Genomic DNA, 56,883 nt, shown 5'->3' with positions numbered 1-56,883 from the left:
CGCAGGGCGACGATGCGCGTAAAGCAGGCGCGGGCGATTTCCACCTGGTGCAGGCTGCAGATCAACGTGGCGTTGCGCGCCTGCGCTTCGGTCTGCAGCACATGGATTGTCTGCAAAGCGAGTGTGGGGTCGAGCGCGGACAAGGGTTCGTCGACGAGGAAGACTTCCGCATCCGACACCAGCGCACGGGCCATGCCGCAGCGCTGGCGTTCGCCGCCGGACAGGCGGTCGACACGCGCATACAGTTTGTCCTGCAGGTTGAACTTGCCCAGGGCTACCCACGCGGCGCGCGGGTCGACGGGCGCCAGCAGTGACCGGATGGCCGTCCATAAGCTCCATTGCGGCAAGCGTCCCGCCAGCACGGCGTTGACGACGCGCTGGCGCGGCGGCAAAGGCGGCGTTTGCGGCGCCAGGAACAGGCGCGCGCGCAAGGCGTGGCGCTCGGCGCTGCCGATTTGCCAGGGAGAAGTACCGAGGATGTCCAAGGTGCCCGATTCCGGGCGCAGCGCGCACGCCAGCGTGTGCAGCAGGCTGGTCTTGCCGGCGCCGGACGGGCCGATCAGGGCGATCTGTTCACCCTGGGCCACGTCCAGGTCCAGGTCGCGCAGGGCCAGCGCATTGCCGACGGCGCCCGCGTGGTGGACGCTGACCTTGTGAAGTTGGAATGTCATGCTTGAGAAATCGGTAGGTCGGATTAGGCCGCAGGCCGTAATCCGACAACATTGTTGGCATTATTGCCTGTGTCGGATTACGCGGCTTCGCCGCTAATCCGACCTACGGTAAAACGCGTCGATGCAAGTTACTTCAGCAGCTTGGCATCGCGCGCAGCCGCTTCGATATCCTTGTAGTTCTCGGCCTTGGTCGGGATGAACTTGGTGGCGCGCTGCAGTTCGAGGATTTCCTTGCCTTCGGCCGTCGCTGGGTCCAGCGCCAGGAAGGCATCCGTCAGCTTTTTGCGCACGACGGGGTTCATGTCGGCGCGCACGCTCCAGTTGTAGTCGTAGTAGCCCGGTGTCGTGTAGAACACGCGCACCTTGCTTGGATCGACTTTTTTCGCTTCCACGAGCTTTTCCCATACGGAAATGTTCAAGGTGCCTGCATCGACCTTGCCGCCGGCCACTGCCGCCACGGTGGCGTCATGCGCGCCGGAAAACGCGATGCGCTTCATGTCCGTGTCCGGATTGATCTTGGCGGCCAGCAGGTAGTAGCGCGGCATCAAGTGGCCGGACGTCGACGATTCCGAGCCGAAGGTGAAATTCTTGCCTTTCAGGTCGGACAACTGGTTGATGTCCTTGCTGGTGGTCACAAACACGGAGCGGAACTTCGTGTCTTCTTCGCGCTGCACCAGCGGGACGATCTTGCCGCCGCTGCGCACGTTCGCTTGCACGAAGGTAAAACCGCCGAACCAGACCATGTCGAGCTTGTTATTGATCAAGCCTTCCACGGACGCCGCGTAATCGGTGACAGGCGTGAATTCCACCTTCATGCCCAGCTTTTTCTCCAGATAGCTGCCCAGCGGCTTGAACTTGCGCTGCAATTCCGTCGGCGCTTCATCGGGAATGGCGGACACGCGCAACACTTGCTGCGCCTGCGCCAGGCCGCTGTGGATGGCCAGGGTGGCGGCGACGGTGGCCAGGATGGCGGGGAATTTGTTGGAGAATGTGGTCATGGGACTGCCTTTGCAAAAAATATTCATTAGATTACGGAAACCCCGGTACTGCCTTCCTGCATCTCGCCGATGACGACGGCGTCGCCAAAGCCTTCGGCGCGGAAAATCGCCAGCACTTGCTCGACGGCTTCCGGCGCACATGCCACCAGCAGGGGGCCGGCCGTTTGCGGGTCCGTCAGGATCGCCTTGTCGATGGCGCTCAGGCTGTCGGACAGCGCCACTTGCGCGCCGTAGCCCTGCCAGTTGCGGCCGGAGGCGCCCGTGATGTTGCCATTTTGCGCGAGTTGCTGCACTTGCGGCAGCAGCGGCACGGAAGCCATGGCGATGCGCGCCTGCAACTTGGCGCCGCGCGCCAGTTCCAGCGTATGGCCCAGCAAGCCGAAGCCCGTCACGTCCGTCAGCGCATGCACGCCGTCCAGCAGGGCCAGCTTCTTGCCCGGGGTATTCAATTTGGTGGTGTTGGCTATCAGCGAGGCGTAACCGCCCGCATCGAGTGCATTCTTCTTCAGCGCGGCCGACAAGATGCCCACGCCGATCGGCTTGCCCAGCACCAGTTTATCGCCGGCGCGCGCGCCCGCGTTGCGTTTCACCTGCGACGGGTGCACGAGGCCCAGCACGACCAGGCCATAGATCGGCTCGACGGAATCGATGGTGTGGCCGCCCGCGATGGGGATGCCGGCCTGGGCGCAGATGGTTTCGCCGCCTTTCAAGATGAGGCCGATGGTTTCCACGGGCAGCTTGTTGATCGGCATGCCGACCAGGGCCAGCGCCATGATGGGCGTGCCGCCCATGGCGTACACGTCGGAAATGGCATTGGTGGCGGCGATGCGGCCGAAGTCGAACGGGTCGTCGACGATGGGCATGAAGAAATCCGTCGTGGCGATCAGCGCCTGCTCGTCGTTGAGCTGGTAGACGGCCGCGTCATCCGAAGTTTCTATACCGACCAGCAATTCCTTCGGCAAGGGAAAGCCGCCGCTGCCCTTTAAAATGTCGGCCAGCACGCCCGGCGCAATTTTGCAGCCGCAGCCGCCGCCATGGGCAAATTCGGTCAATCTGATTGGGGTATTGGATGGTGCTGCGGTATCGGACATGGTCGTCATCCTGCTGGAAAAGGTCATTAAAAGCTGCGCCGGCGCTTACGCGGCGCTGGCGGTACGGTGTTCGCCGACGATAGCACATAATGCGCGCGCGGCTTGCTCAAAGGCATGTTCTGAAATGTCGGGCAAGACCAGCGGCGTTGCCTGGGCGTAGCGGCTGAAGTTGCGGGCGATCGATTGCCGGTAGACGGGGTCGTAATGCTGCACCAGCAACTCTTCCACCAGCTCGGCCATGCGGCCAGCCGTGGCCAGCTGCTGCCAGTGGGCAATTTTTTCCTTGCCATGCAGCTGCGTCAACAGGGCCAGCTGCACGTTCAGGCGCGCCGGGTCGCCGACGAAATGCGCATAGTCCTGCATCAGCAATTGCACGCGCTCCCCGATGTCCAGGCGCACGTCCGTGCAGTCGGCCGCGCGCATCTTGTCCATCAGCGCATCGGGCACGCGCAAACGGCCTACCTTCTTGCTTTCGGACTCGATGAAGACGGGCAGCGTCGGGTCGAAATGGCGCAACTGCTGCCACAGCGCGCTTTCAAACGCTTTTTGCGATGGCTGGTCTTCCTCTGGCAAGCCGCCCAGCACGGAGCCGCGGTGGGCCGCCATATCCTCCAGATCGATCACTTGCGCGCCTTGCCTGTCCAGCACTTGCAGCAAACGGCTCTTGCCGCTGCCCGTGGGGCCGCACAGCACGTTGATGAAGTCGAAACGTTCGGGCAGGGTGCCCAGCTCGGCGTTCACGTGGCGCCGGTAATCCTTGTAGCCGCCCTCTAACTGGGTGACGGGCCAGCCGATGCGCGCCAGGATGTGCGCCATGGCGCCGCTACGGTTGCCGCCGCGCCAGCAGTAAACCAGTGGCTTCCAATGCTGCGGGTGGCCGAGAAAACCGTCTTCGATATGCCGCGCGATATTTTTCGCGATCAGCGCCGCGCCCAGCTTCTTCGCTTCGAAGGCACTGGTCTGCTTATATAAGGTGCCCACGCGCACGCGCTGCTCGTCGTCCAGCACGGGCAGGTTGATGGCGCCCGGCAAGTGGTCTTCCGCGAATTCGGACGGGCTGCGCACGTCGATGATGGCATCGAACTCGCTCAAGCGGGGCAGGATGTCGCTGAAAGGCTGAACTGCAGGGTATTTCATCGTGGCGCGGCTGCTTGGAATGGGGAAAGACGTATTATCCCCGATAAACGGGGCTGGCGTCGGGGTTTGCGCCTCGGGCCTGGTCGATGGCCCTAGACGGGTTCTTGCTGCTGCGCAAAGAAGTCGAGCAGGCTGTGCGGGGCGTCGGCGCCAAAGCACAGGCGAAAGACGCGCTCCGACTCGGCGGCGGCCGCGCTGCTGCGGGCGAACAGCGCCGTTTCGTAGGCCAGCAGGGCCGCTTCCATGTCGTCCGGATGCGCGGCCAGCGCTTGCGCCAGTTCCGCGCCATCGAGCATGGCCAGATTCGCCCCCTCGCCGGCGGGCGGCATCAGGTGGGCCGCGTCGCCCAGCAGGGTCACGCCCGCCACGCGGGGCCAGCAGTGATCGACCGGCAAGGTATGCACGGGACGGGGCATGGGCGGCGTATCTGCATCCGTGATGAGGGCCGTGAGCGCCGGCGCCCAGCCGGCGAACTCCGCGGCGATGCGGGCGCGGGCCGTGGCGGGATCGGTGAAATCGATGGCGGCGAGCCAATCTTCCGGCTTGCTCAGGGCCACATAGGCATGCAGCACCCCGCCGGCTTCGCGGTGGGCCTGGATGCCCTTGCCCGGCGCCAGCGCGAACAGGGCGCCCGCGCCCACGGCTTGCGCGCTGGCCCGATGGCGGCGGTCGCTGTCGTGCAGATAGCTTTCGATGAAGGATACGCCCGAGTACGCGGGCTGCGCGCTCGATAGCAAGTGCCGCACCCGCGACCAGGCGCCGTCCGCGCCCACCAGCAGCGTGCTCGCAGCCGTCGCGCCATGGGCAAACTGCAGCAGGTGGCGGCCGCCGTCCTGCACGGTGACGCCGGCCAGCTTGTGTCCCCAGAGCACGGCGCCAGCCGGCAGAGTGTCAAGCAAGAGATGGCGCAGGGCGCCCCGGGGCACTTCCGGCCGGCCGCCCGTGCCGTCGTCGCCTTCATCGAGCAGGACCGTTCCGTGCTGGTCGAGCACGCGGCTGGCCTGGCCGCCCGCATGGATGAGGGCGCGAAACGCGTCGTGCAGGCCGGCGGCGCGCAGCGCTTGCTGGCCCGTTTCCGCGTGGATATCGAGCATACCGCCCTGACGGCGCGCCTGCGGTGACGCATCCGCTTCATAGACGGTGGCGGCGATGCCGTGGACGTGCAGCACGCGGGCGAGCATCAGCCCGCCCAGCCCCGCGCCGATGATGGCGATATGCATGGTGATCCTTGAAGGTGGTTTTAAAATGGAACTGGAACGTCGTTCCACAGGAATTTTGCGGCAGGCCGCCATCTGTGTCAACATAAGCAATGCCCCATACCGTAGCGAACCCACCACGACGCGCCGACTCGCTGACGCGCGACACCATCATCGACGCTGCCATTGCCCTGCTCGACACAGCGGGCGAGGGCGGCCTGACCTTCCGCGCCCTGGCCACGCGCCTGGCGACGGGGGCGGGCGCCATCTACTGGCACGTGGCCGACAAGGACGATTTGTTCACGGCCGCCAGCGACGCCATCGTCGCCCGCGCCATGGCTGCCGCCCTGCAGTGCGATACGCCGCAGGCGGGCATCCGCGCCGTGGCGCTGGCCATGTTCGAGGCGATGGATGCGCATCCCTGGCTGGGTTCGGCCTTGTCGCGCGCGCCGGGCCAGCTGCCCACCGTGCGCATCCTGGAACGCCTGGGGCGGCAAGTGGATGCGCTGGGCGTGCCGCAGGATCAGCAATGGCTGGCGGCATGCACGCTGCTCAATTATCTGCTGGGCGTGAGCGGGCAGAATGCGGCCAATGCCGCCATCGCCCGGGAAAAAGGCCTGGAGCGCGCGCATTTCCTCGACACCATGGCGGGAGCCTGGTCACGCCTCGACGCGCAGGCGTTTCCATTTGCCCGCAAGGTGGCGGGGCAGCTGCGCGCGCACGATGACCGCGAGGATTTCCTGGCAGGAATCGACCTGATCGTGCATGGCATGCAGGCGCTGCAAGCGGGCCGCTAGCCCAGCAGATGCCCCAGCAGGGGCGCCAGCAGCACCGTCACGACGCCCGAGAAAATCATCGTCAGGCTGGCCACTGCGCCTTCTTCCGTGCCGACCCGGCGCGCCACCGACAAGCCAAAGCCGTGCGCGGCCGCGCCATACGGGGCGCCACGGGCGATGCGCATGCGCAAGGGCAGCAGTTTTAAGAGCGGTTTGCCCAGCATCAGGCCGAACAAACCCGTCATCACCACGAAGATACCCGTCAGCTGAGCCGAGCCGCCCATGTGGCGCGACGCTTCCAGCGCGAACGGCGTCGACACGGAGCGCGCCAGCAGGCTGCGCGCCATGTCGCCATGCACGCCCAGAACACTGTCCAGCAGCAGGGTGGCGGCAACCGATGCCACGATGCCGGCGCAGCTGCCCAGGCTCAAGGCCAGCCAGTGCTTGCGGATCAGCTTGCGCTCCTGGAAGATGGGCAGCGCAAACGCGATGGTGGCCGGGCCCAGCAGCCACGGCAGCCAGCGCGTTTCGCCAAAATACGTGGCAAACGGCGTCGAGGTCGCCTGCACGATGACGATCAGTATCGCCGAGGTGCAGATGGCGGGCGTCAGCAGGAAGTGCGGATGGCGGCGGTGCACGGCCTGGTTGGCGTAGAACAGGACCAGGGTCAGCAGCAAAAACAGCAGGGACAGGAGCAGGGTGCTCATGCCTGCTCCCTGGCTGAGCGCTGGCGCCGCAGTGTTTGCAGGCGCAGCTTGCGTTCATAACGGCACACCCATTCCACGGTGAAGGCCGTGGCCAGCATCACGCTGGCAAAGCCCAGGCCGATATTTACGAACAGCATCAGGCCCTGCGACTTCAACAGTTGCGTAAATTGCACCACGGATACAACCAGTGGAATGAAGAACAGCAGCATGTTGGCCAGCAGCCAGTTCGCGCCCAGTTCGATGGCGGCAGGCCGTACCCAGCCCGCCAGCAGCAGGGCCACCAGCACGAACAGGCCCACCACGCCGCCGGAAAACGGCAGGTGCAGGGCGGCAGCGGCTTCATCTGCCAGCCACCAGGCGGCGATCAGCACGCCCACTTGCCACACGGTCTGCGCGGGCCGGCGCCAGACAGGGATGGAGGGCAGGGCGGCGGTGGAACAGTGCAAGGCTTTCACGGCGGGCTTTCAAACGGCTGGGGGAGGTTTTCATTGTAGTGACCGTACATCAAAAGATAAAATGACTTAAACTCATGATTATCATTCGATATTGGAATGCATCATGGATATCCGCTCCCTGCGCTACTTCGTCGAAGTGGTCGAGCAGAACAGTTTTACGCGCGCGGCCGCCAGGCTGCATGTGACGCAGCCCACCGTCAGCAAGATGATCCAGCAACTGGAACAGTCGCTGGACCTGGCCTTGCTGGACCGCGCGGGCAAGCGCTTTACCCTGACGGACGCGGGCAAGGTGGTGCTGTCGCGCGCGCATGAACTGCTGGCCCTGCACGCGGAACTGAAGGTGGAATTGCGCGATTTGCAACATCTGGAACGGGGGGAATTGAGGGTCGGCGTGTCGCCGCAAACCCACTCCACCCTGGCGCCGTGGCTGGCCGAGTACCACCAGCGCTATCCGGGCATCGAGCTGAAGATGTACGAGAGCGGCACGCAAGCGATCGAGCGCGACTTGCGCACGGGCACGGTGGAACTGGGCACCATGCTCGATTATCCGGGCAACGCGGCCACCTGGCAGGATTTCGAGGCGCTGCCGCTCGTGCGCTCGCCGCTGTGCCTGCTGGCCGCGCCCGGTTCGCCGTGGCAGGGACGCTCTTCCGTGGCCCTGGCCGAGCTGGCCGACAGTCCCTTCATCTTTTACGGTGCCGCCTTCGCCCTGAATGACATCGTGCTCGATGCCTGCCAGCGGGCCGGTTTCGCCCCGCGCATCACGGGCCGCAGCGGCCAGTGGGATTTCATCGCCTCGCTGGTCCGCCTGGGCGTGGGCATCTGCCTGTTGCCGAAGATGTATTGCGACACGCTCGAGCCAGCGCAGTTTGCCGTGATTCCCCTGGCCGGTCCGCCCGTGGAATGGAATCTGATGCTGGCCTGGCGCCGCGGCGGACGGCTGTCTTTCGCTGCCCGCGCCTGGCTGGAGCTCGTCAGGGCGCGCATGGCGCAGCCCGGGCGATTACAATAGGCGCTCGCCAACCACCGCCAAGAATATGAAAAATATCGGTAAAACAAGTCTGAAACGCACGGCAGGCTCGCTGCTGCTGGGATTGTTGTGCACCGTGGGCCTGATGAGCGAGATGGGTTATGCCCAGGCCGCCATTCCCGTGTATGGCTATTTCGTCAAGAATACCTATCCGCACGACCCCCGGGCGTTTACCCAGGGCTTGCTGTTCAAGGATGGCCATCTGTATGAAAGCACGGGCCAGAATGGCCAGTCCTCCTTGCGCAAGGTGGAATTGACGACTGGCAAGGTGCTGCAGAAAAGCATGCTCGATAAAAAAGTATTCGGCGAAGGCATCACGGACGTGGGCGATGACATCCTTGGCCTGACGTGGATGTCGCAGACCGGTTATGTGTTTGACCAGAAAACGTTCAAGCTGAAACGCACATTCAGCTACCAGGGCGAAGGCTGGGGCCTGGCCAGCGACAGTCAATTTGTCTACATGAGCGACGGCAGTTCCGCCATCCGCGTGCTGAACCCGAAAACCCTGGCCGAAGTTCGCCGCTTCGAGGTGAAGGCGGAAGGCCGCCCCATCGAGCGCCTGAACGAACTGGAAATGGTCGACGGCGAGCTGTACGCGAATGTGTGGGGCGCGGACGTGATCGCCCGCATCGACCCGGCCAGCGGCAAGGTGGTCGGCTGGATCGACCTGACGGGCTTGCTGCCGCCCGCGCAGCGGGGTACGGCCAATCCCGACGCCGTGCTCAACGGCATCGCCTGGGATGCGCGCGGCAAGCGCTTGTTTGTCACGGGCAAGCTGTGGCCCAAGCTGTTCGAGATCGAACTGATTGAAATCCAGCGCCGTTGATGTTTCCTATCGGACAGTGTTGCTGACGAGGAATCGTTTATCATCCTGATTCTTCGCCCCGCGCGACCCTTGCAGGATGCCATGCCGTTCCTACCTCTGTTGCTACCTTTATGCCGCCTGGCGGCCGCCGTCAGCTTGCTTGCCGCCGTCCTGCCTGCCGCGCAGGCGCAAACACCATACGTGCCGGTGATGAAGCAATACGGCGACTTTGTCGTCACGCGCGACCGCCACGACCCGCTCGTCACCTTGTCTTTCCGCAAGCACGGCTATTGGCCAGGCGGCGCGCGCGAAGTGGTGGAAGTGCGCCCCATCAAGGCCAGGCGCGAAGGCCAGCCCATGCTGCTGGCGTTTACCAAGGGCTATACGGGCCAGGGCACCATCCTCATCGGCGTGCAGAATGGCGAACCGCTGATGCGCCCCGTCAGTCCCATGCAGCGCGACGACATGGTGCGCACGGAACGCGACCCCGAATGGGGCGTGCCGCAGCCGGGTCGTCCCGAGATGCTGCTGTTCGCCCGCGATGGCCGCGCGCTCGATATGGACACGGGCGAGCTGCTGTGGTTTGACATGCCGGGCATCGTCACGGGCGATTACGCGCCCGCCATGCTGGTCTCCGTCTCGCCCGACGGGCGGCGCGCCGCCTATCTGACGAATGCGCTGACGAAGGTAGGGATTATCGTTGCCACGCGCGACGACGGCGTGGCCGGCGTGCTGGCCTTGCCGCCAGATACCCATCAACGGTGGCTGAAGCCCTTGTCGGAAGCCGCTTCCGCGCAGGCGGGCGCCGCCATCAAGGCGCGCCAGGGCCGCACGGATTCGAACCGCATCCGGCGCGAGCTGGAACTGGCCTGGTTCGGCCAGCAATTTCAATGGAAACAAGGCAAGAATGGCTGGCAAGTGACGGGCCTGGGCCTCAGTTCTGCGCCGCCGGAAGGAAAACAGCCATGACAATACCCAAACTCCTCGCCGGCTGCCTCGCCGCCTCCCTGCTGGCCGGCTGCGTGCATGGCGAAATGTTCCCCAAGGATTATCTGGCGCAAGATATCGACAAGCAACAAGCCTTGCTGGAACTGGACGTGGTCTTCGGCAAAGAGCCCGATGACAAGCTGACGTCGAGCGTGACGGCCCGCAATACCGTGGAGTACGCAGGCGCGCCGCACATCGTCGTGCCGTTTTACCAGAAGGGACTCGGCTTCGACCAGGGTTTTGCCGGCACGTATATTTTTGCCGTCGTGTATCCCGTTGCCAAGGTCGAGACGGCCACGGCCAGAAGCCGCGTCTTCGGCCAGAAACTTGACGGCCAGCAGCAGGGCAGCCCCCGCTACCGCTTCCGCGTGCCGGGCAAGGCGCAGTGGAACAGCAATGAAACCTTCATGCTGAGTTTTGAGCGCAAGGGCCGTCGCGAAGAAATCACTTTCCGCTTCAGCAACGAGCAAAGCTGCCCGTCCGCCTTCCTGGCCACCACGCCAAAATATGGCTTCCCCATCAAGGTCGTCGCCACCTTCAAGGAAGATAAAGGCTGCCTGAAAGTATGCGACAGCCGCGACCAGTGGCCCGGCTTTTGCGCCTTCCAGCCGCCGCCCGGCGCCTGACTATCAGCATGCAAGCCACGCGCCGGCGCTTGCCGGTGCGGCGCTTATACACGCGCGCGTTTTGCCGATTCTATTCAATTGTCATCGAATGGCCGCTGAAAACGCCTATTTTCATGGTCCAGGGCTGACTGCCTTACCCCAAGGCCAGCGCATAAATCTTGCCGCAAAAGTATCTTTCTCAGGCGTATGATTTCCTTGCCGTGAACAGCGCACGCAGATGGCGCGGACCGGCCCGATATCCGAAACGCATCCTTCCTGTGGAGATACAGAATGAAAATGCCCGTTTTAGGAAGCACCCAGGCCCCCATCATTAGGCGCCCGCTCGACATGCTGGACACCGACACGGCCGCCGTGCGCGCCATCGCCCAGGCGGCCGTCAGCGTCGAGCTGTTCACCATTCCCCTGTACATGGCCACCATGTACTCGATCCACGGCACGCACCAGATCAACTCGAAAGGCATCACCTACTATGAGGGCCGCCAGTGGCCGGGCATGGGCACCACGGCCCGGCCCGAGCTGAAGGAGCAAAAGGCCTTCAACATCATCTTCAGCGTCTTCATCCAGGAAATGCTGCACCTGCAGATGGCGGCCAACCTGGCCACGGCCATCGGCACGGCGCCATGCTTCACGGGCTCGGAGCTGCAATCGCAGGATCATGGCTGGACCTGCTATGGCAAGGATTGCACGGTGATCCCGCACATCGTCGACTTGCAGGACACGTCCGGCTACCGCCACGTGCGCGTCAACCTGGAAGAGCTGAACAGCAACCAGTGCGACCTGTTCCTCGCCATCGAGCAACCAGAGGAGCAGGCACGCGCCCAGCTGGCCGAGTTCGACAAGCACAACCACACCAAATACTTCCCGGAAGTGCCGCTGCCGGGCTGGACGCCGGGCAAGCACGTGCATGATCTGCCTCTGTTCGGCACCATTGGCTACATGTACGAATGCTATGCGCGCTACATCAGCATCGAATACGCGGATGGCCAGACCCTGTGGCAAAAGCTGTTCGTCAACGGTTCGGTGCAGCAGGACATGTTCAACAGCCAGGTCCAGGGCCATGCGCGGGCGGAATTTCCCAAATTCGATACCTGCTTCGGCCCGCAGGACCAGGATGGCGGCCAGACGGGCTCGTTCAACAAGGCCATCGACATGATGGCGGCCATCACGGACCAGGGCGAGGGCAGCGAAGCGGCCATCCAGCGTTACCGCCGCGATGCGGCACTGCGCCTGAGGGCCGTGCAGCCCGACTACCGCGAAGACCTGGATGCCTTGAAATGCGATTATCCGTCCTACGCGAACAATGGCAAGGATGCCGAATCGCGCGACGCGCAGGCGCGCCACGACAGCGCCCCGTTCGACCACTACGAGCGTTTCGGCCAGGTCAAGGCGATGCTGCCCGTGACTACCTGGGCCAGCTGGCATACGCAGGGCCAGCAGTGGAGCGCGGCCATGCTGACCAACGAACGCTACAACCCGGTCAGCGCGCCGCAGAATATCCCGGCGCCGGCGGCCGTGGCGGGTGCCCTGAACCGCCTGAAGGACGCCAGCGGTACCCTGGAGATGCTGAGCACGGTCGCCACGGGCGCCATCTACGGCATCACTTCCGTGCTGGACAAGTACTGGCAGAACCAGCAACTGGCCTTTCCGTATCCGTCGATGGTGGGCGCGGGCGACCGCATGGCCATCTGCTGGGCCGTGCTGGGCCAGGCGCCGAACCTGGCGACGGGCGTGCCGCTGGCCGAGAAAAGCGTGCTGTACCACGCCTGCCAGGGCATGCACCTGGAAGGCGAGGCCTCGTCCACCTGCGCCGCGCTGGCCGTCTACCATACCTGCCGCGGCTCCAACGGCTGCCATGCCCAGGGCGGCTGCGGCTTTGCCCAGGCCGACACGGGCGGTTCGTCCTGCGGCCACTCGGTCAAGCTGGCTGCGTCGCCGGGCACACCGTGCTATGTGCCGCCACCGCCGCCGCAGCCCGATAAAGTCTACAGCGCGCCCAGCGACAACAAATGCGGGGGATTCGGCGGCTGCGCCGTGCCGATCTCGGCCTCGCAACTGTATCCGAACACGACGGGCAAGGAACCGCCCGAGCCCGCCACCATGACTTTGTACGACTTCGGACCCGCGCCCGAGCACCGCAGCATTCCGCTGGGCCAGAGCATGAGCTTTGCGCTGGGCGACAATGTCTACGACAAGGCCTGGGAAGCCTACGGCAAGGTGATGGCGGCGCGCGGCACGCCGGTGGGGGCGCCGCCGGCGCCCACCGACCTGCGCCTGGCCTTGCCGCCGTCGACCTGATGCGGCACGCCATGCACACGGTAGCGCCACGCCTGGGCTTGCCGCACCTGGGCCTGGGCGTGGGGCTGCGCCCGCCGCACTATGCGCACATCCTGCGCCACGGGCCGCAGGTGGACTGGTTCGAGATCATCAGCGAGAACTTCATCGACAACCACGGCTATGCGCGCCATGTGCTGGAGCAGGTGGCGGCGCAAGTGCCCATCGTCATGCATAGCGTCTCGCTGTCGATCGGCAGCAGCGATCCGCTCAATCTCGCCTACCTGCGCAAGCTGCGCCAGCTGGCCGGCGAGATCCGGCCCGCGTGGATTTCCGACCACCTGTGCTGGACGGGCGCCGCCTCGCTCAACAGCCACGACTTGCTGCCGCTGCCGCTGGACGAGGCCAGCCTGCGCCACGTGGCGGGACGCGTGCGGCAGGTGCAGGAATTCCTGGGCCGTCCGCTGATCCTGGAAAACCCCAGCAGCTACGTGGAATTTGCCCAGTCCAGCATGCCGGAATGGGAATTCCTGGGCCGCCTGGCCCAAGACACGGGCTGCGGACTCTTGCTCGACGTCAACAATGTCCACGTCAGCGCGCATAACCACGGCTATGACGCGGCCCACTACATCCGCCAGTTGCCGCACGCGCACATCGTGCAGATCCACCTGGCCGGCCCCACCGTGTGCGGCGCCGTACTGATCGATACCCATGACGCCCCCGTGCCGGCCGCCGTGTGGCGCCTGTACGCGCTGGCGCAGCGGCTGACGGGCGGCGTGTCGGCCCTGCTGGAATGGGATGCGGAGATTCCCCCGTACCCGCAGCTGCTGGCCGAGCTCGACAAGGCGCGCGCGGCCGAGCGGGGAGAATTCGCCGATGCAGCGCCAGCCATGGCCGGCGCTGCTGCCGCCGTCTCGGCGCCGCTGGGCTTTCACTTGGAGGCGGCCCATGCCCCGTAGCACCGCCGCAGGCGAATCTGGCGAGGCCCGCGTACCGCTGGCGCAATTGCAGGCCTGGTTCCTGACGGCGATGACGGCGCCGGGCGGCGCGGCGCGCGGCGCGCAACTGGCCAGCGAGCGCCATGGCTTGACGCAGGAGCAGGTGCTGAAACAGGCGCGGGGTGGACCGGCTCCGCTGCACATCCATGCGGATGGCTATGTGCAGCGCCTGCTCGAATGCCTGCAAGCCGACTATCCCGTGTTGCGCAAGGTCATGGGTGACGAGCTGTTCGCCTTCTTTGCCCGCGCCTATGTCTGGCGCCACCCGTCCGCATCCGCGACCCTGTACGACCTGGGCGCCGGCTTTGCCGATTTTCTCGCCGCCAGCCAGCATGCCGCCGGCGCGCAGGGCGCCGCCTTGCGCTTTCCCGTCGAACTGGCGCAGCTGGAACGGGCGCGCAGCGAAGCGGGCAGGGCGCCCGGCCTGGAAAAGCTGGCGCGGCCCATGTGGCCGTGCGGATTGGACTTGCTATTGGGAAATGCACCGGCCTGGCGCCTGGCGCCGTGCACACGGCTGCTGGCCCTGTCGTTCCCCCTGTGCGACTACTGGCAACAGGCGCAGGCCGCGCCGGACGACGCCGTGCCGGCTCAGCCAGAGGCAAGTCCCGCCTTTGTCGCCATTTCGCGCATGCATTACCGGCTTGCCATGCAGGATTTGCAGCCATGGCAGTTTTATTGTCTGCAAGCGTTGGCAGGCGGCGCGCCGCTGGCACAGTGCGCGGGGCAGGCGGCGCGGGCTAGCGGCAGGGCGCCGGACGAAGTATTGGCCGACGCCATGCTGTGGCTACCGCTGGCGGCCGCGGCAGGGCTGGTCACCATCGATGTATGCGCAGAAAGCGGCTGACGCAAAAAAGGCCGATGGAAATCGGCCTCGATGACAGCTGAATGCGTTGCTTAGCGGTAAAACGCTTCGACTTTGCCCTTCAGCTTGATCTGCAGCGGACGGCCGCGGCGGTCGAGGGACTTGGTGGAAGCGACCTTGATCCAGCGTTCGCTGATGCAATATTCTTCCACGTCAAGACGCTCCTTGTCGTTGAAGCGGATGCCGACGTCGTTCTCGAACACGGCTGCAACGTGGTAAGGGCTGCTAGGGTCGATCGACAGGCGATCGGGCAATGGGGGTAAGGTGGTGGTATCGTTCATGGGCGTAATTATCGCCCAGAATGCCGATCCAGACAACGGGGTGCGCATGCTTATCTGGCGACCCGCGGCACTTGGCTGGCCCGGCAATGTATTTTCAGGCAAGTCGGACAGTGGCAGCGCATGCTGCCGCCTTACAGCGTTGCCGCACTCGCATGCAACTGCTGGAATTGCGACAGCTGCTGCTGCATCAGCCGCGCATACTGGCCGCCCGCGCGCAGCAACTCGGCGTGCGTGCCTTGCTGGCAAATCCTGCCCTTGTCCATGACGATGATGCGGTCCGCTTTCACGATGGTGGAAAAGCGGTGGGCGATGATGATGGTGGTGCGTCCTTGCATCAGGGTGTCGAGGGCGAGTTGCACCTGCTGTTCGCTGGCGGCGTCGAGCGCGCTGGTGGCTTCGTCCAGGATGAGGATCTTCGGCGCGCGCAGGATGGCGCGGGCGATTGCGATGCGCTGCTTCTGTCCGCCGGACAATTGCACGCCCCGTTCGCCCACCAGGGTCTCGTAGCCGTCAGGAAAAGCTTGAATAAAATCGTGAGCATGCGCCAGACGCGCCGCCGCCAGCATCTCGTCGCGCGTCACCTGGCGGTCTGGCACGGCAAAGGCGATATTGTCGGCGATGCTGCCTGAAAACAGCGCCGGTTCCTGTTCCACCACGGCCATCTGGCGCCGCAGCTGCGTCACGCCCAGCATGCCTGCATCGATGCCGTCGAATTGCAGGCTGCCCGCGTCAAGCTGGTAGTGGCCCAGCACCAGGCTGGCGATGGTGGACTTGCCCGCGCCCGAGGCGCCCACCAAGGCGATCTTTTCGCCCGCCCGTATCGACAGGCTGACGCCGTCGAGGGCCGTGACCTGCGTGCGCTCGGGATACGAAAAGAGCGCGTCGCGTAGCGCGATGTGGCCGGCCAGCGGCGGTTGCGGCGCCGCTTCGGGCACGGCGCGGTGGCTGCGCAGGATCTCGAAGATGCGGTCGGTCGAGCCCATGGTGCGCATCCATGTGTTCCAGAATTCGCTGATGGAGCCGGCCGTGTCCGTCACCATGCTGGCATAGATGACAAAAGCCGTCAGCTCTCCCACGCTCAAGCGGCCCTGGCCGATCAGGTGGGCGCCGAAGCACAGGGTGGTCAGCAGAGCGACAAAAGCCAGCAGCCCCTGCGCGCCCTGGAACACGGCCAGCAGCCGCGTGCCGGCCAGGGACACCTCCAGCAGTTGCCGCATGGCTTGCGCATAGCGGGCCATGGCGCCGCCCTGCTGGTTGAATGCCTGCACCAGCCGGGCATGGGCAAAGTATTCCTGCGCCACCTTGCCGCTGGCGGCCAGGGTGGCGGAAATGACCCGCGAACGCTGCCGGTAATTGCTGCCTGATAACTTGCCGAGATACAGGCTGATGGGGATGAACAGGGCCAGCGGCAGGCTCAGCATGGGTGATAAATGCAGCAGCATGGCGATGCCGCCCAGAAAGACGCATAGCGAGCGCAGGGCATTGGCCGCGCCGATGGTCAGGCTTTCATGCAGGGCCGAGACGTCGGACGTGAGCCGGCTGTTCAGTTCGCCGCCATGGTGCTTGTCGAAGAAGGCGATGGGCTGATTGATCACCACGTCAAACAGGCGCCGGCGCACGCCCATGACGATCATGTGGCCGCTCGACTGCAGCAAATAGAAGCGCGCGGTCGTAATCAGCGCATACAGCAGGCTGAAGGCCAGCATGGTGGCGACCATGCCCGGCGTGACGCCGCGCCGGGTCAGTTCCGCCACGTTGTCGATGAAATACGCGATGGCTTGCGGAAAGGCCAGCTGTGCGCCCACGGTGAGGACCATGCACAGCAGGCCGGCGGCGACGCGCCAGCGCACGGGATACAGCAGGCGCAGGCGTTCAAGATGCGGGCCGACATTCAGATGGCTCATGCGGCGCGCTTCTGTGCCGTCTCGTCAGCCAGTTGCTCGACGAGGGCCAGCCAGTCTTCATCGCCGATCAGGCCGGCAGCTTCCACGCTGCCCTGGTGATTGACGAATACATAGGAAGGCGAGCTCATTAGCGGATTCACGCGCCGGTAGTCGCGCAGCGTCAGCCGTGCCGTGGCTGCCCGCAAGGTGTTGCCGGGCAAAAAGGCGCGCAGGCGGCGGGCCGGCTCTTCGCTGAGCAGCCACAGGGCCAGGCCTGCCTCCCGCGCCAGCGGCAGCAACTGTTCGATGCCGGCCAGCTTTTCCCCGCATTTCGGACAGCGGCTGGCCAGGAACAGCAGCACGGCCGCCTGGCCGCCGGCGCCCGGCTGGAAATGCGCGCCGCCAGCCAGCGGACGGGCTTGCACGGCAGGCAGGGGCTGGCCCGGCTCCAGCGCCGTGGGCGTGATGCGTTCGCGGCGGCTGGCGCGCAGCACGGCCAGGCTGAGCCAGATATTGCCGGCGAGGGCAAACGCCAGCGCCGCCAGCACCAGTTGTAAGGTCGTGGAATCCATCAGTCTGCCTTTGCCAAAGTGGCGATCTCGTGCAGGGAAATCGTGGCCACGCACACGATGGCTGCCAGGCCGGCGGCCAATATGGAAGTGGCGACGGGCAAGGCCGGTGCCTGCGCCAGCGCAAAGTAGGCGCCGTTGATGCCGACCGCCAGCATGTTGCGCAGCAGGTCGTACTGCGACACGGGCCGCGCCGCTTCGCCAAAGCAGCTGCAGCGCACCACGCTGTGCGTGAAGTAGCGGTAGGTCAATATGGCTGTGAGCGTGCTGAGCAGCAATAGCGACAGCAGCATCGGTGTGTGGGTACCGCCGGCCAGCAGCCAGCCGGCCAGTAGCAGTTCTGTCATCACCAGGGCTGGCGCAGCGAATTGGGCTGCGGCGGGCGGTACGCCGAACGAGGCGGCCAGGTTGTCGCGAAAGTCTCCGTAGCTGCGCAGCTTGCCCACGCTGGCCGCCAGCAGCAGCAAGGCGATACAGTAGCGCGCGATGTCGGCCAGTAACGCGGCCAGCACGGACGTCAGCATTGTGCGCTCCACAAGGGCGCGAAGCCGCCCGGACGCTGGCGCCGCAGCTGCACGCCGTCGCGCGACGCCAGCAGGGCATCGTTCCACGGCTCGTCTGGCGCGCTGCGCAAGGCGCCGCCTATGCTCGCCTGCAATTGCGTCGAGATGGCCCAGCCCAGCCGTTCGGCGTGGATATCGCGCGCCATGTTCAGGCCCAGCTGGGCAAGCTCTTCGCGCGTCAAGGCATAGTTATGCGAGTGATAACCCGTCACCAGTTGTGCGACGATGGCGCGCCGCGCCTCTTGTGTGGCATCGGGCAATTGCCAAGCCAGCAATTCCTCGCCGATCTGCGCCAGTTCCAGGGTGGTGCGGTAGAAGGCCGTCAGGGAAGGGGGGAAGATGCTGCCGCACAGCAGGGACAGCGATTGCTGGCGCGCCTCGCTGGCATCGACGCCAAACCACTGCTGCGCCATGTCGCCGAACACCTTGATGTCCAGGCTGGACATCGAGCCGCCGTCGGCGCCATCGAGCTGCGGATCGATGGGCGAGAACAGGGCCAGGTCGCCGGCGATGATCTCGTCCGCGCCCAGGGCCAGCAGGGTGGCGGCCGACTGGCAGTGGAAGGGCACGATAAAGCTCAGGTGGCGCGCATGCTGGCGCAGCAGGATGGCGATGCGGCGCGCCGCGTTGACGATGCCGCCGCGGCCGTGCAGCACCACGTCGAGGCGCGCCACGGGGCCGATGCCCTGGCACAGCTCGTACAGGGCGGGCAGCAGTTCCATGTCCAGGTGCGAGGCGGCCAGGACGATGGCCCGGCTGTCGCGCGCCTGTTCCAGTTCGCGCAGCCGGACGGGGATCTGGTTCAAGTCTGGCTGCGGCATACGGCTCCTTCGATCAGGGCTGCGGCCACGCTTTCCAACATGGGCAAGGCAGGCACCAGTTGTTGTACATACAAGAATTGACCAACAGGATTGTTTTCCAGGAAAACATACTCGCCCCCGGGCGTGACGATGAGATCGAGCGCGCCATATTCGAGGCCGTAGCTGTGCACGAAAGCGAGGCAGCGCTGCTGTATTTCCGCTGGCAAGGTGCATGCTTCATAGCGGATGGGGGCCGACATGTCGCGCGAGTCGATGGCCGTGCGCGCATCGTCCTGGGAATACAGGCGCGCGGCAAACAGTTGCTTGCCGATCACGGTGATCCGCAGTTCGTATTGCTTGGCGATATATTCCTGGAACTGGCAGCTCAGTTCGCTGACGGCGTCCAGGCTATCGAGCATGGCATCGTCGACGATGGTGGTGCCGATGCCGGCGCTGACCCTGTCAACGTCCTCGACCGCTTCGGCGGCCAGGCTGGGCGTCGACATGCTCTTGAAAATGATGGGGCCTTTGATGGCAGCCCGGAAAGCGCGCACGTCGTCGGGCACGTTGGTGATCACGGTGGCGGGCACGCGAAAGCCAATGCGCGCGGCGCGCGCAAGCTGTTCGCCTTTCCATTGGGCGCCGCGCAGGGCCAGCGGATGGCTGAGCCAGTAGCAATCGAGCCCGTACAGTACGCTGAAGATGGCTTGTTCCGTTTCCAGCTGCGCGTAGGCGCGCTCCTGCGGCGTCAGGTCGGCGCTGGCGTAGGCGTAGTCGGCCGCCTTGCGCAGCCAGACGGCGCCCACCTGCTGCAGGTCAAGCCAGTCGCCATCGGGCAAGTGGCGCAGGCGCGCGCTGGCGCGGCCGTCGTGCAGGCGCTGGCACAGCTGATAATCGCGGGGAAAGGCGTCGAGGTCGATACGGAAGGGGGCGTGGCCGCGGGCGGCGAGGATGGCTTCGACCAGGTCGGCGTGCAGATCGCCGCTATGGCTGATAATCAAAACCTTTTTGTGCATGTCGTGGGCTTGCGGTAAAGGAAGGTGAAAAAGCCTTGCCGTGGCAAGGCTTTCAGCTGGCGAACGTATCAGCAGAACTCGCCGCCGTCACTCGAACCGATACGCGAATAGCGGTATTGCTCCTCGCTGTCGACAGCCGTGCAGCCGGCCACGGCGACGCCATCGCGTACTTTCCAGAGCGCAGGATGTGCTGGCTTTTCTTCTTCCTTTTTTTCCGCCAGTTTGAATGCGAACAGTTTGGTTTCTTTTTGCATGAGATCCTCTATTAATGGTGGTGTTCCGATTTTTACCGATAAATACTTATTTTAAAAAATGGAAACTTTAATTGAAAGGTGTTTGTATATGCATTGCGCGCGGGATAGCCGCACCGCACGGCGCCAATTTGAATACGGGGGAATATATGAAACCCCCACGCCGGGCGGGGGGGTATGGCGTGCCGGGTATCAGCAATACTGGCCGCTGTCGTTGGGCTTGAGGCGCGAAGAGTCGCGATATTGATCATGGGTGCCAACGGCGGTGCAGCCGGCCACGGCGACGCCGTCGCGCACCTTCCAGGCGGTGGCGGGCGCTTCCTGTTTTTGTACCTGTTTTTCAGCCAGTTTGAATGCGAACAATTTGGTTTGGTTTTGCATTGTACTATCCTCTTGTGATGGTTAAGTACTGCTTGCGCTGTATGCCATGGTATATGGCCATTCGATATTAGCGCCTGAATAAATAAGCGTCAACTTGAAAATCAATCGTATCCGCGGTTATATTTTTCAAATACTCACCAAATATCACGCGAGCCATTTATGTTATTGCAGTGCGATAAATAATAAGCGCGGCACTTTAATTAATCGGCACGGTGCTCAATTATTGATGGCAAACGGATCGAGCATTCCCGCGGCGACGCACTATAATGGCGCCTGTTGAATGGATAAGGCACGACGTACTCTATGGAAATGGCCATCACAGACAGCCTGCGGCAGCTGGCATACGCGCAGGCCGCCGCCTTCGTGCAGACGCTGGACGGGCGCGATCCTGTTGCACTGCAGCGCGACTGGGGCTTGTCGCCGGGCGTGGCCGACGAGATCATCGAGATGCTCGACAGTTATTTTGCGGCTAGCCAGACATTGTCCCTGGCGCCGCTGGCGCAAGCCTTCGTGCCGGGCAAGGGTGGCCGTCCCGCCGTCGACGTGTATGCCACCGACGCCGGACCGCTGGGCCTGGAATGCCTGCTGCTGGCCGACGGCAAGCCGGGCGAAGCGACCTTGCACCTGGAAATGTCCGGCCACGACGGCGCGCTGCGCCTGCATTACCACTACATCGGATCCTGAAACACCATGACTGAACTGATCAGCGAAACACAACGGCGCATCTGCGACAAATTCGGCTTGCCGGCCCAGGCGCCCGAGCCCATGGTGGCCCTGGCCATCGCCAGCCTGGCGCAGTCGCCCATCTACGGCACGCGCATCGCGCTGCCGGAAAACGGCACCATCAGCTGGTTCATCCATTGCGGTGAGCACGACGATGCCAGCGGCTTTTACCAGCCCCTGCATGCGGACCACCTGCACGAACTGCTGCCGCAGGTGGTCGATTACCTGGCCTTGCCCAGCGGCGCCAAGTTCATTCTCGACCGGGAAGGGTATGAAGACGTGTGGCTGGAAGAGTAACTTTCTGAACGGCAAGATTATCGTTGACGTTGATAAATAGGTATGGGATGCTGCGCTTCCGTTTTCTCCTGTCGAAAGCCACATCTTGAACCCACGCTTCCCGTCTGTCCTGCTCCTCATGGCGCTTGCCGCCGTCCCCGTTGGCGCCGTAGCTGCCACTGCCACTGCCGCCAGCCAGCCGAAGGTGTCCAATGCGGAACAGGAGATTGCCGCCTTCGTACGCAGCGAAATGCAGGAGCGCCAGATTCCAGGGCTGCAACTGGCCGTGATACAGCGTGGCAAGGTCGTACTGGCGCGCAATTTCGGACTGTCCAGCCTGCAATACCAGGTGCCGGTGACGGACGCCAGCCTGTTTTCCATCAATTCGGCAACGAAAGCGTTTGCCGGCGTGGCCGTCATGCAGCTGGTGCAGCAGGGCAAGATCGACCTGGCCGCGCCTATCGGCCAGTATCTGACGGGCTTGCCTTCAGCCTGGCAAGCCGTGACGGTGACGCAATTGCTCAACCATACCTCGGGTTTGCCCGATGTGCTGGACCAGCGCAGCGGCAAACTGGTGGGGCCGCAGCCGGACGACGCCGATGCGGCGTGGACAGCCGTGCAGGCGCTGCCCGTGGAAGCCAAGCCTGGCGAGCGCTACCGCTACAACCAGACCAATTACGTGTTGCTGGCGCAATTGATCGAGCGGCAAGGGGGCCAGCCTTTTACCGCCTTCGTCCAGCGCGGGCAGTTTGACGTGGCGGGCATGCCGCACAGCGGCTTTGGCGACGCGAAGGACGTGGTCGTCAACAAGGCCAGTTCCTACGTGCTGGACAGGGGTGGCAAGGGCTACCGCAATGTGATCGAAGATTTTCCCGTGTTCATGCGCGCCGGCGCCGGCATCAACAGCAATGCGGGCGAACTGGCGAACTGGCTCATCGCGCTGCAGTCGGGGCGCCTGCTGGCGTCCGCCAGCGTGGAACGGCTGTGGCAGCCGACCAGCTTGAATGATGGCAAGCCGGCGCCGTGGGCGCTGGGCTGGCCCACCATCGGCCGCGATGGACACCGTGCCGTGGCCGGCATCGGCGGCGCCCGCTCAGCCTTTTATGTGTATCCGAACGATGGCCTGGCCGTCGTTATCCTGAGCAACCTGGCCGGCGCCCAGCCGGAACAGCTGATCGATACCGTCGCCGGCTTTTATCTTCCCGCCCTGCGCCAGCAGCGCGGCGGCGCGTATGCCGCGCACCTGCTGCGCAACAAAGCGGCCAGCGCTGGTTTCGATGGACTGGACAAGAAACTGGCGGCCATCCGGCGCCAGCATGGGCTGTCTGCGCCCACCGACGATGACTTGAATGCCTGGGGCTACCGTCTGCTGCGGCGGCAGCAGCCGAAACAGGCGGTAGCCGTCTTCCAGCTCGGCGTGCAACTGTACCCGCAAGGGGCAAATGGCCACGACAGCCTGGCCGAAGCATACGAGGCGGACGGCGCCAAGGCGCTGGCCATCACGCATTACCGCCGTTCGCTGGAACTGAATCCGGGCAACACGCACGCCGTGGCGCGCCTGCGCGTTCTGGATGCCAACTAGCGCACTGCCTGGGCTGCCTTGCCGTGCTCGGCGCCGTGCATGGCCAGGTAAGCCGTCAGGTTGTCATCAGCTATGCCCAGGGCGCGCAAGACCTCGGCCGTAAAGCTGACGGGCGCCGTGCCTGGCGCCGTGATGACGCGCTGGTCGGCCACGGCCCACGGCACATCCTGGTACAGGGCGGCGCCCGCATAGCCGGTATCCTTCAGGTTGCCGGCGGAATTGGAGGTGTGGCGCACAGTGTCGAGCACGCCCGCCTGCGCCAGCACGCGCGTGCCGTCGCAAATGCCGGCCAGCACGATATTCCTGTCGCGGGCCGCGCGCAGCAAGGGGGAGAGGTCGGGCGCCTTGCCGCTTTGCCAGTGGCTGCCGCCACATACCATCAGCAAATCGAGTTCATCGAGCACAATCTCTTCCAGCGCCAGTTGCGGTGTGACCAGCATGCCGCCGGATGAGGTGACGGGCAAGCCGCCGGGCGTGGCGAACTGCGTGTAAAAGCCGTAGTACAGGCGCGCCGTGGAATTGATCAGGGCGGTTTCCCAATCGGCAAAGTTCTCGGTCAGAATGGTGATGGCACGTGTCATGAAAAGTCCTGTCGCAGGTGGAGATATCGATAGTACAGGCTGGCTAGCCTGCTGGTGCCGAAAGCATAATGAAAAGCACTGACAATTTCTGTCAGGAGCGAGCGTGACTGATGCGCCGCCATCAGGGGCCGTGTTTATTTTGGCATGCGGCCGAATCCCAATGCGGTTTTACAGGCCACGTTTGCGACAGATCAAGCAAGGTCAAGACCGACCGTGCGGCCCCGCTGCTGTTCGTTTCCGGCCATGGACAGGAAGCCTTTACGTCCTTGCAGCGCTTCATGAATGGATTGCGGTAGCCGCCGCCAATGAAAAGGCCCGGCGCCGCCGCAGGAAGCGGCGGGGCCGGGCCCCTGGGGTATTGCGGATGACTTTTGCGGATTACTTCTCGGCGAACGCGCGCTCGACAACGAAGTCGCCTGGCGTCGAGGTATTGCCTTCCTTGAAGCCACGCGCTTCCAGCATTTCCTTCAGGTCGCGCAGCATGTCCGAGCTGCCGCAGATCATCACGCGGTCTTCGGCAGGGTTCAGCGCCGGCACGCCCAGATCTTCGGCCAGCTTGCCGTTTTCGATCAGTTCGGTGATGCGGCCCATGTTGCGGAAGTCTTCGCGCGTCACGGTAGGGTAGTAGCGTAGCTTGTCGCTGACCATTTCGCCCAGGAACTCATGCTGCGGCAGATGCTCTTCCAGCAAGTCGTGGTAAGCCAATTCATCGACCTGGCGCACGCCGTGCACGAGGATCAGCTGGTCGAAGCGCTCGTAGATGTCCGGATCGCGCACGATGCTGAGGAAAGGCGCCAGGCCCGTGCCCGTCGACAGCATGTACAGGCGCTTGCCTGGCAGCAGGTAGTCGGACACCAGGGTGCCCGTCGGCTTGCGGCCGACGATGACCGTGTCGCCCACTTGCAAGTGCTGCAAGCGCGACGTCAATGGACCGCCCGGGACCTTGATGCTGAAAAATTCCAGGTGGTCTTCATAATTGGCGCTGGCGATACTATAGGCACGCAGCAAGGGCTTGCCATCGACGCGCAGGCCTATCATGGTGAAATGGCCATTCGAGAAACGCAGCGACGGGTCGCGCGTGGTGGTAAAGGAGAACAGGGTATCCGTCCAGTGGTGCACGCTTAAAACGCGCTCTTCATTCATCGAACTCATAGTATTTGTTGGCTGGTCAAAAAAATGGTTAGTTGCTGGCAACTGCTGGCAAAAGTGAAACCCTGTGTAGGCCCAGACGCTATTGTACCGGCCTCCACACGAAATTGTTACCGTCTATCGCCGCCATTGCTGCCGCAAGCGGTGCCAACATTATAGTGCGGTTGGCAAGATTGGGCTGAAATACCCCTTGAAACAGGTGGGTGACAGCCAGAGTCTTGACCTGGCTCAGTTTTCTGGCGCCCAGGCGGAACTCCGCCGCCCATGCCAATCTTGCAAATTTATTGACTTCAGGAAAGATGGTTGCATTATAATATCTAAACGTCAATACACTGCCTAATATTATGACACTGGATGAAGAGAAGCAAATAGCCGAAATTAAAAAGCTCAGGATTGAACGCCTGAAAACCATGAGTGGTTTATGTGCCGGTCTGAGCTCTACTTTTGGCCTGGTTGCCGTCTTTATTTATTGTTTCTTCGTGATTGGTTTTTTTCCATCCGGGTTAAGTGTTGGCGATACATTATTCTTTATTTTTGTCATGCTGGCTTTTTCCTGTATCGGTGCCTTATCGGTCATCATGGGGTTCTTGCCTTTTGTTCCGTGGGCTACACAAAAAATACTCCCATCCGGGAAGTTAAAGAGTGCCGCATACCTGCTTGGTCTTTGGCTGCTTTCCCTGCTGCTGGTTATTGTTTTCTTTGAGGCTTTGAACAACGGCGCCGGCTCCGCCAGTGGATGCCAATTTGTCGTGTTAAGTATCGTAGCAGTGGTTCTCATTGGCGTGTACTGGTACCTGGCTCGCAAATTGACGGAAGATGGCTGGTTCGCCGTCGCCTACGTTATGCCATTGATTGCTTCCACGTCCATGCTGGGATATATTGCCGCCCTAAGCAAGCCTGATGCTGGCAGTGGAGTTTTCAACTTCCTGGCAATACCCTTGGTGTTGCTATTTTCAGGAATGTTTTTAAGTCTTGGCGTGGCGATGTTTTCCACATTCGTGCCGCTTCCGCCCCCCATTCCGCCCGTTCCACCCGTTCCGCCCGGCCCCGCCACGGCCAGTCTCAGCGCCAGCTCCCGGAGCGCTTTTGCCAGTATTGCAGTGGGAGTCCTGTTTGCCTATATTCCATTGCTGGCAGGCCAGCATAGTTTTAATTATGTGATGAGTGGCCTCGGGTTGCGATCCGATGCCGTATTGGTCGTCAATAAAACGAATTTCGCCACGATGCAAGCTGCAGCCGATGCCAAGGGTGTGTTGCTGCATAGTTGCAAAATGGATGGCGACAGCTTTTCGATCAGTAATGTCCGGGTTCTGTGGCATGGGGTTGGCCTGCGCAGCTATATCGAACTGAAAGGGACGGCTGCCGCCGATACAACAGATACGCGGATTGAGTTGGATAGCGCCGGCGTCAAGGTTTCAAGAGGGGGAAAAGAGACAGTTTGCCAGGAGCTGAAAAACGGGATCTATTTCAGCTCTGGAAAAGAGACGTTCGAAGAAGGGCAGTGGGCTATTTCAAAATCGTACGTTGATAAATTCATGCCGCAGGCAAAAAAAGGCGAAGAGAAAAAAGTAGTTATCGTGGGCTTTGCCGACCCGATGCCTCGCGAAAAAGAGGGTAATTTCGTTTTGGCGCACAAAAGAGCATGCACCGTGTTCCATCAACTGGTACGCGACACATCGATCAGCGAGGCGGATGCATTGATTGACATACGCCTGGATCGCGATGGCATCAGCGGCTGCGGCGAGATGAAGGACTCGCTCAAGCAACGCGCATGTTTTGAGCAAGGCCGCCGTGTCGAACTTCAGGTTCTGACAGGCGCGGGGAAAGTTTCGCGTGCCGGTACTGCCGATGCGAAAACGGCTTGCGGCGCGCCGGCACATTGACGCTTGGCGAGAGGCGCTTTTGTTGCGTATGCCGCTCCCAGATCAACGATTTGAAAGTTAGTTGAAGCAGGCGGCGTGGCGGGGCGGGGCCGCGTCAGCCTTGCGTGTATGATATTGCCGAACAGAATTGTTGGGCATCTGTCATCTTGCGGGCGCGCTTCTTGTGCCTACCGGCCCATGAATCTGCGTGCACGATTCCGACCGCGAGGATGCCTGACCCACAGCGAAAGGTAATAAAGATGTATAAAACAGTGCGCGACCTGTTCCTGCATTTCAAGGAAGCCGTCCCATTCCGCCTCGTCCCCGCCCTGATCTGCACAGCCTTGCTGTTGAGCATGCTATTGCTGCCGGCACCCGATGGCTTGACGCCCAAAGCCTGGGGCCTGGTGGCGATTTTCCTCACCACCATCTTGGCGATCATTCTGAAGGTCATGCCGATCGGCGTGATGGCGATGATGGCCATCGTCATCGTTTCATTGTCGCAAGTGACGTCGACCTCGTCCAAGGGCGCCATCACGGATGCGCTCAGCAGTTTCTCGAATCCATTGATCTGGCTGATCGTCGTGGCGATCCTGATTTCGCGCGGCCTGAAAAAGACGGGGCTGGGCAGCCGCATCGGCCTGCTGTTCATTTCCCTGCTGGGCAAGCGCACCATGGGCATCGGCTACGGCCTGGCGATCTGCGAACTGGTGCTGGCGCCATTTACGCCGAGTAACACGGCGCGCGGCGGCGGCATCGTCCACCCCGTCATGAAATCGATCGCCAATGCCTTCGATTCGGACCCGGCCAAGGGCACGGAAAAGAAAGTAGGCACCTATCTGGCCCTCGTCAACTACCACGCCAATCCGATCACCTCGGCGATGTTCCTCACGGCCACGGCGCCGAACCCGCTGGTGGTCGACTTCGTGGCCAAGGCCAGCGGCCAGAATTTTCACCTGACGTGGACCACCTGGGCCCTGTGTATGCTGCTGCCGGGCCTGGTCTGCCTGCTGGTCATGCCGCTGATGATTTATTGGCTGTCGCCGCCGGAACTGAAAGCCACGCCCGACGCCGTCACCTACGCCAAGGCGGAACTGAAAAGCATGGGCCCGCTGTCGCCGTCGGAAAAAGTCATGCTGGGTACCTTCGCGCTGTTACTGCTGCTGTGGGCAAACGTGCCCGCCATGCTGTTCGGTCCCGCGTTTTCGCTCGATGCGACGGTGGTCGCCTTTGTCGGCCTGTTTGTACTGATCATTACCGGCACCATCGACTGGGACGACGTGCTGTCGGAAAAGAGCGCCTGGGACACCCTCGTGTGGTTCGGCGCGCTCGTCATGATGGCCGAGCAGCTGAACAAGACGGGCGTGATCGCCTGGTTTTCGGCCGGCATGAAGGCTGCCATCGTCGCCAGCGGCATGGACTGGCTGCCGATTGCCGGCGTTCTGGTGCTGGTATTCGTCTTTTCGCATTACTTCTTCGCCAGCACGACGGCCCACATCAGCGCCATGCTGCTGGCCTTCCTGACGGTGGGCCTGCACCTGATCCCGGCCGAATACCACGTGCCCTTCATGCTGATGATGACGGCCGGCTCGGCCATCATGATGACCCTGACCCACTATGCGACGGGCACCTCGCCCATCATCTTCGGCAGCGGCTTCGTGACGATGGGCAACTGGTGGCGGGTCGGCTTCATCATGTGCGTGGTGGAACTGCTGATCTTTGCCATCGTCGGCACCACCTGGTGGAAGGTGCTTGGCTACTGGTAACAGGCATTTGCCCGGCCACATGCCGGGCGGCGCTCAACCGTGCATGCGCGGCAGCCACATGCCTATCGCGGCCACGGCGATGCCCGCGCTCATCGCCACCGTCAGCAGTGCCAGCACGGCCGCCATGCCCAGGCGCAGCATCGCGTTGCCGCCGTCGCGGCAGCGCAGATAGGCTTCCAGCACGGCCAGCGGCAGCAGATACTGGGCAAAGGCGAGGAAGCTGAGGAATGGCCCCGTGAAGCTTGCAGGGTCGAAACCCGCCGGGCCGCCGTTGACTGCCAGCCAGCACATCAGTCCCACGCGGAAGAACCACACGCCGCTCACGGCCAGGAACAGCCGCAGCGCCCAGCGCCGGTGCGCCGCGAACTCGCGCTGCAACGCGTTCTTCAAGGCCAGGCCGGAGAAGACCAGCACCAGCACGGCATTGAGGCTGATGCCCAGGTGCTGTGTCGTATCGCCCACGGCGCCGCGCCACCACAGCATATACAGTCCGGACAAGGCAGCCAGCACGGCGCCGGCCAGGTAGACTCTGCCGTTCCAGCGGTGCAGGCGGGGCGCGTGGCGGCGCACGTGCGGCACCAGTTGCAGCGCGCCGCCCAGCATGAGGATGGCCGCCAGCAGCAGGTGCACGCCGGTGGCCACATTGCCCACGCCATCGCCGGGCACGTGGCCATGCCTCATGACGGCATTCCAGCCCGGTAAATCGCCGCGCGCCGCGGCGCCGCCATACAGGGCGATGATGTAGGCGGCAAAGAACAGCTGGCCGGTGACGGTGGCGAGGAACCAGAAGCGGGCAGAGGCGGACAGGGCCGTGGCCGCCCATCGGTGCGATGACGCCAGGCGCGGCGAGGGCAGGGGGCTGGTGGTGGAACTGGCGGATGGCATCGGTATCTCCTGGCGGCATGAACGAAGCATCAAGATAGGCCGCCGCCTCCCGGGCGGGTGCGAACAGGCGGGGACGGTGCGACGAACGGCGGTTTTCAGGGCTTGAACGGCGGCCGCTTCCCGCGTATGGTGACGCCATGATGCCTGCCCCTGTCACCGCCCGCCGTGCCCAAGCGTTCTTGCCGACCGCGCGGCAGGCGCTCGTCGTGACGGTCTTCACCTTGCTCCTGTCGTGGCTGCTGCATCTGCTCAGCGGCACGCCGTATCTTGGCGTGTTTGGCCGCATCGGCTTCATTGGCGCAGCGCTGCTGCTGGCGTACTCGGCGGCGGGAGCCTTGCGGCCGCGCTGGCTGTCGCTGGCGGCGGCGCGCCTGGGCGCCGTGGTGCTGATGGCGCCCGTGGCCGCCCTGGTCACGGCGCTGGCCACGCAGCGGGGCCAGTTCCTTGCCTACCTCGCGCAAACGCAAACCCTCGTCGGCCATTTCCTGATGGTCGTGCTGGCTGTCGTCTTCGGCGCGCTGTTTTCCCTGCTGGCCATGCGCAGCGAACGGCGCGAGCGCGAACGGGCCGACCGCCTGCAGGCCGAACTGGAGAAAAACACCCTGGAGCGCGAATTGCTGGACGCGCGCCTACGCCTCTTGCAGGCGCAGATCGAACCGCATTTCCTGTTCAATACCCTGGCCAATGTGGAAGCGCTGGTGGCGTCCGGCTCGCCCAATGCGGGGCCCGTGCTGCGCCACCTGATCGCCTATCTGCGCGCCGCCATGCCGCGCCTGAACGATGAAGCCGCCACCCTGGAGCAGGAATTGCAGCTGGTGCGCGCCTACCTGGAACTGATGCGGGTGCGCATGCCGGACCGCCTGCAATTCGAGGTAGCCCACGTCGCGCAGGCAGCCGGCCTGCGCTTTCCGCCCATGGCGCTGCTGACCCTGGTGGAAAACGCCGTGCGCCACGGCATCGATCCCGCTACGGCGGGCGGACGCATCGCCGTGGGCGCGACTGTGGAGGGGGCCGGCGGCAAGAGCTGCGTCTGGGTCAGCGATACGGGCGTGGGCATGGCCGAGACGGCGCAGTCTGGCACCGGCCTGAACAATGTGCGCAGCCGCCTGCAAGCCGTGTATGGCGCCAGCGCCCGGCTGGAACTGCACGCGCTCGACCCGCATGGCGTGCGTGCCGAGCTGCATTTTTCTGGAGGACAGTCTTGAAAACCATTTCCGCGCTGATTGCCGACGACGAACCGCTGCTGCGCGAACGCCTGCGCAGCCACCTGGCCGCCCTGTGGCCCGCCTTGTCCGTGATCGGCGATGCGCGCAACGGCGCCGAAGCGCTTGAATTGTTTGAGCTGCATCAACCCGACATTGTCTTTCTCGACATCCGCATGCCGGGATTGGACGGCATTGCCACGGCGCGCGCGCTGGCCCGCCGCGCACAAATCGTGTTCGTCACCGCGTATGACCAGTACGCATTGCAGGCGTTCGAGCAGGGCGCCATCGATTACCTGGTGAAACCCGTCGATCCGGCCCGCCTGGCCGACACCGTGCAGCGTTTACAACGCCAGTTGCCCGGCCCGCCGGCCGATGGCGGTGCGTTCGATGCCGTGCTGGACCAGCTGGCCAGCCGCCTGGGAGGACGCGCCGCGCCGCCGGCCCGGTTGCAATGGATCAAGGCATCCGTGGGCAGCAGCGTGCGCCTGATTCCCGTCGAGCAAGTGCGTTATCTGCGGGCCGAAGAGAAATACACGCTGGTGGCGTGGGAAGAGGGCGAAGCCCTGATACGCACCAGCATCAAGGAACTGGGCGAACAGCTGGACCCGGCACGCTTCGTGCAAATACACCGCGCCGTCATCGTCAACCTGGGGTATGTCAGCCAGGTAACGCGGGGCGTGAATGAAACGGCGCAGCTGCATTTGCGCGGCAGCGAGGAAACCTTGCCCGTCAGCCGCAGCTATCTGCAGCATTTCCGGCAGATGTGACTCAAGGCGCGGGAAATTGCACCACCACCTTGCCGCGCGCGCGTCCCTGCGCCAGGTAAGCCAGCGCCTGTTTCGCCTCACGGAAAGGAAACACCTGGTCGATGACGGGACGGATGCTTCCCCCTTCGATCAAGGCGGCGATCTGCGCCAGCTGGCCGCCGTCGGGACGCACGAAGTGGAAGGCATAGCTGGCGCCGCGCCGCTTCGCCAGGCCGATGATCTTGCGGCTGAGCAAACCAAACACCAGCTTCAGCACCACGTTCATGCCGCGCGCGCGGGCGAAAGCGGCGTCCGGCGGGCCGATCAGCGAGACGACGTGGCTGCCAGGCTTGACGATGCGCAAGGCCTTTTCCAGCCCTTCGCCGCGCACCGTGCCCAGCACGGCGTCGTAATCGCGCAGCACGTCCTCGAACGGCTGTTTCTTGTAATCGACCACGTCATCGGCGCCCAGGCCGCGCACCAGCTCCACGTTCGCCGTGCTGGTGGTCGTACCCACGCGGGCGCCCAGGTGCGTGGCCAGCTGGATGGCAAACGTGCCGATGCCGCCGGAACCGGCCGGAATGAATACTTTCTGGCCCGGCTGGAGCTGCATGCGCTCATGCATGGCTTGCCACGCTGTCAAGCCCACCATGGGAATCGAGGCCGCCTGCACGAAATCGAGGTTGACAGGCTTGAGGGCGGCCGCCTGTTCGGGCACCACGGCAAATTCGGCCAGGCTGCCGTATGGCGTGTCGAAAATACTGGCATACACGGCGTCGCCCACCTTGAAGCGCGTGACGGCGCTGCCCACGGCCACGACCACGCCGGCCAGGTCGCTGCCCAGGGTGGCCGGCAAGCGCAGTTTCAATATCGGCTTGAAGTCGCCCTTGGGAATCAGATTGTCGATGGGGTTCAAGCCCACGGCGTGCACCTGCACCAGCAATTCGCCGGGGCCGGGAATGGGGTGGGGCAGTTCGGCAAACGCCACGTGATCAAGGCCGCCGTATTGTTTGAGTTGCAATGCTTGCATGGTGTTCTCTCTGAAGGCTGAAAAGGGGGCGATCAAGCCAGGCGCAGGTCCTTGCGCAAGCCGGCGTCCATCAGGGCGGCGGGCATGAAACGGCGCATCAGGCGCAAGCGCGCCGCAAGCGGCCCGGCCGTGTAGCGCAGCTTGGGCTGGCGTGCCTGCGCGGCCGTCAAGACCGCGTCGGCCACGACGCCAGGCTCATCGGCGCCGGCCATCAGCGCTTGCAGCCGGCGCGTGACGGCCGCGCTGACTTGCCGGTAGGCGGACAGCGGCGTATCGGGCGCCAGCAGATTGGCTTCGAACGTGGTTTTCGTGTAGGCCGGTTCGATGACGCTGGCGCGGATGCCCCAGCCCCGTACTTCATGGTCGAGCGATTCCGTGTAGCCCTCGATGGCGTGCTTGGTGGCGGAATACAGCGCGCCGTAAGGCATGGGCAGGAAGCCCACGACGGAACCGATATTGAGGATGCGCCCGCCGCCCTGGGCCCGCATGTGCGGCAGCACGGCCAGGGTCATGCGCAGCACGCCATAGAAATTCGTGTCGAAGATGGCTTGCGCCTGCGCCATGCTGCTTTCCTCGGCGCCCGCCGGAGCCACGCCGAAACCGGCGTTATTGACGAGCAGGTCGATGCGGCCTTCGCGCTGCATCACCTCGGCCACGGCGGCAGCGACAGACGCATCGCTGGTGACGTCGAGCGCCAGCATCGCATGGCCGACTCCGGCCGTTTGCGCGCCGCGCCGGCTGGTGCCGTACACCGTGTAGCCCGCTTGCGCCAGGCGCTGGGCCGTGGCCGCGCCGATGCCGGACGAGGCGCCGGTGACCAGGGCAATCTTGTGGTTTTTCATGGCAGTTCCTTCAGTGATTGACAGCTTGGGATATGGAATATGACGATCATCATATTTTTGTTGAAAAAAAGCCCGGGACGCATCAACGCCACGGGCAGGACAATTAACTGGTCGCTTGAAGCTGCGCCAGCGTGGCCGCGCACAGCGCGTCCGACAGGGCCGGTTCGTCGACGGCGCGCGCCAGGATGGTGGTGCCGATCAGGGCGCACACCGTCGCCATGGCTTGCGCGTGTGCTTCGGGCTGGCCCCAGTTCGGCAGCTGGCGGGCGAACAGGTCGATCATTTCCTTGATGTGGATGGTGGCGGCGCGCCGCACCTCGGGCGCCTGGCGCGGCATTTCCGAACCCAGCGCCGAGACGGGGCAGCCCACCTCGATGGCGGCGATGTGTTCGGGCGACAGATACGCGGCCATCATCGCCTGCAGGGCCTGGCCGGGAGGGGCGGCAGCCGCCACCCTGGCCGCCAGCGCCACCGCTTCGGCTCCCGCGCGGTCGCCCGCTTCGGCCAGCAGCGCGTCGCGCGAGGCGAAATGGGCATAGAAGCCGCCGTGCGTCAGGCCCGCTTCCTTCATGATATCGGCCACGCCCGTGCCCGCATAGCCGCTGCGGCGGATGGCGCGCGTGGCCACCTCGACGATGCGTTCGTGGGTGGCTTCCTTGCGGCTTTGCGCCATGATTTTGGCCGCTGACTTGTTGGGTGAATTCTGCATGATGATCATCATATCGCAATTTCCAACAGCGTGCACGCGATGCGCCGCGCCTGCGGGCGGCGCTCGGCGCGGTCAGATCAGGCGGGCGTTGCTGAACAGCTCTGTAGTCCAGTCCGTGAAGGCCCGCATCGCCGGGGACAGAAAGCGGTGGTGGGGATAGAGTAGCGATACCGGCACAGGTGCCGGCCGCCTGTCGGCCAGCACCTCGACCAATGCTCCAGCCTGTAAATGGTCGCGCACCAGGATCTCGGCCAGCTGCATCAAGCCGTGGCCGTCGAGGCCCAGTTTGATGTACAGCCCGGTCTCGTTGACTGCTGCCGTGCCAGGGACCGGCACCGCGACGCGGACGCCATCGTCGATGAAATGCAGATCGCTCCCCCGCCGCGCCGTGCTGGAAAAGTAGTGGATGGCCCGGTGGCTTGCCAAATCCTCCGGGAGCGCGGGAACACCGTGTTCGGCCAGGTAGGACGGCGCCGCGCAGGTGATCCAGCGCAGCTCGCCCAAGCGGCGCGCGACCAGCGTCGAGTCTTCCAGGCTGCCGGTGCGGATGACGCAATCGACTCCCTCCTGTATCAAGTCGACCTGGCGATCATTGACGCCGATCATCAGGTAGATATCCGGGTAGCGCTGCTGAAATTGCCGCAACTGCGGCAGGATCACGGCATGGGCGATGCCGCCCGGCATATCCACGCGCAGTCGTCCTTGCGGGCGCTCGCCCCGGCCTTGCAGGCTGGCTTCGGTATCGTCAATGAGGTCGAGTATTTCGCGGCAGCGGTGGAAGTAGCGCTCGCCTTCGGGTGTCAGGCTGAGGTTTCGTGTGGAACGGTTCAGCAGGCGCGTCTGCAAATGTTTTTCCAGCCGCTTGATGATGCCGGTGACCGACGATGCGGGCAAGCCCAGGGTCTCTGCCGCGCGCACAAAACTCCTGCTCTCGACCACGCGAAGGAATACCTGCATTGCTTGTACGCGATCCATGTCTTGTCCGTGTGATGCTAAAGGAAATGGCACTATAACCCAACATTGTTCGGATTTTCCGCATGCTGAAAACGCCCGGCGCTACTTTTTCCGCCGGCTTGACTGCACTAGACTGCGTGCAACCCATTACCTATCGCAGGACTCAACCATGCTTGAACAAGATACTCAATTGCCGGCTCTGCTGGCACCACTGGCCCCAGCCCGCCGCAAGATGCTGATACGCGGCGCGACGATCATCAGCATGGATGGCAATGTCGGCAATTTGCCCAAGGGCGACATCCTGATTGCCGACGGCGCCATTGCCGCCATCGGCGTGCACCTGGAGGCCGACGGTGCCGAGGTGATCGATGCCGCGGAGATGATCGCCATTCCGGGCATGGTCGATACCCATCGGCACTCCTGGGAAGGCCAGCTGCGCCGCATCAATCCGAATGCGGCAACGCTCGAGGACTATTGCAACGCCACCCATTTCTCGTTTGCCAAATACTACCGGCCGCGCGACATTTACGTGGGCAACCTGCTCACGGCATTGGGCTGCATCGATGCCGGCATCACGACCGTGATCGACAACTCCCACAACAGCCGCACCGCGGCGCACTCCGACGCGGCCGTCGAAGCATTGCTCGATACGGGTATCCGCGCCGTGCATGCATCCGGTGCGCCCGTATCGGGCGACTGGGATGAGGCGCATTGGCCGGGCAACCTCGCACGCCTGCAGGCCAAGTATTTTGCCAATCCCGACAGCCTGGTGACGCTGGCCATGATGGCGCAGCTGGAACCGGAGCAGTTGGCCATCGCGCGGGCACTGGGCATTCCCATCGTGACCGAGTTTTTTGGTGGTGGCATGGCAGCCAAACTCGAAGGCCTGCACCAGCAGGGGCTGCTTGGCAACGACAACATTTTCAACCACTGCACCTGCCTGCCGGAATCCGGTTGGAAAATCTTGCGCGAGGCAGGCGTGCGCGTCAACGTATGCCCGCGCTCGGATGCCCACTACGGTATCGAGGATGGCATGAACGCCTGGCAGGCGGCGTTCCAGCACGGCATACGCCCCGGCCTCAGTGTCGACAACGAGACCTCGTACAGCGGCGACATGTTCATGGAGATGCGCGTGGCGTTCTACCTGCAGCGGGTCTTGGGACATACCCAGCGCCTGCATGGGCACCACCATGCGGCGGCGCCCACCGATGCGTTCCGCTTGCTGGAGGCGGCCACGATCGACGGCGCCGCATGTGCGGGGCTGGAACAACGCATCGGCAGCCTGGCGCCAGGCAAGCAGGCCGACTTGGTACTGATACGCACCGGCGACCTCAACCTCTACCCGGTCAACAACGCCATCGGTACCGTGGTGCACGCGGCAGAGCGCAGCAATATCGATACCGTCATCATCAACGGGCGCGTGCGCAAACGCGGTGGCGTCGTACTGGGCGTGGATCAGGCAAGGCTGCGCTCCGCGATCGACGAATCCTGCGCTCACCTGTTCAATGCCGCCGGTTACCAGCCCGATCTGTTTGCTGAATCGTTCGCGCCGATCCACCATGCGTAAGCAGCGCCTGATGAACGCGCTACTGTTACCCATCGCTTTCGGCGCGGGCATCGCCATTGCCTTGCAAACCACTTTGAATGGCCAGCTTGCGCGGGGCATCGGTGGAGACTCCCTGACGGCGGCGCTGGTGTCCTTCACCATCGGCGCGCTGTGTCTGGCTGTGATCGCCTTGCTGCGCGGTGGCAGCGTGGCGTCACTGGCGGAAGTTCCCGCTCAGCCCCTCTGGAGCCTGTTGGGTGGCATGCTGGGTGCCGGCGCCTTGCTGTGTAACGTCTTGCTGGCACCGCGCATCGGCTTAACCTTGCTGGTGGGACTGGCCGTGGTCGGCCAGCTCACGTCATCGCTGGTCATCGATCACTTCGCTTTGCTCGGTGCAACGGCACGCCCGATTTCGCCCGGAAAACTGATGGGCTACCTGCTGATGATCTCCGGTTTGGCAGTGCTGGTGTCCGGAGACCGCGTGTCGAAAGCCCTGTCCGGATGAAAACGGTACCATCCACGCAAGGGCGACGTCAGGAAATGGTCCGCAATGTCCTGGCCGTGGCCACCTCGACGATGCGTTTGTGGGTGGCTTCCTTGCGGTTTGGCGCCGAGGGTTGGGCAGTTGAGTTGTTGCGCAAGTTCCGCATGATGGCCATCATATTCTATTCAGGATGTCTTGCCGGGTAAAGGAAAAGGGCGGCGCATCCTTGCCTGGCCCGCCGCCCGTCATGACGATGTTGGCGATGAAAGTGGGACCGATGGCGGGGGAGGGATGGCGCGCCTGAACAGGCGCGCCGTGGCCGGCACGGGCAGCTTGCCCGTGCCGGCTCTACAAGGTCAAGCCAGCTTGCGCTTGCCCGCAGAAACGCGGTTCCAGCCATAGCCAACGACGATGATGGCCAGGATGGCCGCCTGCGCCAGCAAGGTTTCCAGGGTCGGCAGGATGCCCAGCAAGTCGACGCGGATGAAATCGACGGGACTCACGCCGACCCAGCCCGCTTCCTGCAGCGCGGCCACGCCTTTGCCCATCAAAATCACGGCCAGCACGGCCACGAAGGCGGACGTCCACGAGAAGAACTTGCCGATCGGCATGCGCGCGCTGGTGCGCAGCAAGGCCCAGGCGATCACGACCAGCAGCACGATGGCCACCAGGAAGCCGCCCAGCAGGGCGCCGCCGTTGCCGTCCGCCGCCAGGGCGGAATAGAACAGCACGGTTTCAAAGACTTCGCGGTAGACGGCGATGAAGGCCAGGGCGAACAGGCCCCAGGCGGAGCGCTGCGTCATGGCCGCCGTGAGTTTTTCGTGCAGGTATTCCTGCCAGCGTCCGGCGCTGCTCTTCTGGTGCATCCACAAGCCCACGCTGAGCAGGACCAGGGCCGCGAACACGGAACCGAGGCCTTCGCTCACTTCGCGGCTGGCGCCGCTGATGGTCACCAGATACGTTGCCGCCACCCACGTCAGGCCGCCCGCCACCAGCGCGCTGGCCCAGCCCGCATGCACATAGGGCAGCACGTCGTTGCGCTTGGCCTTGCGCAGGAAGGCGATGATACCGATGACGATCAGCAGCGCTTCCACGCCTTCGCGCAGCAAAATCGTCAGGGCGCCGACAAAGGTCGTCATCGGGTCGGCCTTGGCGTCGCCCAGTTCCGCTTCCACGTGGGTAAACAGTTGCTGCAGCTTTTCGCCGGCCGCGTCGGCGTCGGCCACCGTGCCCTTGGCCACGGCGGAGCGGTAAGCCAGCATGGCGTTTTCCACAGCCAGCAGCAGGGATTTATTGCGCGCGCCCACCATCGGCTCGATCGGCTCGAAACCGTCCAGGTAGGCCGACAGGCCCAGGCGCGTGGCGCCCGCGCGGTCGCCCGCATGCATGGCCTCCAGGCTTTCCGCCAGGCGCAAACGCGACAGGGCCAGACCGGCCGGTTTGTGCGCCTCGGCCTTGCCAGGGTTGCTGCGCAAGTACGCCGTCAAGGCTTGCGCCTCGTCCGCGCCCAGCTTGGCGGCAACGGCTTCCTGCGTCAGGGTCGTCACGGCAGCCAGATCCGCGTACAGGTTCTTGCTGCGCGGATCATCCTGCCACAGCTTTTCTCCGCGCGCGCTTGCCGCCGCATCGTGCGACATGCCGCCGACATAGAATGCCAGGTCCCAGCGCTCGTTCTCGGACAGCTGGCCAAAACTGGCCATCGAGGTGCCGGCCACGCCTTGCGAAATGACCTGGTACAGCGCCATCAGGCTGCGCGACTGCGCCCGTTCGCCATCCGTGAAGGCGATCGGCTTCGGTTCCAGGCTGGCCGCCAGCGGACCATCGCCGCCGCCGGCCACGCCGTGGCAAGAAGCGCACTGGGCCGCATACAGGGCGGCGCCGCGCGCCAGGTTGGGCAGCACTTTTGGCGCCACGGGAATCGGGTAGGCGGCGATCAGCAAGCCGTTCGCATGGTGCGCCAGGCGCTTGACTTCCGCACCGTCGGCCTTGGCGACGACGGCTTTGCGCAGGTCGGCGATGGCGGCGGCGATGGCCGCCTGCGAGGCGTGGGCGGGCAGGGCGGCGATCTGCGTCGTCGCGTTGTCCGTAAAATCGAGCATTTCCGCGTATTCCGCTTCGCTGACCACCTTGCCGTGCTCGACGGCGCCGCTGTAATCGACGGCAACATAGTCGATCAATTGCCACAGCTGCTTGGCGCCGGCTCCCTGGTCGGCCACTTGCGCTTGCGCGCCTCCAGCCAGCAACACGCTGACGGCCACGAGTGGATAGCAGACGAGCCATTTCTTGATAGAACTGAACATGATTCTCATTCTCATTTGTCGTTAACCCGGCGACTATAGGACAGACCGTGCGGGGTGTCAACGGCGCACGGGCGTGCGCGTAGTGTCCCGGTCATTATTCTTGACCAGGACAACGTGCCGGGAGAATGGAAAGACGGGGAACGAAGGCTATTGCGTCGATGCCGGTTTGGCGTACAGGCCCCTGGCCAGGCCATGGTCCGGATCGTCCACTTTCAGGCCGCCCTTGACCACGCGCAAGGACAGCTTCTGGAATGCCTGGCCTCTCAACCACTGGGGATCGGTAACGGCGAATGCGGCGATGCGTTCCTGCGCGCGCATGGGCGGCACGGCCAGCCATTGATAGTCGGCTTTTGCACCCTGGCGGCGCAAGCCGGCGCGCACCCAGCTTTCCGACGCCGGCATGCGGACGATGGCGTCGCCGTTCGCCACGCTGACGGCCGTGGCCGTCTTGCCGCTTTGCGCTTCGAACTTTACTTCCACGCCGGCCATCGGTCCCAACCGGGGGAAGCCGACGATGGCCACCCACAGGCCCGCTTCGGCGGGTTTCTGGATGCGCATTTCCGATTCCTCGAACACGCGAAACTGCGGCTCCTTGCCGCCGTTGCCCGCCACCAGGGTCACCACGTCGCCGGCAACGCGCCACTCGCCGCTGGCTTGCTCGTCGGTATTGCCATAGCTGAGCATCCATTCGAACTTGCCGTCCTTTTTCAGCAGCAGTTCGGAACCCGTTTCCATGACGCCTTGCAGGTAATAGTGTCCGGGCAGCGAAGCCGCAGCCGGCTCGGCCGCGTTGGCCGCCCCAGCCGAAAAGGACAAGGCGAGGGCGGCGCAGGCCAGCAGGCCGGAGAGGGATTTCTTCATCGGTGTGTCCTCGGTGTTCTGTATGAGATGCCATCATAGCAACGGCAATTAAATTGCCGTCGCACGACACACCGCGCTGCCCGCGTAGCGTTCAGTTGCCGCTGAAATCGAGCACCACGCGCGAGGCAACCTTGCCATGTTCCAGCCGGCTGAAGATCTCGTTGATGGCCGACAACGGCTGCAATTCCACGCCGGCCTTGACCTTGCCCGTGGCGGCGAAGGCGAGCGCCTCGGCCATGTCCTGGCGCGTGCCCACAAAAGAGCCGCGTATCGTCACGCAATTGGCGACCACGTCGAACAGCGGCGTGGGGAAGTCGCCCGGCGGCAAGCCGACCAATACGCAGGTGCCGCGCTTGCGCGTCATCGCCACGCCTTGCTGGAAGGCATCGATCGACGGTGCCGTGATCAGCACGCCGTGGGCGCCGCCCCCGGTCGCTTCGCGCAAGGCCGCGACCGGGTCGCCCTGGCGCGCATTGATGGTCACTTCGGCGCCCAGGGCGCGCGCGTGCTCCAGCTTGCCTTCATCGATGTCGACGGCCGCCACGCGCAAGCCCATGGCCACCGCATATTCGATGGCCAGGTGGCCCAGTCCGCCGATGCCGGACACGGCCAGCCACTGGCCCGGTCGCGCCCCCGTTTCCTTGATGCCCTTGTAACTGGTCACGCCGGCGCAGATGATGGGCGCCGCTTGCACGGCAGAAAGACCCGCCGGAATGTGCGCGACGTAGCGCGGGTCGGCCAGGATGTACTCGGCGAAGCCGCCATTTTTGGTATAGCCGCCGAACTGCGCCTCGGCGCACACGGTTTCCCAGGCTGCCAGGCAATGTTCGCAATGGCCGCAAGCCGAGTACAACCAGGGCACGCCGACCCGTTCGCCCAGCTGCACTTCGGTCACGCCCGTGCCCACGGCCACCACCAGGCCGATGCCTTCGTGGCCGGGAATGAACGGCGGCGTCGGCTTGACGGGCCAGTCCCCGCGCGCCGCATGCAAGTCCGTGTGGCAGACGCCGCAAGCTTCCGTCTTGACGAGGATCTGGCCGGGGCCTGGCACCGGCACGGGAACGTCGCGCAGCACCAGCGGCTGGCCCAGTTGTTCGACAACGGCGGCTTTCATGGTAGTGGGGATCATGTTATTCCTTGTGAAGTTGGTCATGCGTAATGCAGGGCGCTGGCGCGAGCGCTGGGCTGGGCTGGGGACAAGGCATGTGTCGTGGATGGTTGTGCCAGCCTAGCGCTCTGCCATGGTCTGTTCGACAGAGCCTTGCGAATGATCATATTCTGCTGCACACGGTAGGAAAATTGATTGATCTACATCAATGTATTCCGGCAGGAAGGCGACGGGTGCGCCAGCAGCCTTACTTCAGGGCATGGTCAGACCGGAGAATTGATGCGTTTCTCCAGCGGCCTCTCCTTGAGCGCATCGGCGGCCCGATCCACGAATTGCCTGACGTCCCCCACCTCGGCAAACAAGCCGGCATAGGCCGCCCGGATCAGCACCGTGCACTGCTCGAATTTCGCAAGCTGCGACAAGCCTTCATCGGTGGGCATGAATATCCGTCGCCGGGCATCATTGTGATCATTCCGATACTGTATCAGGCCCAGACGGAGCAGCTTGGGTATCTTTTGCATGACCAGCTGGTGCGAATGTCCGAGTTCGCGCGCCAGATCCGAGGCGGAGGCCGTGCCGAGCGTTGCAAGAACAGTCATCAGCGAACACGAGCGAACCGGGATGACGATCCCCATCGTATCGAAGACAGTCTGGGATTGCTCAGCGATCAGGACGCTCAGCCGTTCGACAGCGCGGCCGAGAAACACGGCGTCATCGATCGCGGCCGGGTGATGTGTCCCCTGAGGTGTGCCCTTAGTCAAGGCGCTGGTACCGCTGGATACTGCCGTCCTGATTCACCCGTTCCAGCGCCGTCACTTTTCCGCGCGAAACATTCAAGCGGTATCGAAAATCGGACACGCCTTCCACCGCGAACAGGTCGGGACCGATCGGCTCCAGGGCCACGCGGAACCGGTCGCGCCAGATATAGTAGAGTGTGCCATTCTCCAGGATGATCTGGCGGCCTTCATATTTTCCGGCGGCTTTCGTCAACATCCCCGCATCGACGTGCGGGCGCTCGATGGCTGCCGTCAAGCTTGGGAGCAGCCAGGCAAATTCGGTTCGCCTGGCGTCATCGGTCTTCGCCAGATTTTCAAGCGCCAGCTTGTGCGCCACAGGCAGTGCGCGGATGGACGGGCTTGGGATATCGGGTTGTACGCCGGCTCCTTCGAAATCGCCATGGTCCACGGGATCCTGGATCTGGCCGATCGGTACTTGCACGAAAAAATCGTCGTTGAGCGGCTTGCGTGCAACCGGATGCGCGCCGCCGGCGGTCCGCTCCCCGATCAGTGTCGCTCGCCCGAGCTTCTTCATCGCATAGGAAAACCATTCTGCGGAGGAAAACGACGTGGAGCCGGTCAGGATATAGACCGGCTTGTCCACCATGCGCTTGCCAGGCAGGCCCGGCAGCACCCATTGCCCGCGCTGGATACGCTTGCCATCCTCATTATAGTAATAGTCGAAGAGCAACTGGTCTTTCTCGCTGGAGAAGAAATAGCTCGCCAGAAATTGCGCCATTTCCAGATGTCCGCCATTGTTATAGCGCAAATCGATGATGAGGGCATCCGTATTGCCGACGAAGCGCATGACGGACGCGGCAGTATCATAGGCAAGTTCCGGATCGGCAAAATAGCTGAATCGTATATAGCCGATATTTCCCTTCAGGCGAGCGACCTCATCGAAACCGAAATTGCTCTCCTCCAGCGTGCTCAATTCTTCTTTTCGTATCTTGGCCTTGAGCGCCGGATTGGCTTTCGCCTTGAATTCCGCGATCCATTTTGCGTCGGCCCCCACGAAGAAATGCAGGTCGCCGCTGACTTTGAGGAGATCGTCGGTCAGCTTGCTCGCAAACTCTGCCTTCGTGGCCGCGGAATCATAATCTCCCTTTTTCAGACGCTCCTGAAGCACCGGCGCAATTTTTCTTGCGATGTCGGGAAACGGATAGTTCGCCTTCAAGGTGCTATCAAGGGAGGCGATGATCGCCCCCTTTTCATCTCGTGAAATGCCAGGTTCCTCGGCAAACGCCCCCGATGTACACACTATGGACAGCGCCGATAGCGTTTGAAGCAGATATAAGTGATAGCGCATTTTAACGTTACTCCTCGGTGAAACCCGATCATACAATACGTTGTGCAATATGTTGTAGAAAAATAGGCATCATCGATTTGCAGAGCCCCCGATGTTGCCGCTGCCTGACAACGCATCGCTCCAATGCGGCTTGCGAAGTACTGCGGCAAGGAAATGCAGGGCAGGGCGCTGGACCAGAAACGCTACTTCCGCTCCAGGGGCATCGTGGTGCCGAAGGTCGATGTATGGCGGTGCCGTTTTGTACAAACATGCTGCGCGCTGCGCAGGTCGCATTCCAGGCGCTATCAGGTCATTGCATGGACGGCCTACAGAGCTGGTGCAACAGCAATCTCGGCGTCGTGTACCTGGCGACCGCACCGGGATTGCCACAAGTGGTGGACGATTTGTCCGTTCTGACAGTTACTCCACCTCGATTGAAGGGGAGGAGGGACGTGACATGGCAAATTTTGACGCTAATTCACTGCGGATACTTGAGCAAATAGAAGATGAGTTCCGCAATCAGTACTGGATCATCCGCAATTCCAGGCGAACTAACTGGCGGGCGGTCAACCGTACGAGGATGCTTGGTGACTTTATGTATACAACCTTGGCCCTGAATTTAACGGCGCTGGCAAATGCTGCAAAAAGTATCCATGTGGCAATTTTATGATAGTGTGTTTCTCTTGGCTTTTATAATTTTGATTCCACTACATGAACAGAGAATTTGCTGCACCCGACTTGGTCCCACCATCTGAACTTCCCTTCTTTAAAAAACATCTAGCTTGGATTATCGGCGAGGTCCTTTCAGCACTTTCTGCGCGCCACGACAAGTCCTGGAGCCGAGCCTTCGCGCGGGGCGACAGCGCGGGCTATAAACGAGGCGATAGCGCGGGGTATAAGCGAGGAGAGCGCCGCGGAAGCCTTCAGGCGTATGCCGAAGGGTATGCTGCAGGCCGCTTGGAATTGGAGATCAAGGATTCGCGCAATGTCGCCGGCGCGCGTCCTGGCATTGACAATTTTCTCTTCAACGATTGGAAGCTGCCGATCACAGCCGAAGTAGAGCAGCGCATGCGTGTTGACGTTACCGCCTTGTTACCAAAGCACAAGCAGCCAACAACGGAACAATGGAAGATGATTCTTAGTCGGACCCCGTCGACATATGTCATTGCTGGCGCGGGCTCAGGCAAATCGACGACGCTTATTTTGCGCATTCTTTTGCTGCACCACTACCTCGATTTTGAACTGGGCTCTATGACCGTCGTGACGTTCACCAAGCTATCTAGGCTGGACTTCATTGGCAAGTTGCGTCAGACGTTTCAGCTGTGGAAGAGGGCTATTTCTCAAGAGACAGCCGAAGCTCTGGTGAGCACTTTTCACGCGAAAATCTTAGGCTTCACTCGGTCACTCTACGATGAGAAAATTAACTCGTTCGAGTTTTTTGGGAGCAAGCAGAAAGAGGACGACGCCACAGCGACGCTCGATAATCCGTTTCAAACGCGCCTCAACGAAAAGCAGCGCGAGTTGCTTAACAGTTGCTACAGTGAGTTGTATTCGAAGAGTCTACGATTCACTGAGCTAATCGGGGCGCTCTATTATCACTCACTCAGCTTTGATGTGAAGAACCTTGATAGCGAGCTTGTAAAAAAACGGACGACGGCCATCAAGTCTGTCGCAGAACGCGATGTCGAGTCCATGGATTTAATAGAAAAGGCTTGGGCGGATGCTGGGGCGTGGCCAATCCCAGGCGTTACCGCTGCGAGGGAGACGATTTTGGTCAAAAATGTCGCCTTGCAAATTCACGGGAGGATTGCCGCATCGCCCGAAATCGCCGTCGTCCTGCGGCCTAACAACTACCCTGGCGAAAAAACCTATAGACCCAATTCTACTTTTTTGCTTGTGTCCGAGATGGCGGTGAAAAAGACGATCTGTGATGCGTACTCTGGGAAAAAAATCATATGGGTGGACACCGCTGCGGATCTGGTAACACTCGTTAAATGGTTATCGGACCGGGCTGCGTTTTCTCCAACATTCGATTATCAGGTCAGTGGTGACCTTTCAAGCTCGCCACTTCTTGACTGCTTCGTGGCAGCCGCTGCCTTCATCGAAAATCTGGGTCTTAACGTCACTGTCGCCATCGCCAAGATGAAATTTGCGAAGAACGATTCCGAACGGCTGTTCTTTGAAGCGCTGGGAATTTTTTGGCCAAAATTCATCGAGTATCTTGGGAAGCAAAAACCTCGTTTGATGACTTTTAACCAGATGTTTTCGCTGTTCGGCGAAGGCAATTCTGAAAACCTCAGTCTGGTCCCGGATGGCATTCTGCGCTCTATGTCGCAGCTGATGATCGACGAGTTCCAAGACATTTCTCCACAAATCGTATCTTGGATAATGGGCTCCTTGCAGGAGGTGCGTCGGCGTGGGCAGGACCTATCCGCAGGCCGCCGTGCGCGGCATAGTTCTCTGTTGTGTGTTGGGGATGATTGGCAGTCGATATATGGCTGGCGGGGGAGTTCGCCGCAGTATTTCATCAACTTCGAAGAAGAGTTCCCGTCTCCGTCTGTCACTCCGATCATGCTGCGTGAGAATTTCCGAAGCCATCAGCTCATCATCGACGCTGCCGAAAAAATCGTAGCAATGGCGTCATCGATACCCGGAAAGAAGGCCAAGTCAGATGGTCCCGCAGCGAGAGATCCGGTCCCTGTGCAGGTGCACGAGTCGGATGATGCCAAGCTGCGCAAACTGGTGTCGACCCACTATGCGGCCGGAGATGAGATTTTAATTCTCTATCGTGAAGGCGGGGATACTGAGCGAAGCCGCATCGAAGACGTTGTGCGCGCTACCCACACTGTCGACCGAAGGCTACCGGACGAGAAACAACGGCTGCGAATAATGACCATCCACAAATCGAAGGGACTGGAAGCGGATGCAGTCTTTCTGCTCGGCGACTGTAAATTTAAGATCAGCTCTCCTTACAAGAACCAAATCTATCGAATTGCAAAGATTGGCGACCCAGACGACTCAGATGCGTACGACACGTCCCAGAAGGAGGAGATGCTTCGCCTTGCCTACGTGGGAATAACTCGGGCTGCTAAGCATTGTTACTGGTTTTTGGAAACTGGAAAAGCACCGTCAACGAAACCTAAGGCATCAGACTTCATCCCCAGTAACGTACCGTTTTTCCAGGACTTGAGGCATTTGTAAGAGAGCTCAATGCTTCATCGAGCACAGGTGATGCGTTGTTCTTACGGATAGGAATTAGGTTATGAGCTGAATCCGCTTATACTGCCGCATGACCAGGCCTGTTGACAGCGTCGACGCCAATCAGGACGGGGATGTCAGAATGCAAGACTCAACTGTCGTGTGGAGCGAAGAGATGGGCTTTTCCACAACCACGCGTCGAATTCACGTCTCGGAAGTTCAAGGAGATCGGCTGAGCCATCCTATGCGGAGCGGCGATCAGTTAGCGGATTAGACAAATACTCGGTGCAGCTATCCGGGTGGCTCAAGGCCGAGACGATAAAGAATTAGCTTTAGGCGCTATCACTAAAAGTACATATAACCTCCACTATTAATTTGACTTACGCCCTAAGTTCTCCGTTCACGTTCATCTAAGCTTTTGAATTCTAAGACTTTGTAGGGCCTTGTGGGTGCAAGGTGTTCATGAACGTTGCTACCAGTTCGAATGTCAGCCTTAATGTTCAGTTGGGTCTCTCTGCGAATGTGATCTCCCACTCTTGCGAACGGTAAGCGTTCTCCTGTCATTGCAATTACCCCGTCTTCAGCAGTATGGTAAGCGTCTGCCCAGTGACGTCATGGCTAGTTGGGGGATTTGATCGATGATGGCGTCACAGCGATTGACGTTTTTATACAGCCTGGGCCAGAAGCCGACCTTGACGGCTTGAAATGCTTTCGTTTCAAATCGATAAAAAAATGCCGCATAATAAATGAAACGGTGTGCTACCCCACGTAGCAGGCCTCACATGGGGGAGACATGGCACAAGTGCTGAGAATACTGGTGGTTGATGATGTTGAAACAATGCGCAAGGTCACGGCTGGCCAACTGGCCTCGCTTGGCTACGGATCGGTGGATCTCGCAGCCGATGGCTCTGAAGCTTGGCGCATGATTGAGCGCAAGCGTTATGATTTGGTGATCTCCGACTGGAATATGCCGGCGTTGACCGGCATCGCCCTGCTGCAGATGATACGCTCCAGTCCGCGCCATATGCACATGCCGTTCATCATGATCACCGCCGAGGCCGAGCGCAGCCGCATCGAAACGGCCATCAGCAGCGGTGTCAGCGACCTGCTGGTCAAACCCTACACGGCGGGCCGGTTGGCCACCAGCATCAAGCGCGCGATGGCGCACCAGGTTGCACCACCAGTGCCGGACACGAACATCGATGCGCCGCTCGTTGCTGTAATCGTAGACGATGTGGTCGTCGTGCCACCGGCTGTGGTTCATTTGCCACCGCCGCAACCGTTGCCGCCGACCTTGCTCTTGGTCGATGACACTGCCGACAACTTGTACGTGCTGGCCAATGTGTTCAAGGGCCGCTACCGCATCAAGGCAGCGCACAACGGCGAGAAAGCGTTGGCTCTGTGCTGCAGCGACACGCCACCCGACCTGGTGCTGTTGGACGTGATGATGCCTGGCATGGACGGGTTTGAAGTGGCGCGCCGCATGCGCCAGCATCCCGGCGCGGAAAACGTGCCCATAATCTTCGTCACAGCCCTGACCGACGACGCCGCGCGCCTGCAGGGCATGGAGTTGGGTGCGGTGGACTTCATTACCAAACCAATCGACCCGGTCCAGCTCAAGCTTCGGGTCGACAACTTCATGCGCTACGTCGAGCTGCGGCGTCACTTGCAGACCGACTACGATAATATGCTGGCCATCGCCCGCCTGCGCGATGACGTTGAGGCCATGACGCGGCACGACCTCAAGGGGCCACTAGCCGGCGCCATCGGCATCGTGCAGTCGCTGATCGACGCCGCCGACCTGGACCGACGACAACTTGAGCATTTGCGGCTGGCGGAGCAGGCCATGCTGCAGGTGACAGACATGGTCAACCTGTCGACCGAGCTGTACAAGATCGAGACGGAAAAATACGTGCTCCATGCAGCGCCGCTTCCCATCAGCGACATGCTGCGGCGGGTGGTGGAGACGGCACGCGCCACTTACTCGGGTAAGCAGCTGGTGTTGGCGGTCGACACCGATTTCGATGTCGGCATCGACGCTCCGCTAGCGCTGGGCGATGCCATGCTGACCTATTCGCTGCTGAATAATCTGATCAAGAACGCCTGCGAGGCGGCGCCAGAGCGCACCCGTGTCATTGCCACGCTGTACGCCGGAAGCCCGTTGCGCATCGAGATAGTCAACAAGGGTGTGATCCCGGAACCGATACGCGAACGCTTCTTTGACAAGTTCGTCACCGAAGGTAAGTCCGGCGGCACCGGCCTGGGCACGTATTCGGCACGCCTGCTGGCGCGCGCGCAATACGGCGAGGTGGCCTTCGCCGTCGATGACGAGCTCCAGACCACCACCCTGATTGTCAGCCTGCCGTCGGTGCCGCCCCCGGCCTAAGGCGAATCGCGCGGCGGCCTTGCTTGTCAGGCTGGCTTCACCACGGCATCAAGCGCTTCCAGCGCAGCGTCGAAGTCGAAGCGTTCAATTGCCTGGCTGACTTTGCGCAGCTGTCGCGCCAGCGGGTGGCCGGCGGCTTGCGATTCCAATGTCTCCAGCACATCCAGCGCGGCGGTGTCGCTGTCGGCCAGCAGCTTGCGCAGCTGGGCAAGTGTGGCGGCCGCGTCCGGCGGCAGGGCGGGAGCCGCTGCGATGGCCCCGGCCCGGGTGTTCTCTGCCGCTGCAGTATAGTTGCCCAGTGCCGCCAGGCCGAGCAGCACCGGCGCCAGTTCGTTTTCGACCGCCGTCAGCAGCACAGCCAGTTCGGCTTCGGCTACACCAGCTTTGCATGCCAGTTCCAGTGCGGTAGCTGTCGCCGCCACGCCTTTGGCACCGACGTTGCCGGCGGTGCCGCGCAAGGTGTGGGCTACCCGCGCCGCCGCTGTGGGGTCATCGCTTTGCCGCGCAGCCTCAAATTCCCCCCGCAGTCTAGCGTGGCCGTCGCGGAAGCGCACCAGCATGCGCAGGTAAAGGTCCTGCCGGCCCATGCTGGTCGCCAGGCCGGCGCGCTGGTCGATACCGGGGAGTTCGGCAGGTAGGGCCGCAACCACTTTGCCTGCGGAATCTGGCTGCCCCGCTGGGGGCGCTGCTAATGCCGACTGCGCCGGGCGGATCCACTTACTCATGGTGGCGAACATGGCGGTGACGTTCAGCGGCTTGGAGATGTGGTCATTCATGCCGGCAGTCAACGCCATTTCGCGGTCGCCGGCCATGGCGTTGGCGGTCATGGCGATGATCGGCAGCTGAGCGTAGCGGGGTTGGGCGCGCAGGCGGCGGGTGGCTTCGTAGCCATCCATCACTGGCATCTGGCAGTCCATCAGCACGCCGTCGAAGGCGACGGGCCCGGCTTGAGCCAGTAGGTCCAGCGCCTGTTGCCCATCGCCTACGATGGTGAGCACGATGCCAGCGCTTTCAAGCAGCTCGCGCGCTAGCTCCTGGTTCATATCGTTGTCCTCGGCCAGCAGCAGGCGGGCGCCGGCCATGCGGGCCTGGTCGGCCGCGCTGCGGTCCTGTCGCTCTGCCTGTCGCGTTTCGGCCACCACGCCCTTGCCCAGTACCTCGCCGATTGCTTCGAGCAGCGTCGACGGGGTGACTGGCTTGGTCAGCACGGCTGGCAGCGCCACCTGCTGGAGCGCCGCCGCTTCCTGAGCGTCGTCCCGGCCGAAGGCAGTCACCATGATGACAGAAGGGATGTGAGTCACGGCGCCGCTCTGCATGCGCTGCAGCGTTTCGACGCCGTCCATGCCCGGCATGCGCCAGTCCAGTAGCACCAAGTCGTAGGGCAGGCTTTTGCGCTCAGCCTCGACCATGGTGCGCAGCGCGCTGTGGCCGCTGTCAGCGAGGTCCACCTCCAAGCCGAAACTGCGAGCCATTGTCGACAAGATTTCGCGCGCGCTGGCGTTGTCGTCGACCACCAGCACGCGCAGGCCGAGCAGCTCGTCGGCGTGGAACATGCGGCGCGGCTGCACCTCGGTCTGGCGTCCGAAACGGGCGCTGAAGTGGAAGGTCGAGCCCTCGCCCGGCATGCTCTCGACCCAGATCCGGCCATCCATCAGCTCCACCAGCTTCTTGGAGATGGCCAGACCTAGCCCGGTACCTCCGTATTTGCGCGTGGTCGAGCTGTCTGCCTGGCTGAACGAGTGGAACATGCGTTCGCACTGCTCGGCCGTCATGCCGATACCGCTGTCGCGCACCCAGAAGTGAAGCTCGACTTGATCCCCGGCGTCGGCAGCCATCTCGATCCCGACCACGATCTCACCGCGTTCAGTGAACTTGGCGGCGTTGTTGCCGAGGTTGACCAATACCTGACCCAGCCTCAGCGAATCGCCTACCAATGCGGTCGGCAGGTCGGCCGAAGTGGCGAACAGCAGTTCCAGGCCCTTGTCCTCGGCCTTCAGGCCGATCATGCTGGCGAAATTCTCCAGCACGTCCTCCAGCCGGAACGGGGCCTGCTCTATGTTCATCTTGCCCGCTTCGATCTTGGAGAAGTCAAGAATGTCGTTGATGATGCCCAGCAGGTTCTCGGCTGAGCGGTGCACTTTCTCGATGTAGTTGCGCTGTTTCTTATCGAGATCGGTACGCAGCGCCAGATGGCTCATGCCGATAATTGCGTTCATCGGCGTACGGATCTCGTGGCTCATGTTGGCCAGGAAATCGCTCTTGGCGCGCGTAGCGTCCTCGGCGATCTCCTTGGCGCGCAGAACCTCGGCCTCCGCCAGCTTGCGGTCGCTGATGTCGCGCACCGAGGCGCACACGCAAACGCCGCGCTCGGCGATAGCCGGCAGCCGCGACAGGCCGATCTCGACCGAGAAGCGGCTGCCATCCTTGCGCATACCGTGCAGGTCGGCGCCTGTCATGCCCATCTGGCGTGCCGTGCCTTGCTCGATGAAACCATTGCGCGAGCCGACGTGGCGCCCGTGCGCCTCCGGCGGCACCAGCGTTTCGATCGGCAAGCCGACCAACTCGCCGGCCTCGTAGCCGAACAGCTGGTCGAGCTGCGGGTTGGTCATCATGATCAGGCCGTGCACATCGATTACCAGCATGCCGTCCGGCGCAGCCTCGATGATGCCGCGATACCAGGCCTCGGTGGCTTTCAGCACCACCTGCTGCGCTTCGAGTTCGATCGCCATGGCCTGCACCGCGTGGCTGCGTGCCTTGATTTCCAGCGACATCGCCAGTTTGGGCAGCAGCTCGTCCATCAGCACCCGGCCCGATTCGCTGGGAGCGTCGAAGCCGGCCAGCTCCAGCACGCCCATCAGGCGCTCGCCGTGCAGCAGTGGCAGCACCTGCAGGTGGCGTGGGCGCGACCGCCCCAGTTGCGAGTGAATCTGCACGTAGTCGTCCGGCAGGGCGTCGAGCCGGAGCGGCTGGCGGTCCTGCGCGCACTGACCCAGCAGGCCACTGCCCAACGCCAGTTGCGGCGCCGGCGGATGGTCCGGATCGGCGGCGTAGCTGGCGGCAAGGCGCAATGCGGCGGCGTTTTCGTCAAGCAAGTAGAGCGCGCCCTGGCCAGCCTGCACCAGCGGCGCGAGTAGCGTCAACAGGCGCTGCGCGGCCTGGTCCAGGCTGGCCGCTTGCTGCAGTTCGGCCTGGATCGAGGCTTCCTGCGACTTGATCCAGCGCTGCATGTCGAGCTGGCGCGATTCGACCTGCAACTTGGCGATGGCGCGGGCCAGGTCGCCCGTTTCGTTCTGGTAGTCAGTGTGCGGAATCACGCTGTCGAGCTGGCCGGCGGCCAGCGCATCGACCGCCTCGCGCAGGCGGTTGACCGGGCGCCGGATCGAGATGCTGATCCACCAGGCGCATAGCAGCGCCACCGCCAGGCCACCGATCAGCAGGGCGTAGGTGAGGGTGCTGCTGGTGAGGGCGAATTGGCGAATCTGGTAGATGGTGCTGCGGGCGTTGGAATCCTTGACGGCGGCGATCTCGGCCATCTGCCGGTCGGCGGTGCGCATCGCGTGCTGGAAGCGCTCGCTGTTGAGCAGGGCGTTGGCTTCGGCATTGCGGTGCAGCCGCGCCAGTTCGATTGCCTCGTCGGCGATGCGCTCGGCGCGCGCCAGCATGCTTTCAAAGACGTTATGGCGTTGCTGGTTGTCGATGCGCAGCAGGGTGGCGCGGGCCTCGTCGACGGCAAAGTGTAGCTGCTCGCGCGTCTTGTCTAGCTGTTCGAGCGCCTTGTCGACGGCAACAGGGTCCGGGCCGTTGGCCACCTTGTGCAGCATTAGCTCGAAGCGGTTGAGCTGGATGCGGGCCTCCTTGACCTGTACGATGCCGATCATGCCCTCGCTGAGCAGGCGCTGCATGTCGCTACTCAACTGGTCTTGGGTGCGCAGGCTTTGCAACCCCAGCGCCAGGGCCAGCAGCAGCACTGCGCAAAAGCCGGCCGCAAGCTTCTGGCGCAGGCGCAGTCGTTCAAGATAAGCCAGGGGCGAACGCATGCCGGCGCTCACTGTGCAGGCAGGGTGTGTGCGATGGCGGCAGCCTGCTTGGCCATGTCCTGGTCGCTGTCGGCGTAGCGCGCGGCGATCTGCTGGAAGGCGGGCAGGTTGGCCAGGAAGGCGTCGCAGACGTCGGGATCGAAGTGCGAGCCGCGCCCCTCGGCGATGATCTGCACTGCCTTTTCATGCGGCATGCCTTCCTTGTAGACGCGACGACTGATCAGGGCGTCGTAGACGTCGGCCACCGCCATCAGCCGCGCCGAAATCGGGATGGCGTCGCCGGCCAGGCCTTCGGGGTAGCCGCTGCCGTCCCATTTTTCCTGGTGTGAGTAGGCGATCTCCTTGGCCAGGCGCAGGAAGTCGACGTCCATGCCCAGTTGTTGTTCGGCGTGGGCGATGGCGTCGCGCCCGAGCGTGGTGTGGGTCTTCATGATCTCGAATTCCTCGGGTTCGAAGCGGCCAGGCTTGAGCAAGATGCGGTCGGGGATGCCGATCTTGCCGATGTCGTGCAACGGCGCCGACTTGAACAAGAGCTTGATGGTGTCGGGGTCGAGGAAAGCGCGGAAGCGCGGATGCTCGCTCAGATGTTCGGCCAGCACCTTGACGTAGTGCTGGGTGCGGCGGATGTGGTTGCCGGTCTCGTTGTCACGCGTCTCGGCCAGCGAGGCCATGGCGTGGATCGTGACATCCTGGATCGCACCCAGCTCGCGCGTGCGGCGCTGGACTTCCTGTTCCAGGTACTCGTTCTTGTCGCGCAGGAAGTCGGCCGCGTCTTTGACCTTGAGTTGGGTGCGTACGCGCGCCAGCACCACGGGCGGGCTGATCGGTTTGGTGATGTAATCGGCCGCGCCCAGCTCCAGACCGTGCGTCTCGTCCTCGCTGGAGGCCATAGCGGTCAAGAAGATGATGGGTATGTCGCGCGTGGCCGGGTCGCCCTGCAGTGCCTGCGCCACTTCGTGGCCGGTCATCCCAGGCATCATGATGTCAAGCAGGATGAGGTCGGGCGGCGGTACATCGCGCGCGATGCGCAGTGCTTTCTCGCCGTTATTCGCTGCTTTGACCGTATAACTATCCTTGAGCAAGTTGGCCATCAACAGAAGATTATCCGGCGTGTCGTCCACGACAAGGATTACAGGCCTGATGGGACGGGTATAAGATGAGTTCATGCCTAAATGCTCCAATCAGGTCCGCACTAATTTGTTGCCTAGACTATATCTGTGTCCTGTGTGCAAGTAAACCGCATATTAGTTTTGCTATGCGAATCGCTCCCGTCCTACACTACATTCTCCGATCTCTAGGTATATATGGATTCCTCATCACTCAACATTTCGAAAATGACAGTGTGGGGAGGGTGCGACACCGTTCAGCTTGGCCGTGCCGATCAACGAGTAGATCGCGGCGGCCCGTTCGCCGCCGCTGTCGGCGCCGGCGAACAGATAGTTGCGCCGACCAATGGCGACACCACGCAAGGCGCGTTCGGCCGCCGAGTTGTCAATCTCGATGGCGCCGTCGTCGCAGTAGCGCAGCAGCGCCGGCCAGAGCTTGAGCGCGTACAGGATCGCCGCCGCCGTGTCGGACTTGCGCGACAGCGTATCGAGCGTGGAGCGCAGCCAGTGCTCCAAGTCCTCGAGCAGCGGGCGCGAGCGGGCTTGCCGAACTTGTCGTCGTTCGTCGGGCGGCTTGCCCCGGATCTCGGCCTCGATCACATAGAGCTCGGCGATCCGGCGCAGCGCCTCGGTGGTCAGCGGCGTCGCGCGCGCCGCGTGCAGGTCGTGGAATTTGCGCCGAGCGTGCGCCCAGCAAGCCGCTTCCTGGATCGTGCCGTCTTCGAACAAAGCGTTGAAGCCAGCGTAGGCATCGGCTTGCAGCACGCCCTCGAACTTGGCCAAGTGGGTTTGCGGATGGATGCCCTTGCGGTCGGGCGTGTAGCCAAACCAAACCGCCGCTGGCGTGGTGTCGCCGGCGGGCCGGTCATCGCGCACATAAGTCCACAGACGGCCCGTCTTGGTTTTGCCATTGCCGGGCGCCAGCACCGGGATCGGCGTGTCGTCGGCATGCAGCTTCGACGCCGTCAGCACGTGGCGGCGAATGGCATCGACCAACGGACGCAGCAATGCGCTAGCGCCGCCGACCCAGTCCGCCAGCAGCGCACGATCGAGGTCGACGCCTTCGCGGGCGTAAATGACGGCCTGGCGGTACAGCGGCAGATGATCGGCGAACTTCGCAACCAGCACATGCGCCAGCAGGCCGGGGCCGGCGATGCCGCGCTCAATCGGCCGGCTTGGCGCCGGCGCCTGGACGATGGCGTCGCAGCAGGAGCACGCCAGTTTCGGACGAACATGGCGGATCACGCGGAAGCTGGCCGGCACGAACTCCAGTTGCTCGGCCACGTCCTCGCCCAGCGGCCGCAGGCCGCCGCCACAAGCCGGGCAAGCATCGGCCGGCGGCGCATAAACCTTTTCGTCTCGCGGCAAATGATCGGGCAACGGCCGGCGCACAGACTTCTTTCGCGGCGCCTGGTCGGCCGCCGGCATCTCGCGCGCCGCCTCGGCCTCGTCGGCTTGCAGGTCTTCCAGTTGCAGCTTCAGCTGCTCGATTTGATGATCCAGCTTTTCCGATTTGCGGCCGAATTGCATGCGCCGCAATTTGGCGATCTGCAGCTTGAGGTGCTCGATCTCGACGGCGCGCGTGTTCAGCTGTTCGCGCAGCCCTTCAACCACCTCGTTTTGAGCGAGCAGCAGCACCTTCAAGGCGGCGATGTCGTTGGGCAGGTCGGCTGGGCTGAGCATGTGCCAAGTTTACGCGAGCCTTGTGTCGTTTACAAGGCCGACGTTGGTCTCCAGGTTGGGTGTTGCTGACGCCCGTAAAGTTGAAGAATGGGTAGAGCTGAATCGGGAATCGTTGCTTAGCCTCCAAACCAATGGTGAATGGTTGAATAGCATTTGGCCTCTATTTCAGATATTGCTGGACAGTATGTTTTTCCATTCCGTTCTTCCATCAAATATTTCTTATTTGTTGGCTCAGTTGTGGATTAATGCAGCACCCTACTCAGCAATTTTGGGTAGCGCTAAAATGGCGGGTGGAACTCGTCCTTGGGGAGAAGGCGCCAGAAAATTGACCGAGCTTGATATTATGGATTTTTTAGAAAAGCAGTTGTGCTTTGAGTGCTCCTTGATTGTCTCTGCTGTTTCTCAGTTTCTTTTTGGAAATAATTTAGTAAGTGAAGAAGCCGCAGTTTTACAGTTTTTCCAGAAGTCGTTGAAGTATGGTCTTGCTGACCGCTTATCGATTTCTATATTTGACGAGGGACTGGCGGATAGAGCAGTGGCAATTGACGTTGCAGAAGCGTTACGGAGCTCTGGCTATAGCGAACAATACTCATCAAATGCTTTTAAAACGCATCGACCGGTCATCGCTGCATCAATTACGCAGTACCCCGCCTACTTCAAAAGTATTTTTGATAATATTAGATAGGAACTTGGACTTGCTATAGCCTAGATTGGTGCGTAATGATAAATTAGCGCGTCATTGTTAAGTTGCATTGAAAATTAATCCAATTTTCCCGTAAATTTGCAATGGAATCCGACCTGCATTAGTAGCACAATTCCACCTGACTTATCGGCAGAATCCATGAGTGCCTGAAAGATCTGGACTATGCAGGGTTAAACGAATGCGTGGTAGCGTTTACCAAGTAATGGAAGGTTGGTCAAACAGAGTGGGGTAATTCTGCGAGCAGACGAACACCTAGTGCAAGTGAGGGGGGGGAGGGGATAGTGATAAAATGGAAAAGTCGCGGAACAAATCACTATCAAGCTTACCAGCGAGGCTGACGACTCATTGGCAAGGCCATAAGTACTTCCAATGATAATCGTTGGTTTTATCCAGCAACCCTAAGTTGCATCATCTGTGGTATCACTATCGGTTAACCTTAAGATGTCACCAAGATAGTTTTATAGCCAGAGTTCGCTACGTACACTCCCTAATTGCCGGGCTAATTGAGCGACGCATACCCAAATGCGTTCCGGTGAGACGGCTTCCAGGTATGCCGTTTCCTCGACCGCCATGACCACTACCTGCAGGGGCGTTTCGTCTAGAAAATGCTGTAGGTAGGATATATGGTTTGTCGGCGCCTGTCCGGTAGCCAAGGCCTGCTGTAGCTGCTCGGTAGTAAGCTCACCTCTGTAGCTGACGCTCGCATTTTTTGCCGCCATCCACAAACCGCACTTTTTCTCCCT

Annotated in this window: 51 protein-coding genes and 1 pseudogene (2 of these 52 only partly in view); 21 read left to right on the top strand and 31 right to left on the bottom strand. The window is 62.5% G+C overall.

Annotated features, from left to right (window positions below; genetic code table 11):
* The 5 genes from CSQ92_RS07280 to CSQ92_RS07260 all read right to left on the bottom strand — a co-directional run.
* Window positions 1–671: the 5' portion of a phosphonate ABC transporter ATP-binding protein gene (locus tag CSQ92_RS07280; protein WP_099393702.1), read on the bottom strand. 142 nt of this gene lie to the left of the window's left edge; only the first 671 of its 813 coding nucleotides appear in the window; its start codon is at window positions 669–671; the stop codon falls past the left edge of the window.
* Window positions 672–799: 128 nt separating this feature from the next.
* Window positions 800–1,669 (bottom strand): putative selenate ABC transporter substrate-binding protein, encoded by an 870-nt coding sequence (locus CSQ92_RS07275; RefSeq protein ID WP_099394615.1) that lies wholly within the window; start codon window positions 1,667–1,669, stop codon window positions 800–802.
* A 26-nt stretch (window positions 1,670–1,695) separates the two neighbouring features.
* Window positions 1,696–2,760, bottom strand: a complete 1,065-nt coding sequence (selD, locus tag CSQ92_RS07270; protein ID WP_099394614.1) for a selenide, water dikinase SelD — start codon at window positions 2,758–2,760, stop codon at window positions 1,696–1,698.
* A gap of 45 nt (window positions 2,761–2,805) precedes the next feature.
* The gene (mnmH, locus tag CSQ92_RS07265; RefSeq protein ID WP_099393701.1) at window positions 2,806–3,897 is read right to left on the bottom strand and encodes a tRNA 2-selenouridine(34) synthase MnmH; all 1,092 of its coding nucleotides are present in this window, start codon (window positions 3,895–3,897) and stop codon (window positions 2,806–2,808) included.
* A 92-nt stretch (window positions 3,898–3,989) separates the two neighbouring features.
* Window positions 3,990–5,117 carry an FAD-dependent oxidoreductase gene (locus CSQ92_RS07260; protein ID WP_257219146.1) on the bottom strand — a complete coding sequence of 376 codons (1,128 nt, stop codon included), beginning with the start codon at window positions 5,115–5,117 and terminating at the stop codon, window positions 3,990–3,992.
* An 89-nt stretch (window positions 5,118–5,206) separates the two neighbouring features.
* Between CSQ92_RS07260 and CSQ92_RS07255 the strand changes: the two genes are divergently transcribed.
* A complete protein-coding gene (locus tag CSQ92_RS07255) occupies window positions 5,207–5,890 on the top strand; it encodes a TetR/AcrR family transcriptional regulator (protein WP_099393700.1) in 684 nt (227 codons plus the stop codon).
* On the opposite strand, the gene CSQ92_RS07250 is transcribed toward CSQ92_RS07255, so the two are convergent.
* Complete coding sequence (locus CSQ92_RS07250; protein WP_099393699.1) at window positions 5,887–6,576, bottom strand: LrgB family protein; 690 nt, start codon at window positions 6,574–6,576, stop codon at window positions 5,887–5,889. The two genes, CSQ92_RS07255 and CSQ92_RS07250, sit on opposite strands and share 4 nt — an antisense overlap.
* Window positions 6,573–7,031, bottom strand: a complete 459-nt coding sequence (locus CSQ92_RS07245) for a CidA/LrgA family protein (RefSeq protein WP_099393698.1) — start codon at window positions 7,029–7,031, stop codon at window positions 6,573–6,575. The genes CSQ92_RS07250 and CSQ92_RS07245 overlap by 4 nt, the downstream gene beginning before the upstream one ends.
* Window positions 7,032–7,134: 103 nt before the next feature.
* On the opposite strand from CSQ92_RS07245, the gene CSQ92_RS07240 reads away from it, so the two are divergent.
* The 7 genes from CSQ92_RS07240 to CSQ92_RS07210 all read left to right on the top strand — a co-directional run bounded on the left by CSQ92_RS07240 (window position 7,135) and on the right by CSQ92_RS07210 (window position 14,592).
* Window positions 7,135–8,043 carry a LysR family transcriptional regulator gene (locus CSQ92_RS07240; RefSeq protein WP_099393697.1) on the top strand — a complete coding sequence of 303 codons (909 nt, stop codon included), beginning with the start codon at window positions 7,135–7,137 and terminating at the stop codon, window positions 8,041–8,043.
* A gap of 25 nt (window positions 8,044–8,068) precedes the next feature.
* Entirely contained in the window at window positions 8,069–8,887 is an 819-nt protein-coding gene (locus tag CSQ92_RS07235; protein ID WP_208672405.1) for a glutaminyl-peptide cyclotransferase, read from the top strand.
* Window positions 8,888–8,968: 81 nt separating this feature from the next.
* A complete protein-coding gene (locus CSQ92_RS07230) occupies window positions 8,969–9,835 on the top strand; it encodes a hypothetical protein (protein WP_143450305.1) in 867 nt (288 codons plus the stop codon).
* On the top strand, window positions 9,832–10,479 hold the full coding sequence (locus CSQ92_RS07225; RefSeq protein ID WP_099393695.1) for a hypothetical protein: 648 nt from the start codon (window positions 9,832–9,834) through the stop codon (window positions 10,477–10,479). Before CSQ92_RS07230 ends, CSQ92_RS07225 begins: the two co-directional genes overlap by 4 nt.
* Before the next feature lie 327 nt (window positions 10,480–10,806).
* Complete coding sequence (locus CSQ92_RS07220; protein ID WP_257219145.1) at window positions 10,807–12,774, top strand: ferritin-like protein; 1,968 nt, start codon at window positions 10,807–10,809, stop codon at window positions 12,772–12,774.
* 11 nt (window positions 12,775–12,785) lie between these two features.
* Window positions 12,786–13,709 (top strand): MNIO family bufferin maturase, encoded by a 924-nt coding sequence (gene bufB, locus CSQ92_RS07215; RefSeq protein ID WP_099393693.1) that lies wholly within the window; start codon window positions 12,786–12,788, stop codon window positions 13,707–13,709.
* Complete coding sequence (locus CSQ92_RS07210; protein WP_099393692.1) at window positions 13,699–14,592, top strand: HvfC/BufC N-terminal domain-containing protein; 894 nt, start codon at window positions 13,699–13,701, stop codon at window positions 14,590–14,592. The genes bufB and CSQ92_RS07210 overlap by 11 nt, the downstream gene beginning before the upstream one ends.
* 50 nt (window positions 14,593–14,642) lie before the next feature.
* Here CSQ92_RS07210 and CSQ92_RS07205 read toward each other — a convergent pair whose 3' ends face one another.
* The 8 genes from CSQ92_RS07205 to CSQ92_RS07170 all read right to left on the bottom strand — a co-directional run bounded on the left by CSQ92_RS07205 (window position 14,643) and on the right by CSQ92_RS07170 (window position 20,354).
* The gene (locus CSQ92_RS07205; RefSeq protein ID WP_010398340.1) at window positions 14,643–14,891 is read right to left on the bottom strand and encodes a DUF3297 family protein; all 249 of its coding nucleotides are present in this window, start codon (window positions 14,889–14,891) and stop codon (window positions 14,643–14,645) included.
* Between the two features lie 131 nt (window positions 14,892–15,022).
* Window positions 15,023–16,795 carry an ABC transporter ATP-binding protein gene (locus tag CSQ92_RS07200; RefSeq protein ID WP_099393691.1) on the bottom strand — a complete coding sequence of 591 codons (1,773 nt, stop codon included), beginning with the start codon at window positions 16,793–16,795 and terminating at the stop codon, window positions 15,023–15,025.
* Window positions 16,792–17,346 carry a hypothetical protein gene (locus CSQ92_RS07195; RefSeq protein WP_099393690.1) on the bottom strand — a complete coding sequence of 185 codons (555 nt, stop codon included), beginning with the start codon at window positions 17,344–17,346 and terminating at the stop codon, window positions 16,792–16,794. The genes CSQ92_RS07200 and CSQ92_RS07195 overlap by 4 nt, the downstream gene beginning before the upstream one ends.
* Window positions 17,346–17,867: a MauE/DoxX family redox-associated membrane protein gene (locus tag CSQ92_RS07190; RefSeq protein ID WP_099393689.1), complete on the bottom strand. Its 522-nt coding sequence runs from the start codon at window positions 17,865–17,867 to the stop codon at window positions 17,346–17,348. Before CSQ92_RS07190 ends, CSQ92_RS07195 begins: the two co-directional genes overlap by 1 nt.
* Entirely contained in the window at window positions 17,861–18,727 is an 867-nt protein-coding gene (locus CSQ92_RS07185) for an SDH family Clp fold serine proteinase (protein WP_099393688.1), read from the bottom strand. The genes CSQ92_RS07190 and CSQ92_RS07185 overlap by 7 nt, the downstream gene beginning before the upstream one ends.
* Window positions 18,709–19,722 (bottom strand): ATP-grasp domain-containing protein, encoded by a 1,014-nt coding sequence (locus tag CSQ92_RS07180; protein ID WP_099393687.1) that lies wholly within the window; start codon window positions 19,720–19,722, stop codon window positions 18,709–18,711. Before CSQ92_RS07180 ends, CSQ92_RS07185 begins: the two co-directional genes overlap by 19 nt.
* Window positions 19,723–19,790: 68 nt before the next feature.
* Entirely contained in the window at window positions 19,791–19,976 is a 186-nt protein-coding gene (locus CSQ92_RS07175) for a hypothetical protein (protein WP_099393686.1), read from the bottom strand.
* Window positions 19,977–20,165: 189 nt separating this feature from the next.
* Complete coding sequence (locus tag CSQ92_RS07170) at window positions 20,166–20,354, bottom strand: hypothetical protein (RefSeq protein WP_034786916.1); 189 nt, start codon at window positions 20,352–20,354, stop codon at window positions 20,166–20,168.
* A 303-nt stretch (window positions 20,355–20,657) separates the two neighbouring features.
* On the opposite strand from CSQ92_RS07170, the gene CSQ92_RS07165 reads away from it, so the two are divergent.
* The 3 genes from CSQ92_RS07165 (at window position 20,658) to CSQ92_RS07155 (ending at window position 22,935) form a co-directional block, all read left to right on the top strand.
* Window positions 20,658–21,038, top strand: coding sequence for a hypothetical protein (locus CSQ92_RS07165; protein WP_052140544.1), 381 nt, complete (start codon window positions 20,658–20,660; stop codon window positions 21,036–21,038).
* 6 nt (window positions 21,039–21,044) lie between these two features.
* Window positions 21,045–21,374 (top strand): immunity protein Imm33 domain-containing protein, encoded by a 330-nt coding sequence (locus CSQ92_RS07160; RefSeq protein ID WP_070253458.1) that lies wholly within the window; start codon window positions 21,045–21,047, stop codon window positions 21,372–21,374.
* Window positions 21,375–21,459: 85 nt separating this feature from the next.
* Window positions 21,460–22,935 (top strand): serine hydrolase domain-containing protein, encoded by a 1,476-nt coding sequence (locus tag CSQ92_RS07155; protein WP_143450304.1) that lies wholly within the window; start codon window positions 21,460–21,462, stop codon window positions 22,933–22,935.
* Here CSQ92_RS07155 and CSQ92_RS07150 read toward each other — a convergent pair.
* Together CSQ92_RS07150 and CSQ92_RS07145 are read right to left on the bottom strand one after the other, a co-directional pair.
* Entirely contained in the window at window positions 22,932–23,516 is a 585-nt protein-coding gene (locus CSQ92_RS07150) for a type 1 glutamine amidotransferase family protein (RefSeq protein ID WP_099393684.1), read from the bottom strand. The genes CSQ92_RS07155 and CSQ92_RS07150 overlap by 4 nt on opposite strands.
* Before the next feature lie 378 nt (window positions 23,517–23,894).
* Window positions 23,895–24,668, bottom strand: a complete 774-nt coding sequence (locus CSQ92_RS07145) for a ferredoxin--NADP reductase (RefSeq protein ID WP_034786903.1) — start codon at window positions 24,666–24,668, stop codon at window positions 23,895–23,897.
* Window positions 24,669–25,009: 341 nt separating this feature from the next.
* Between CSQ92_RS07145 and CSQ92_RS07135 the strand changes: the two genes are divergently transcribed.
* Complete coding sequence (locus tag CSQ92_RS07135) at window positions 25,010–26,548, top strand: hypothetical protein (protein ID WP_099393682.1); 1,539 nt, start codon at window positions 25,010–25,012, stop codon at window positions 26,546–26,548.
* A 239-nt stretch (window positions 26,549–26,787) separates the two neighbouring features.
* Window positions 26,788–28,293, top strand: a complete 1,506-nt coding sequence (locus CSQ92_RS07130) for an anion permease (RefSeq protein ID WP_099393681.1) — start codon at window positions 26,788–26,790, stop codon at window positions 28,291–28,293.
* A gap of 33 nt (window positions 28,294–28,326) precedes the next feature.
* Here the strand turns inward: CSQ92_RS07130 and CSQ92_RS07125 are convergent, their stop codons facing one another.
* Entirely contained in the window at window positions 28,327–29,178 is an 852-nt protein-coding gene (locus CSQ92_RS07125; protein WP_099393680.1) for a DUF2306 domain-containing protein, read from the bottom strand.
* Window positions 29,179–29,315: 137 nt separating this feature from the next.
* Between CSQ92_RS07125 and CSQ92_RS07120 the strand changes: the two genes are divergently transcribed.
* Complete coding sequence (locus CSQ92_RS07120; RefSeq protein WP_099393679.1) at window positions 29,316–30,383, top strand: sensor histidine kinase; 1,068 nt, start codon at window positions 29,316–29,318, stop codon at window positions 30,381–30,383.
* Window positions 30,380–31,150: a LytR/AlgR family response regulator transcription factor gene (locus CSQ92_RS07115; RefSeq protein WP_099393678.1), complete on the top strand. Its 771-nt coding sequence runs from the start codon at window positions 30,380–30,382 to the stop codon at window positions 31,148–31,150. The genes CSQ92_RS07120 and CSQ92_RS07115 overlap by 4 nt, the downstream gene beginning before the upstream one ends.
* 1 nt (window position 31,151) lies before the next feature.
* On the opposite strand, the gene CSQ92_RS07110 is transcribed toward CSQ92_RS07115, so the two are convergent.
* The 4 genes from CSQ92_RS07110 to CSQ92_RS07095 form a co-directional block, all read right to left on the bottom strand.
* Window positions 31,152–32,159, bottom strand: a complete 1,008-nt coding sequence (locus CSQ92_RS07110) for an NADP-dependent oxidoreductase (protein WP_099393677.1) — start codon at window positions 32,157–32,159, stop codon at window positions 31,152–31,154.
* A gap of 32 nt (window positions 32,160–32,191) precedes the next feature.
* On the bottom strand, window positions 32,192–33,001 hold the full coding sequence (locus CSQ92_RS07105) for an oxidoreductase (RefSeq protein ID WP_099393676.1): 810 nt from the start codon (window positions 32,999–33,001) through the stop codon (window positions 32,192–32,194).
* A 103-nt stretch (window positions 33,002–33,104) separates the two neighbouring features.
* Window positions 33,105–33,722, bottom strand: coding sequence for a TetR/AcrR family transcriptional regulator (locus tag CSQ92_RS07100; RefSeq protein WP_099393675.1), 618 nt, complete (start codon window positions 33,720–33,722; stop codon window positions 33,105–33,107).
* 60 nt (window positions 33,723–33,782) lie between these two features.
* Window positions 33,783–34,685, bottom strand: a complete 903-nt coding sequence (locus tag CSQ92_RS07095) for a LysR family transcriptional regulator (RefSeq protein ID WP_099393674.1) — start codon at window positions 34,683–34,685, stop codon at window positions 33,783–33,785.
* Between the two features lie 148 nt (window positions 34,686–34,833).
* Here CSQ92_RS07095 and CSQ92_RS07090 point away from each other — a divergent pair, with 148 nt between their 5' ends.
* Together CSQ92_RS07090 and CSQ92_RS07085 are read left to right on the top strand one after the other, a co-directional pair.
* Complete coding sequence (locus CSQ92_RS07090) at window positions 34,834–36,231, top strand: amidohydrolase family protein (RefSeq protein WP_099393673.1); 1,398 nt, start codon at window positions 34,834–34,836, stop codon at window positions 36,229–36,231.
* 10 nt (window positions 36,232–36,241) lie between these two features.
* A complete protein-coding gene (locus CSQ92_RS07085; protein WP_099394612.1) occupies window positions 36,242–36,715 on the top strand; it encodes a DMT family transporter in 474 nt (157 codons plus the stop codon).
* Between the two features lie 335 nt (window positions 36,716–37,050).
* Here the strand turns inward: CSQ92_RS07085 and CSQ92_RS07080 are convergent, their stop codons facing one another.
* The 5 genes from CSQ92_RS07080 to CSQ92_RS07060 all read right to left on the bottom strand — a co-directional run bounded on the left by CSQ92_RS07080 (window position 37,051) and on the right by CSQ92_RS07060 (window position 43,048).
* Window positions 37,051–38,994: a cytochrome c/FTR1 family iron permease gene (locus CSQ92_RS07080; RefSeq protein ID WP_099393672.1), complete on the bottom strand. Its 1,944-nt coding sequence runs from the start codon at window positions 38,992–38,994 to the stop codon at window positions 37,051–37,053.
* A 147-nt stretch (window positions 38,995–39,141) separates the two neighbouring features.
* Window positions 39,142–39,855 (bottom strand): hypothetical protein, encoded by a 714-nt coding sequence (locus tag CSQ92_RS28615; protein WP_143450303.1) that lies wholly within the window; start codon window positions 39,853–39,855, stop codon window positions 39,142–39,144.
* A 91-nt stretch (window positions 39,856–39,946) separates the two neighbouring features.
* Complete coding sequence (locus CSQ92_RS07070; protein ID WP_218963742.1) at window positions 39,947–40,981, bottom strand: zinc-dependent alcohol dehydrogenase; 1,035 nt, start codon at window positions 40,979–40,981, stop codon at window positions 39,947–39,949.
* Between the two features lie 245 nt (window positions 40,982–41,226).
* A complete protein-coding gene (locus tag CSQ92_RS07065) occupies window positions 41,227–41,724 on the bottom strand; it encodes a MarR family winged helix-turn-helix transcriptional regulator (protein ID WP_099393671.1) in 498 nt (165 codons plus the stop codon).
* A complete protein-coding gene (locus CSQ92_RS07060) occupies window positions 41,717–43,048 on the bottom strand; it encodes a S41 family peptidase (RefSeq protein ID WP_034786871.1) in 1,332 nt (443 codons plus the stop codon). Before CSQ92_RS07060 ends, CSQ92_RS07065 begins: the two co-directional genes overlap by 8 nt.
* 436 nt (window positions 43,049–43,484) lie before the next feature.
* Between CSQ92_RS07060 and CSQ92_RS28610 the strand changes: the two genes are divergently transcribed.
* The 3 genes from CSQ92_RS28610 to CSQ92_RS07045 all read left to right on the top strand — a co-directional run bounded on the left by CSQ92_RS28610 (window position 43,485) and on the right by CSQ92_RS07045 (window position 48,611).
* The gene (locus tag CSQ92_RS28610; RefSeq protein WP_143450302.1) at window positions 43,485–43,697 is read left to right on the top strand and encodes a hypothetical protein; all 213 of its coding nucleotides are present in this window, start codon (window positions 43,485–43,487) and stop codon (window positions 43,695–43,697) included.
* A 41-nt stretch (window positions 43,698–43,738) separates the two neighbouring features.
* Window positions 43,739–46,228: a UvrD-helicase domain-containing protein gene (locus CSQ92_RS07055; protein ID WP_099393670.1), complete on the top strand. Its 2,490-nt coding sequence runs from the start codon at window positions 43,739–43,741 to the stop codon at window positions 46,226–46,228.
* A 790-nt stretch (window positions 46,229–47,018) separates the two neighbouring features.
* On the top strand, window positions 47,019–48,611 hold the full coding sequence (locus CSQ92_RS07045; protein ID WP_099393668.1) for an ATP-binding response regulator: 1,593 nt from the start codon (window positions 47,019–47,021) through the stop codon (window positions 48,609–48,611).
* 26 nt (window positions 48,612–48,637) lie between these two features.
* Here the strand turns inward: CSQ92_RS07045 and CSQ92_RS07040 are convergent, their stop codons facing one another.
* The 3 genes and pseudogenes from CSQ92_RS07040 to tnpC all read right to left on the bottom strand — a co-directional run.
* Window positions 48,638–52,648, bottom strand: coding sequence for a response regulator (locus tag CSQ92_RS07040; RefSeq protein WP_099394611.1), 4,011 nt, complete (start codon window positions 52,646–52,648; stop codon window positions 48,638–48,640).
* An 8-nt stretch (window positions 52,649–52,656) separates the two neighbouring features.
* On the bottom strand, window positions 52,657–53,814 hold the full coding sequence (locus CSQ92_RS07035) for a response regulator (protein WP_099393667.1): 1,158 nt from the start codon (window positions 53,812–53,814) through the stop codon (window positions 52,657–52,659).
* 174 nt (window positions 53,815–53,988) lie between these two features.
* A pseudogene (gene tnpC, locus CSQ92_RS07030) lies at window positions 53,989–55,437 on the bottom strand (IS66 family transposase); the annotation flags it as partial.
* Between the two features lie 55 nt (window positions 55,438–55,492).
* On the opposite strand from tnpC, the gene CSQ92_RS28605 reads away from it, so the two are divergent.
* Window positions 55,493–56,122, top strand: a complete 630-nt coding sequence (locus CSQ92_RS28605) for a hypothetical protein (RefSeq protein WP_143450301.1) — start codon at window positions 55,493–55,495, stop codon at window positions 56,120–56,122.
* Between the two features lie 476 nt (window positions 56,123–56,598).
* On the opposite strand, the gene CSQ92_RS07025 is transcribed toward CSQ92_RS28605, so the two are convergent.
* Window positions 56,599–56,883: the 3' portion of a helix-turn-helix domain-containing protein gene (locus tag CSQ92_RS07025; RefSeq protein WP_099393666.1), read on the bottom strand. Its footprint extends 207 nt past the window's final position; only the last 285 of its 492 coding nucleotides appear in the window; the start codon falls outside the window, past its right edge; the stop codon is at window positions 56,599–56,601.

This window comes from Janthinobacterium sp. BJB446, from assembly GCF_002735655.1.
GTDB lineage: Bacteria > Pseudomonadota > Gammaproteobacteria > Burkholderiales > Burkholderiaceae_D > Janthinobacterium > Janthinobacterium lividum.
This window is presented reverse-complemented; position numbering and strand designations above follow the sequence as displayed.

Coding starts and splice junctions, on each gene's coding strand:
- CSQ92_RS07095 (WP_099393674.1), bottom strand. CDS start 34,685: ATGGATCGCGTACAAGCAATGCAGGTATTCCTTCGCGTGGTCGAGAGC.
- CSQ92_RS07060 (WP_034786871.1), bottom strand. CDS start 43,048: ATGCGCTATCACTTATATCTGCTTCAAACGCTATCGGCGCTGTCCATA.
- CSQ92_RS07190 (WP_099393689.1), bottom strand. CDS start 17,867: ATGCTGACGTCCGTGCTGGCCGCGTTACTGGCCGACATCGCGCGCTAC.
- CSQ92_RS07260 (WP_257219146.1), bottom strand. CDS start 5,117: ATGCATATCGCCATCATCGGCGCGGGGCTGGGCGGGCTGATGCTCGCC.
- CSQ92_RS07100 (WP_099393675.1), bottom strand. CDS start 33,722: ATGATGATCATCATGCAGAATTCACCCAACAAGTCAGCGGCCAAAATC.
- CSQ92_RS07255 (WP_099393700.1), top strand. CDS start 5,207: ATGCCCCATACCGTAGCGAACCCACCACGACGCGCCGACTCGCTGACG.
- CSQ92_RS07110 (WP_099393677.1), bottom strand. CDS start 32,159: ATGCAAGCATTGCAACTCAAACAATACGGCGGCCTTGATCACGTGGCG.
- CSQ92_RS07145 (WP_034786903.1), bottom strand. CDS start 24,668: ATGAGTTCGATGAATGAAGAGCGCGTTTTAAGCGTGCACCACTGGACG.
- CSQ92_RS07250 (WP_099393699.1), bottom strand. CDS start 6,576: ATGAGCACCCTGCTCCTGTCCCTGCTGTTTTTGCTGCTGACCCTGGTC.
- CSQ92_RS07205 (WP_010398340.1), bottom strand. CDS start 14,891: ATGAACGATACCACCACCTTACCCCCATTGCCCGATCGCCTGTCGATC.
- CSQ92_RS07175 (WP_099393686.1), bottom strand. CDS start 19,976: ATGCAAAAAGAAACCAAACTGTTCGCATTCAAACTGGCGGAAAAAAAG.
- CSQ92_RS07090 (WP_099393673.1), top strand. CDS start 34,834: ATGCTTGAACAAGATACTCAATTGCCGGCTCTGCTGGCACCACTGGCC.
- CSQ92_RS07185 (WP_099393688.1), bottom strand. CDS start 18,727: ATGCCGCAGCCAGACTTGAACCAGATCCCCGTCCGGCTGCGCGAACTG.
- CSQ92_RS07275 (WP_099394615.1), bottom strand. CDS start 1,669: ATGACCACATTCTCCAACAAATTCCCCGCCATCCTGGCCACCGTCGCC.
- CSQ92_RS07130 (WP_099393681.1), top strand. CDS start 26,788: ATGTATAAAACAGTGCGCGACCTGTTCCTGCATTTCAAGGAAGCCGTC.
- CSQ92_RS07035 (WP_099393667.1), bottom strand. CDS start 53,814: ATGAACTCATCTTATACCCGTCCCATCAGGCCTGTAATCCTTGTCGTG.
- selD (WP_099394614.1), bottom strand. CDS start 2,760: ATGTCCGATACCGCAGCACCATCCAATACCCCAATCAGATTGACCGAA.
- mnmH (WP_099393701.1), bottom strand. CDS start 3,897: ATGAAATACCCTGCAGTTCAGCCTTTCAGCGACATCCTGCCCCGCTTG.
- CSQ92_RS07195 (WP_099393690.1), bottom strand. CDS start 17,346: ATGGATTCCACGACCTTACAACTGGTGCTGGCGGCGCTGGCGTTTGCC.
- CSQ92_RS07230 (WP_143450305.1), top strand. CDS start 8,969: ATGCCGTTCCTACCTCTGTTGCTACCTTTATGCCGCCTGGCGGCCGCC.
- CSQ92_RS28610 (WP_143450302.1), top strand. CDS start 43,485: ATGGCAAATTTTGACGCTAATTCACTGCGGATACTTGAGCAAATAGAA.
- CSQ92_RS07235 (WP_208672405.1), top strand. CDS start 8,069: ATGAAAAATATCGGTAAAACAAGTCTGAAACGCACGGCAGGCTCGCTG.
- CSQ92_RS07055 (WP_099393670.1), top strand. CDS start 43,739: ATGAACAGAGAATTTGCTGCACCCGACTTGGTCCCACCATCTGAACTT.
- CSQ92_RS07170 (WP_034786916.1), bottom strand. CDS start 20,354: ATGCAAAACCAAACCAAATTGTTCGCATTCAAACTGGCTGAAAAACAG.
- CSQ92_RS07045 (WP_099393668.1), top strand. CDS start 47,019: ATGGCACAAGTGCTGAGAATACTGGTGGTTGATGATGTTGAAACAATG.
- CSQ92_RS07080 (WP_099393672.1), bottom strand. CDS start 38,994: ATGTTCAGTTCTATCAAGAAATGGCTCGTCTGCTATCCACTCGTGGCC.
- CSQ92_RS07105 (WP_099393676.1), bottom strand. CDS start 33,001: ATGAAAAACCACAAGATTGCCCTGGTCACCGGCGCCTCGTCCGGCATC.
- CSQ92_RS07200 (WP_099393691.1), bottom strand. CDS start 16,795: ATGAGCCATCTGAATGTCGGCCCGCATCTTGAACGCCTGCGCCTGCTG.
- CSQ92_RS07210 (WP_099393692.1), top strand. CDS start 13,699: ATGCCCCGTAGCACCGCCGCAGGCGAATCTGGCGAGGCCCGCGTACCG.
- bufB (WP_099393693.1), top strand. CDS start 12,786: ATGCACACGGTAGCGCCACGCCTGGGCTTGCCGCACCTGGGCCTGGGC.
- CSQ92_RS07125 (WP_099393680.1), bottom strand. CDS start 29,178: ATGCCATCCGCCAGTTCCACCACCAGCCCCCTGCCCTCGCCGCGCCTG.
- CSQ92_RS07040 (WP_099394611.1), bottom strand. CDS start 52,648: ATGCGTTCGCCCCTGGCTTATCTTGAACGACTGCGCCTGCGCCAGAAG.
- CSQ92_RS07150 (WP_099393684.1), bottom strand. CDS start 23,516: ATGACACGTGCCATCACCATTCTGACCGAGAACTTTGCCGATTGGGAA.
- CSQ92_RS07135 (WP_099393682.1), top strand. CDS start 25,010: ATGACACTGGATGAAGAGAAGCAAATAGCCGAAATTAAAAAGCTCAGG.
- CSQ92_RS07180 (WP_099393687.1), bottom strand. CDS start 19,722: ATGCACAAAAAGGTTTTGATTATCAGCCATAGCGGCGATCTGCACGCC.
- CSQ92_RS07220 (WP_257219145.1), top strand. CDS start 10,807: ATGCTGGACACCGACACGGCCGCCGTGCGCGCCATCGCCCAGGCGGCC.
- CSQ92_RS07165 (WP_052140544.1), top strand. CDS start 20,658: ATGGAAATGGCCATCACAGACAGCCTGCGGCAGCTGGCATACGCGCAG.
- CSQ92_RS28615 (WP_143450303.1), bottom strand. CDS start 39,855: ATGAAGAAATCCCTCTCCGGCCTGCTGGCCTGCGCCGCCCTCGCCTTG.
- CSQ92_RS07160 (WP_070253458.1), top strand. CDS start 21,045: ATGACTGAACTGATCAGCGAAACACAACGGCGCATCTGCGACAAATTC.
- CSQ92_RS07225 (WP_099393695.1), top strand. CDS start 9,832: ATGACAATACCCAAACTCCTCGCCGGCTGCCTCGCCGCCTCCCTGCTG.
- CSQ92_RS07120 (WP_099393679.1), top strand. CDS start 29,316: ATGATGCCTGCCCCTGTCACCGCCCGCCGTGCCCAAGCGTTCTTGCCG.
- CSQ92_RS07240 (WP_099393697.1), top strand. CDS start 7,135: ATGGATATCCGCTCCCTGCGCTACTTCGTCGAAGTGGTCGAGCAGAAC.
- CSQ92_RS07085 (WP_099394612.1), top strand. CDS start 36,242: ATGAACGCGCTACTGTTACCCATCGCTTTCGGCGCGGGCATCGCCATT.